Source organism: Mycobacterium sp. IDUB_36 (assembly GCF_055419225.1).
The window spans coordinates 1912689-1970359 of sequence record NZ_JBVAXH010000001.1; the positions used below are offsets into that span (position 1 = coordinate 1912689).

Below are 57671 nucleotides of genomic sequence, written 5' to 3' on the forward strand. Positions count from 1 at the left end.
GGCGTCACCTACCGGCCATAACGCGCCAGGCTTCCTACGATGAACGGGTGGACGATCACGCCTTCAGCACGCGGGAACGGCAGGCCATTTATCGCGTGATCGCCGAGCGCCGCGACATGCGCCGGTTCGTCCCTGACAGTTCGGTTGCCGACGACGTGTTGGCCCGTCTGCTGCAGGCCGCACACGCCGCCCCGAACGTGGGCCTGATGCAGCCCTGGCGGTTCATCAGAATCACCGACGACGGGCTACGGCGAGACATCCATGCCCTGGTCGACGAGGAACGTCAACAGACCGCACACGCGTTGGGTCAGCGCGCCCAGGAATTCCTCGCGCTCAAAGTCGAGGGCATCCTGGACTGCGCCGAGTTGTTGGTGGTCGCGCTCTCCGACGGCAGGGACAGCTTCGTATTCGGCCGACGCACCATGCCGCAGATGGATCTGGCGTCGGTGTCCTGCGCCATTCAAAACCTTTGGCTGGCAGCACGATCCGAGGGCCTCGGGATGGGATGGGTGTCGCTGTTCGATCCGCCCAGGCTGGCCTCGCTGCTCTCGATGCCCGACGACGCCGAACCGGTGGCCATCCTGTGCCTGGGCCCGGTACCCGACTTCCCCGACCGGCCGTCACTGGAGTTGGACGGATGGGCACTGGGACGCCCTTTGCCGGAATTCGTGTCGGAGAACGGTTGGGGCCAGCCGGCGCAGCGCGCGCCCTGACCTGTCAGCTCATCGCCAGTTGAGCGATGAGCGTCGTCAGCGCTGCCGCCACATCCGGTGGCACCGAGCGCTCGGCCTCGGCGTCGAGCAGCGCTTCGGACGAGACTCCGGCGGCGTTGGCCGCCTCTTCGAGACTGAGTTCGGCACGCTGCCGCGCGCCGTAGAGCCGCTGCCCGAGAGTGGCGGACGGCGACTTCGCCGCTCGCATCATCAGCTCGTTGTAGCGGCGTCGGACCGCGCTGAGCGCCAACACCACCGAAGGAGTGCCGCGGGCGTTGCGCGCCGCGTTGGCCGCCACCATCTCCAGTTTGCGCAGGTCGGCCAGGATCGGCGTGGCGCGCTGGGTGAAGTCCGCTGCCGCGGGGTCGGGCAGCGCGTCGATCGCGGCACCGATGCTGTGCATGGCCAACTCGACCGCCTCGGCCATCAGCGGCGCCTGCACGGTCTCGGTCAGTACCTCGGTGACCTCTCCGCCCTGAGCGACGGGATTGCCGTTGCGGATGCGGGTGATGGTTCCGCTCGGCCAGTTCAGCACCTCTTCCAGCTTCGCCAGCGTGCCGCGCCGGGGCCAGCTGCGTCCCTTCTCGAACGCGATCAGAGTGCCGGCGTTGATCACTTTGTCGCGGGCCAGGCTGCGCTGGGTGATGTCCAACTCACGCCGGCGTGCCGCGACGGCCCGACCGGCGCGCGCCACGTCGGGATCGGTCTCAGCGAGCTCGTCCCAGTTGTCGTCCTCGTCCTCGCCGTCCGGGGCGACCGCGGTCACCACCGTCTCGTCGCGAGGACCGCCGGGCACCAGCGTCACCGGGATTCCGCCGGCGTCCCCGAGGTGCACCGTGGTCGGCCCGGTGACCAGGACCGAGTTGCGTCGCACGCCGTCGACGAACACCCCGTTGGTGCTGGTGTCGATCACCTGCCAGCCGTCGTGGCGCGGTTCCAGACGGACATGGGACCGGGAGATCCGGTCGTCGTTGATGCGAACGGTCGCCGACGGATCACGGCCGATGACGGCGACGCCGTCGTTCGCGCTGAGTGAATAGGCGTGGGCGCCGACCCGGACGACCAGGGCGGGTGCGGACGCGAACGCGCTCGAGCCGGCTGTCATCGCGCTCCTCGATCTCGCTAGATGCTACGTCTTTACCGAGGCATCAGACGCCAGGCGTGACGCCGTGGTGCTTCGGTTTTGGTGCTCAGTTGGTGCTTTTCAGGCCTGTTCAGGCGACCTTATCGGGCTCTTAGCGGACTCACCATAACATTTTACTTTTGCATTCATGCACGTCAGTACGGCCTAAACCGATCTCGAGCCCCTAGCTTGCGCCGTTTCGGTGCACTGCTTCGCTTTAAATGTTGCACTGCTATCGCGCTCCACTTACAGTCGTAGCAATCGCGGTGCGACCGCACCGCAACTGAAGGGGAATGCAATGACTGCCACCGTGATGACGCTGACCGCGCCGTCCGAGGAATTCGTCCCGGTTTGCACGACCGACCCGGAGCGCTGGACCACGAATCCGGACGACGAAGCCAAAACGCTCTGCCGCGCCTGCCCGCTGCGCTGGCGGTGCGCCCGCGAAGCCTGGGAGACACCCGGCTCCGAGGGCCTGTGGGCGGGCGTGGTGATCCCGGAGTCCGGCCGCGGCCGCGATTTCGCGCTACGCCAACTGCGCTCACTGGCTGCGCATGGCGGCTATCCGGTCCGGCCCGGATACCGGGCCCGGCGCCGCATCGTCCTGCCCGGCGCGTAGCGAATGCTTACTGGCAGCCACGGGTCCGGCGGCGGTTACGATGCCGGGGTGCAACCACCTCCGCCGGGCCCGTTCCCGCACTGGGGACCCCCGCCAGAAGATCCCTGGGAGCACGCCGGGTCCGGCTACCAAGGACAGCCGGGCGGAGACGGGTTCCGGCCACAACCGCCCCCACCGGGTTCGGGGCAGCCGCAGTGGAGTCCGTATGGGGCACCGGTGCCGGCGCCGAATCCATCGCAGACGTTCGGCTGGATCAGTTTTGCGGCGATCGGCCTGCTCGGCTTGCTCGGTGCGATCCTCACGCTGACCCTCTGGATCAACTTGCAGAGCGCGGTCAGCCGCGCCGCCGACGTCTGCAACCGGTTCGGCGGTGAATACGCCAGCCTGTGCCGGCACCAGATCCACAACGTGGTTCCCGGCGTGCCGACGGCTCTGGTGGTCTGCCTCTTTCTGATCATCGCGGCGTCCCTGGCCGTTGCGGCCGGCGCGGTGCTGCTCTTCGTCAGGAAGCCGATCGGGCAGTTCCTGATCCTCGGCGGCGGCATCGTGATGCTCATCGTGTCGATCGGTCTGGAAGCCCGATTCGGCACGACGAGTCGAGTTACCTACGACCTGATTGCAGGTCTGGTGATCACGGTCGCCGGCGGTTTGATGTTCATCCCGGCCTTCCGGGTGCTGTTGGGTCTGCCACCGCAGTTGACCGCGGGACACGGCGGATACGCGAGTGGTCAACAGTGGCCGCCCGGGCCTCCGCCGCCCCCGCAGTACGGCGCTGGCGGCCCACCTCCTCCGTGGTGAACGGCCCGGTCTGACCGGCCCGCCACATTCCACGGATCGCCTCAGCCGATAGCCTGAGCCCGGCAAAGCTCAGGAGGTGGCGGCGATCGGCGGCACAGAAGTACCTACCGACGAAGCGCAGCGGGAGCGCGACAACGTACTGCTCGTGCACTGGCACGACCTGGGTCGCTATCTCGGCGTCTACGGCCACCCCGACGTCGACAGCCCGCGGCTGGACCAGTTGGCCCGCGAGGGCATCCTGTTCACTCGGGCGCACGCCACCGCCCCGCTGTGTTCGCCGTCGCGCGGGTCGCTGTTCACCGGCCGGTACCCGCAGAGCAACGGCCTGGTCGGGCTGGCGCACCACGGCTGGGAATACCGGCCCGGCGTCCGGACCTTGCCACAGATCCTCTCCGAATCCGGCTGGTACTCGACACTTTTCGGCATGCAGCACGAGACATCCCACCCGTCGCGGCTGGGCTTCGACGAATTCGACGTGTCGAACTCGTACTGCGAATACGTCGTCGAACAGGCGCAACAATGGTTGCGCAATCATGATGCCCGCCAACCATTCCTGCTGACGGCAGGCTTCTTCGAAACCCACCGTCCCTACCCGCGCGATCGTTACGAACCCGCTGACACCGATGTCGTCGACCCGCCCGGTTTTCTGCCCAATACCATTGAGGTGCGCCAAGATCTGGCTGAATTCTATGGATCCATCGCGACCGCAGATGCCGCAGTCGGACGAATTCTGGACACCCTCACCGACACCGGGCTGGACGCCAGCACCTGGGTGGTATTCCTCACCGATCATGGTGCCGCTTTCCCGCGAGCGAAGTCCACGCTGTACGAGGCGGGCACCGGAATCGCGATGATTGTTCGCCCCCCTTCGCGAATGAAGTTGCAACACAAGGCTTACGACGATTTGTTCAGCGGGGTGGATCTGCTTCCGACGCTGCTGGATCTGCTCGGAGTCACCGTGCCGGCCGACATCGAGGGCATGTCGCATGCCCAGGCCCTGCTTGCCACCGATCACGTCGAGCCGGTGCGCGACCACGTCTACACCGCGAAGACCTACCACGACTCCTTTGACCCGATCCGCGCCATCCGGACCAAGGATTTCAGCTACATCGAGAACTACGCGCGTCGACCGTTGTTGGACCTGCCGTGGGACATCGAGGAGAGCCCGTCGGGGCAGGCGGTCGCGCCCCTGGTCACCGCCCCGCGGCCGGAACGTGAACTCTACGATCTGCGTTCGGATCCCGCTGAGATCAACAACCTGCTGGCCGTCGAAGGAGACGGCGAAGCTGATCAGATAGCCGCTGATCTCGCTGTGCGCCTTCATGATTGGCGCCAACAAACCAATGACGTCATCCCGTCGGACTTTGCCGGCAGCCGAATCGCCGCCCGATACACCGAGACCTACCTGCAGATCCACCGCAGGGTTCCCACCAGTCGCTCCGGGATCGCGGCCGACCGCGGCATCGACGATGAAACTCGTCGATCGGATCCGTAGTCAAGACCGACGGGTGTGCGGTTAGGCTCTCTCGGTGCCTGCGCATCCGACGTCCTATCTCGTACTCGCCTCGCAGCGCTGCGGCAGCACATTGTTGGCCGAGTCGCTGCGCGCGACCGGCACAGCCGGCGAGCCGCAGGAATTCTTCCAGTACCTGCCGACCACCGGGATGGCGCCGCAGCCACGGCAGTGGTTCGCCGACGCCGAGGACGAGACGATCCTGCAACTGCTCGATCCCGTCGACCCAGGCACTCCCGACACCGCCTCGTCGGTCGCCTGGCGCGAACACATCCGCAGTTCAGGCAGAACCCCGAACGGGGTCTGGGGCGGCAAGCTGATGTGGAACCAGACGCCGCTGCTGCAACAGCGCGCCTCGTCGCTACCCGATCGCTCCGGGGATGGCTTACGCGCAGCCATTGTCGACGTGATCGGCAGCGAGCCGGTCTATGTCCATGTCCACCGACCGGACATGGTGTCCCAGGCGGTCTCGTTCTGGCGTGCGGTCCAGACCCGGATGTGGCGCGGACGGCCGGATGTCGAGCACACCTCGCAGGCCACCTATCACCCCGGCGCGATCGCGCACGCCGTCGGCATGTTGCGCGAGCAGAACGAGTGTTGGCGCGCCTGGTTCGCCGAGGAGGGTATCGAGCCGATCGACGTGCAGTATCCGGCGCTACGGCGCGACGTGACCACCGTCGTCGCGACCGTGCTGGAGGCGCTCGGCCAGGATCCACGGCTGGCTCCGGCTACGGCGATTCCCCCGCGCACCGCGGAGCACACCGACGAGTGGGTGGACCGTTACCGCGATGACGCGCAGCGGCTGGGACTGCCGCAGTAGCGACGCCTCAGCCGCCCACCTGCGCAACGACGAACACCCGGCGGAACGGTAGGAACGTGCTTCCGTCGGACCGGGACGGGTACGACTCGGCCAGCAGCGGTATGAGCTCGTCGCGGAACTGTTGGTATTGCTGTTCATTCAGCCGTTCGCGCACCGGCACCAGGGCAGTCCCGCTGATCCAGTCCAGCACCGGATACTCGCCGGTGAGCTGATGGATGTACGTGGTCTCCCATGCATCGACCGTGCATCCCGCGTCGAGCAGTAGTTCGGCATAACGCGCCGGCGCATCGACCGCAGTCCCGACCCGAAACGGGATGTCACGCAACAACTCTGCGAAAGGCTGTCGTCGAGCCACCGCGCGCACCGCGGCATGCGACGGGGATTCGAAATTGCCCGGCATCTGCACCGCCAGCCACGAGCCGGCTTCGAGCCGGCCCGCCCACCGGACCAGCAACTCGCGGTGCTCGGGCACCCACTGCAAGGCGGCGTTGCTGAGCACCACGTCGGTATCGGGTTGCGGTGTCCAGGTTCTCAGGTCTGCGACGGAGGCATGCACGCCGCGCTCCCGGGCCGCCGCAACCATCTCCGGCGAGCTGTCCACCGCCTCCACGACCGCAGCCGGCCAGCGCCGCGCCAGCTCAGCGGTCAGGTTTCCGGCGCCGCAGCCCAGATCGACCACCCGGCGGGGATCATCCGCCCCCACCCGCGACAGCAGGTCGTAGAACGGGCGGGCGCGGTCATCGGCGAAGGCCAGGTACTTATCCGGATCCCACATGCCGGTCCTCCTGTTCGACGGCGCTCGCAGACTGATATAGACAAACGTATTACCCGCCGCTTGATCGACAACGCGAGGATGAACCATGGCCGACGACGAGGCCGCCGAGGTACGGCGGGTCTGGTCGACGCTGGGCCTGCCCGGCGTGATCGACGTGCACACCCACTTCATGCCGAAGCCGGTGATGGACAAGGTGTGGCAGTACTTCGATTCCGCTGGGCCGCTGGTCGGTCGCGAATGGCCGATCAACTACCGGACCGCGGAATCCGAACGTGTCGAGATGCTGCGAGCGTTCGGTGTGCGCGCTTTCACCGCCCTGGTCTATCCGCACAAGCCGCAGATGGCAGCGTGGCTCAATCAGTGGGCGCTGCAGTTCTCCCGGGAGACTCCGGATTGCCTTGCCACCGCCACGTTCTATCCCGAACCAGACGCCGGGGAGTACGTCGCGGCCGCAATCGAGCGCGGGGCGCGGGTGTTCAAGGCACACGTTCAAGTGGGTCGTTACGAGCCCAACGACCCGCTGCTCGATCCGGTGTGGGGCGCCATCGAAGACGCGCGGACGCCCGTCGTCATCCACTGCGGATCCGGCCCCGCACCAGGCGAGCACACCGGTCCCGAACCGATTCGCCTACTGCTGCAACGCTATCCGCGGCTACGGCTGGTGGTGGCGCATATGGGAATGCCCGAATACGAGGACTTCATGGACATCTGCGAACACGCTGCCGATGTCCGGCTCGACACCACGATGGCGTTCACGCCGTTCGTCGATGAGGTGATGCCGTTCCCGTTACCGCTGCGCCATCGACTGCGCGACCTGGGTGACCGCATCCTGTTCGGCAGCGACTTCCCCAACATCCCCTACAGCTACGCCGATGCGATGCGATCACTCACCCGGCTACCGGGAGTGGACGATTCGTGGCTGCGCGGCGTCTTCTACGACAACGCCGCAACCCTGTTCGACCTGACCGCTTAGGCGACGACCTGCTGTGGCTGCGCGGTGCTGGCCCAGCGCAGCCGGTCCAGCAGCAGCGCCTCGGGGAGCGCGACATGGCCGTCGAGACGCTCGCTCGACAGCGGGTCGAGCGCGCTCAGAGCCGCGCGCTGGACGCCGGACTTCGAGATCAGCCCGGGCAGCGGCCCGCTCGCGCCGGGGCTGGCGTCGGTACGGAACGCGCACGCCACGGCCAGGGTCTGATCGTCTCCGGCGCCGGAGATCTCGGCAGCCGTCCAGACTTCGCGGACCGGGTAGGACCAGATCGCCGCGAGCGTGTTGGGCAGCGCGGTGTCGACCTTGACGCCGTAGGCGGCAACGTGATTCGAGCTGCCTTGACTCACGCCGGCCCAGGTCTCGCGCGAGTTGCGTTGGAAGGGCGACGGAACGTCATCGGGGTTCGCGATCGCTGCGGTCCACCCGCTCTCCCGCAAGTGGTCCGCCAGTCTGCGGGCCGCGACCTCGGCCGTCTCGTGCAGCGGAATCTGCGCGGACCGCGCTTGCAGTGCCGCGAGATTGTCTGCCGCAGAGATGGTTACGCCGATCCACGTCTCCCGTTCCCGCGTGCCGACCTCCGACGTGCTGTCGCGGCTGGTCACGCGGATGGCGTGGGCGCGTAGGCCGTAGCGCTCGGCGTAACTGGCGATCAGCGGCAGGGGCAGCGAGTCGGCATCGCCCAGCGGGGGCGCGACCCGCAGCAGCGCTGTGGTCCGGACGTCGGTACCCGACTCCTCGGCCCGACGGACGCCGCGATTGGGACGCAGGATCACCAGTCTGCGACGCAGGATCGTAGTGACCGGCAAGCCTTTCCACCGGGCCAGCAGCACGATCACCACCGCGATGGCGACGCCGAGCACCCAGCGCTCCCGCACCGTGTGCCACGGGAAGGCGATGCCCGCGGCCGCGACGGCCAACAGCACCAACGTGATTCGCCCAGTGGGCGGCGAGGTCGAGGGGTGCGCGCTCACAGCGATGGTTCCTTTCGTCGGCGTGCGGCGATCGCGGCAGCAGCCACGACGGCCAGGAGCAGAGCGGCCGTTCCGCCGAATGCGACGATCCGGGGCCACGGGCTCTTCGGCGCGGGTTCTGGCGGTGCCGCAACGTGTTTCTGCGGCGACGTGTCACCGCTGGCGCTGGCCGGCAGCTCCCAGGTCAGAGCGGCTACCGGATCCACCGCGCCGGCACCGACCACGTTCGACGGTGCACGTGCGCCGTTGTGCGCCGACGCGGTGATCCGCTGGATCACTTGCGCGGACTTCAATTCCGGATACTTGCTGCGCACCAGCGCCGCAACACCGGATACATAGCCGGCGGCGTAGCTGGTCCCGGCCAGCGGCACCAGTTGTTGATGTTCATTCGGAAGGCCGTTGGCCAGCCCCCCGTCGTCCCGGTTGCTCACCGACACGATGCTCTCGCCGGGCGCCGCGATACCGACCCACGGACCGGCCATGGTGAATTTCGACGGCTGGTCGTTGGGCGTCAGGGATCCGACCGACAACACGTACGGCTGCCACCAGGACGGCACCGAAACCGACGTCACTCCAGCCCAATTGCGGGGATCGTCAGGACGGCCGAGGTCGGTCAGCGGGTTCGAGTCGCAGGACGCGCCGCTGGCCGCGCCGGCGGCGCCGATATTGCCCGCTGCGGCCACGATGACCGCGTCCTTGTCGACGGCCGCATACCGAATCGCGGCACCGAGCGCGCCCTGGTCGACGTTGCGATCGGCGGGTAGACAGGTGATCCCCGAAACGGTGATCACCCGCGCACCGAGATCGGCGGCATGCACGATCGCGCGGCCGAGTGCCGTCACGTCGACGATCGCGCGGCCGAGCGCCGGGTCGCCACCCGCGCCGCGAGTCGAGAACTTCGAGGACGTCACCCGCAACGACACCAGCCGCGAACCCGGAGCGATCCCGGCGAAGCCGTCGTCTCCCGGCTGGCCGGCGATCAGGCCGGCGACCGCCGTCCCACGCCCGTCGCAGTCGGTGAGCCCGTCGGTCGACTCGACATAGTCACCCCCCGGCTGAACACCGGGCAGTCGCGGTCCCGGGCGCACCCCGGTGTCGAGCACCGCCACCAGTTGCCCGTCGCCGCGGGAGAACCGCCACGCCGCAGACGGATCCAGGATCTGCTGGCTCGGCGGTACCGCCTTGAGATCGGTACCCGAGATGAGCCCGGTCGCGCTGCACTCGACGTTCCGCTCCATCGGCGCCACCGGACCGGGCGCACCCGGTGGTGGTGCCGCACCGGGATCGACCTGTGGGCGGTCGATCGCCAGCGCAGGTGGGCAGGCCCACAGCGTGGCTACCAAAGCCGCTGCGAGACAACCGAATCGCCGAGCGCGGGCAGAGCTCATCGATCAAGCACCCACGCGAACAGTCCGACCAGGTACGCAATCACTGGGATCAGCGACGCGTCGACTCCTGACGCGAAGAATCCCACCAACCGGCGCAACGGCAGCGAGTAGGTGTCCGGCGCGGCGATCGCCGGGCTCACGGCGACGACAACCCAGGCCAGCACCAGCACGGCGAGAACCGCAGCGATCACCAGAGCGATCACGTAGTGCGCGGTCGCGGTGTAGAGCACCACCAACGACACGGCGACCAGGTGCGGCTGGGCGAGCAGCCACGCTTTGATGGCAGCGGAATCCCACACCCGCGCCCGCAGCGCAGCCGCGGCCGCGGTGGCGGCGACGACGTACCAGCCCCACGGGGACAGGGTCTCCGGCCGCCACGCGATGGCCAGCGAACCGATCACGCTGAGCAGCACGGCGCCGGCGATGAAACCGGTCTGGTGCGCGTCGCTGATCCGGACGCGCCGAGGCAGGTCCGCCAGCACGCGCGCCGACGGAGCCGACGGTGTCGGGTCGCCCGGAGCGGGGATGACGGGCAGCGGGAATCGCGCCCACAGCGCCGACAGTTGCGGCGCTTCGACGGTCACCAGGAGCGCGACGACCAGCAGAACCGCACCAAGCGTCACCAGTGGCAGTTGCCACAGCGAACTGGCGCCGGAGGCCAGCAGCACGCCGACCCCCAGCACGGAGGTGGCCGTGAAAAAGGATATGGCGCCGTGGTTTTCCCGCAAGATCAAGCTCACCAGCGACCACGCGGCCACCCCGGCGGCGGCCAGCGTCACCTGCGGCGCGCCGAAGTGACCGGGTACGGCCAGCGCCAGTGCCGCGGCAAGGGGCACCAGCGCGGCGGCCGACAATGCCGTGCCGGCACCGGCCGACCGGGTCAACAGGCCGGCCACCACGGACAACAGGGCGATCACGCTGACCACGATCAGTCCGACCAGCGAGCCGGTGGCAACGCGGTGGACGACTCCGAGACCGGTTGCCGCCGCGATCAATCCGACGACGCCGGCGATTGCGCCGCGCTGGATCTGCGCGGTGCCCCACGGCTTCAGCCGCGAGGTGGAGAAGATGACGGCGGCATCCGCGATGTCCTCGACGATGCCGGGTGCGGCCGGGCCGACCGGGACCGGCTGCAGCGCAAGCAAGTCACCGTCGACCACGCCCACCGTTCCCAGGCTGGCGTCGAGACTGAAGGGTGCGCCGCCGATCGGCGCCAGGCTGAGCCGCGCGGGGGTCGTCGGCTCGGTTGCCGCGTCGGCCGAAGCGTCGTCGGCAACCGCGGGAACGACCAGACGTTCGACGGCAGGCAGGATTTCGCGCAGTGGCAGGTCCGCGGGCAGAGCGATCTCGGTCAGTCGGCTGTCCGCCAGGATGGCGACCCGCACGATAGGTATGACAGCGCTGGACATCACCGACTCCTCAAGATTCTGCGGGACATTGGTTCTCTTTCTCTTGGTGAATGACGATTGTTCTAGGGAGGGGGTCAGACAGTTTGTGGGTTCGAGCTGAAGTCCCGGGAGAGCCGGTTGCCCTCGAACCAGTGGCCGTCGGGCAATTGGCCGGTGAGTTGTTCGACGGCGACGGCGACGGCGAACGCGGTTCCGGGGCTGAAGGTGGAGATCCATTCCCCGTCGAACGCACGAGAGGGGCTGACCAGCACTCTGCCCAGTTCCGTGTCGACGATGCTCATGCCGACCTCGGTACTGGTGTGCCGTCCGTCGTGGTGACAGCCCGCAACGACCTCTACGTAGCTTCGCGGCCCGGTGAACACCGATTCGACCACGGCCCGCGCCGACTGCGGAATGCCCAGATAGTCAAGGATTTCGGCGAGTGGCGCGCCATTGCGCAGCCGCTCATCCGCTCGCGCGCCGACCTGGGCCGGCAGGCAGAATTCGTCGAATCGCGCCGGCGAACGCTGCGCCAGCCCCACCCCGAGGATCGGAACCAGCGCGCGGGCGTCGTGGATATCCATCGCCGTGAAAGTGACGAGCTGCGCATTACGCAGTGCCACAACAGTTTTGCCGCCGCGCCGGGCGATGATGCCGCGCAGCAGATCGTCGCCCCCGGAGGCAGCGGCGGAACCCACGTATCGCAGGTCCAGCCACCGCTCCGGAAAGCACACCACCCGAATCCAATCGGCTACCGCCCGGTTGATGGCACCATCGGCCGACACCATGCCCATTCGGGCAAGTTCGTCGGTGCGGGCTGCGAGAAACGCACCCCGCTCGGCGGCATCAGTGTATGGCGTGGTGATCGCCAGCACCCACGGAAACGTTCCCGCTCCCACGGTTTCGGCGATGCACCACGCCTGCTCGACGGTCAACTCGACGGCGTTGGGCTCGTTGGTCATCTACGTTGCGGACCAACCGAACTCGACTCGTCGAGCGGTGGTCAGCCGCCCCACTTGGCGCCTTCGGCGGAGTCGCGGGCCAGCATCGAGGTGGTGTTGTTCTCGTGCGTGCTCGCCATCGCCCGATACGACAACACCAACTGCTCCAGCGCCTGATTCCACTGCGCCTGCCACGCCTGATAACTCAGCCCGGTGTCACCCTGCCACGCCGACTGCAACGCAGCCTGCTCAGCGGAGATGTCAGCACCCAAACCCTGAATCGTCCCCGCATAACCGGCCATGTCCGCCGAATGCGCCAGCATCGCCGGATAGTTGTACATGATCTGCGACATCACAAACCCTTTCAAAACCCTCTAGTAGGAGCCGGCCTCAGAAGCCCGGGTAGCTGCTCGCGCCGGCGCTGTCGGCGGCCACATAGGTACCCGCCGCATCACCGAGGTTCGCCTGAGCGATATCCAGCAGCGAATTCACCTTCGCCGCCGCCGCCACAAACCGGGCATGCGCAGCCTGAAACGCCGCCGCCGAATCACCGGCGTGAAACGCCTGCGAGGCCATCGCCTCCTGCTCGGCCTGACCGATCGTCGACCGCATCAAACCCGCCTTGGCACCAAACGCCGACTGCGACGCCACCAACTGCGGAATGTGAGCATCCAACAAACTCATCCCTGAAATCCCTTCCTCATTCGATTACCGATCCCTGACGAACACATGCTCAGTCGTGCTCCCCCTCCCCTTCCGATGACTCCGGATCCCATGTGCCCGGCATCATCGGCATGCGCGGACCATTGCCAAATCCGTTGCTACTCAACGTCGCCAAGCCCGACGCTTCAGCAGAGCTGTCTTTCTCGACTGTGCCGGAAAAACCCAGCGCGCCCGAGCCGCTGCCCGACGCCACCGCCGCCGTGACCAGCTCTCGGTCATCCCGCGCACCCCAGTCCGGGTTGACGTCGACGTTCATGTCCGCGAATTCGTCTGCATGGTCGTGCATTTCGGCCCGCCGCCGCCGACGCGAGTGGGTCTTGCCCCGGCTCGCGGCGAACGCCGCCGCGGCTGCCGGGACGGCCGCCCCCGGCGCCTTGTTCTCGTCGCGGTCGATGAGCGTTGGGCCTGGGTCACCGCCGGGGTCCATACCGCCCACCATGTAGGGGAAGCCGGCGGCCGGAGTTGCCGCCGGGGCCGCACCACCCGCGGCGCCGGCCGCGGAGGAGGGAGCGGGAGTTGCCGCCGTGCCGGCCGCCGCCGGGGCCGTGACCGGGACCGGCGACACCTGTTGAGCCGGCTGAGGTGCGGTCTGACCACCTGCGGGAGCCGTCAGCAACGGGAGCACCTCGGGGTTCGCCGTCAGCATCTGCAGCACGAACGGGATGACGACCGCCATGATGGAACCGGCGATCAACAATGGATAGGTTATCGCCGCACCGACGTTGCTGAAGACCTGGTACGCGACAAAAAACAGCAACGGGAAGTAGGTGGCCGGGTTCGAGAAAATCGCGCTGAGCGTCCCGCTCGGATCCTCGATGAGCTGCACCAACTGGTTGTAGATATCGAGGAAGAAGTCACCCGACGGCGGCACCACGGCGGCTGCCGAAGCGTTGTTGGTCTTGAGCACCGGCGGTGCCACCTCGGTGCGCGGAGCCGACGCCAGCGACGAACCCGAGATCGCTTGATAGGTCGCCATCGTGGTGGCTGCCTGTATCCACATCCGGGCGTAGTCGGCTTCGTTGAGCGCGATCGGGATGGTGTTGAGGCCGAAGAAGTTCGTCGCGATCAGTACACCGTGGATGACGTGGTTGGTCGCCAACTCCGGGATGGTCGGCATCGCGGCCAAGGCAGCCGTGTAGGCGGCCGCCGCGACTTCGTGCTGCGCCGCCGCGCCGGCACTGTTGGCGCTGGCCTCAGTGAGCCACGCCAGGAAGGGCAGGTGCGCGCTCACGTACTCCTCGGCGCTGGGACCTTGCCACGCGCCCGCCTGGACCGAAGCCAGCAACGATGTGAGATCGCTTGCTGCCGAAGCATATTCAGTGCTCAGTGCAGCCCAAGCACCCGCGGCCGCCAGTAGCGACCCGGGTCCGGGGCCGCTACTGAGGAGCACGGAATGCACCTCAGGCGGCGAAGCCATCCACACCGGAGCGGTCATCGTCAGCTGCCGCCGCCCACATATGTCCCCGCGGCCGCGGCGTCACCGGCCGCATAACTCGCACCGGATTCGCCCACGCCGAGGGCGGCGCGTCCGAGCTCCTCGACACCCTGGGTGGCCACCGCCTCGTGCTCAGCGCCCTGGGCGCTGAAGCCTGCAGCGGTCTGCAACGAGACCGGGTCAGCGGCCGACGGGACCACGGCCGTGATGGCCGGGGCGGCACCCGCATGAGCGGCCGCCAGGCGCGCGGTGATCGCTTCGACGGCGGCACTCGCCGACGCCAGACCTTCTGGAACAACTCGCAGTGTCATGACACCAACTCCTTCTCGTTGAAACTCACCTGCCGCCGTCGACGGCGACGCTCTCGTCGACGAGCGGATTGACCAGTTGGACGTATGTCGGGGTGTCGCTGTCGGCCAGCAGAATGCCCCGTCCGGGCGGTAGCCGATCGAAGCGCTGACCGCGGACCTTGCCGCCGTCCACCGGGTTGCCGGACAGCAGCAGCGTGGTGGCCTGCAGGTCGCTGAACCGGCGTAGCAGCGGGCTGGTCATCAGCGCATGCGCGGCGCCGCTGGCCCGCGCGGTGACGATGACCCTCAGCCCGAGATCGCCCGCCTGCGCCAGCAAGCCGATCAGCGGTGTCCAAGGACGCTGTCCCACATAGGGTCCGGTCATCGCCGGCGAATCCGGTATCTGGTCGACGTCGTCGATGATCAGGTAGTGCGTGTGCCCCTCGAACGACCACCCGGTCAGCTGCGATGCGTCCAGACCGGCCGGTGGTCGCCGCTTCTCGATGAGTCCGGCCAGCCCGAGCATCGCCGGCGTGACCCGATCGATGTTGGCGGTGTACTCGTTGTCCGGGAACAGCGGCTCGTCGACGAGGTGCAGTCGGCGATCGATCACCGTGAAGGCGACGCGGTCCGGCGTCGAGTTGTCCCGGATCGTCCGGATGATGTGGCGCAGCAAAGTCGTCTTGCCACTCCGGGTGTCGCCGAGCACCAACAACAGCGGATCCTGGGAGAAGTCGAGTTGGACTGCGGCCAGGTCTTCTTCGCGCTGTCCGATCACGATCCGATCGGCGCCCCCGTACACCGGTTCGAGGGCTTCCGGGCCCAGGTTCTTCGGCAGCAGGCGCACCGGTGGCGCGGTGATGCCCTCGTGCCGGGCGTTGATCGCGGCCACCTGGTCGAGCTCCGGCGCGGCGATCAGGAAGTGCTCGGCGGCCATCGTCAGACCGCGGCCCGGCTGGTCGGCGGGCACGCCCTCGGCCGGACGGTGGAGCGCACCGACCACCCGGACATTGCTGTCGCGCGCGTCGTGCAGCTTGAGCTCCAGTCGGAAGCCCAGGCCGTCCCGCATGGCCAGCGGCACCTCGAGCCAGCTCGGGGTGGTGGCCACCACGTGGATCCCGTAGGCCAAACCGACGTTGACCAGCTCGGTCACCTTGCTCAGCAACGGGTTTCGGGTGCTGAACTGATCGGTGTTGTCCCGGCTGAACGCGTACAAGTTGTCGATGACCAGGAACACCTGGCCGAGCCCGTCGTCCGGACCATGCTTGTCGCGGAAGACTTCGCGCTCCTGTCGCGACCGCAGCAGCTGCTCCAGTTCGCCGAAGGTGCGCCGGATGCGTTCCGGCTCCAGCGACGACGCGACGCTGCCGACGTGTGCCAGGTCTTCGAGCGCCCGCAGCTGACCGCCGCCGTAGTCGAGGCAGTAGAAGCTGACCTCGCGGGGTGAGTGCAGGCTGGCGGCCGACAAGATGAACGTCTGCAGCGCAGTCGATTTACCGGACTTCGCGCCACCGTGGATCAACAGGTTGCCGGCCGAGGACCGCGCGTCGAAGACCAGCGAGTCGCGGCGCATCTGGAACGGCCGGTCGATCTCGCCCAGCGGCCAGCGCCATTCGCCGCGCGGCACCGAAGCGCGTGCCAGCGCCGCGCTCAGCGGGATGACCTCGTCGAGCGGCGGCAGCCACAGCTCGGGCGCCCGCGGGCCGAACCGCGCGAGTTGGTCGCCGATGGTGGAGACCAGCTTGCGCGACGGCGCGATCGGCTCGTCGTGACCGTTCTTGGCGATCACGGTGGTCAGGTCGGGTTCCACCCGGCCGGCGGTGAACAGCTTCGGCTCGGGAGCCGAGTGCACCACAAGCGTTTTCGGCGTCTGCGGGGGGTCGTAGATGCCGTCGACGTAGGTGCTGCGGAACTTGATCGGCGCAGCACCCGGCGCAGGCACCAGGAAGCCCACGCCTTTGTGCTCCCGGCCCGCTTCGATGTGATAGGCGTCCTCGACACCGATGATCGACCGTGACACCGCGGGGCTGGCCACCTTCAGACCGATCCGGTACGAGGTGTTCTTGTCGATGTCCTTGATCTTGCCGACGTCCAGGGTCTGCGACGCGAACAGGATGTGGATCCGGAACGAACGTCCCTTGCGGGCAACGTAATCGAAGAGCTCCGCGTATTCGGGATGGTCGGACAGCATCAAGGTGAACTCGTCGGCCACGACGAACAGCGTCGGGATCGGCGCCAGGTCGTGCCCGGCCGCAATGGCGTTCTCGTATTCGGTCACCGAGTTGAACGCGCTGCCCTGGACCGTGCGACCGGCTTCGCGCAGCAGGGTCTCCCGTCGCGCCACTTCACCGCGCAACGTGTCGGCGAACCGGTCGGCCAGCGACTTCTTCTCGGCCATGTTGGAGATCACCGCGACGACCTGCGGGAAGTGCCGGAAGATATCGGCCCCCGCCTCACCCTTGAAGTCGGCGTAGATCACGATCAGCCGGTCTGCAGAGTGAGTTGTCAACAGCGACAACAGGATCGACATCAGGGTCTGCGACTTGCCGGCACCGGTCATGCCGATCATCAGGCCGTGCGGCCCCATCCCGCCCTCGGCCTCGTCCTTGAGGTCGAACATCAGTGGCTCACCGGTGGCCGTGACGCCGATCGGCACCCGCAATTCGTCGTCCCGATGCCGTGGCGCCCACAACGTCGGGACGTCCAGCCGCGACGCGTCCGGAATGCCCAGCAGCGTCGTGAAGGTGGCACCGCGGGTGGCCGTCGACTGCAGACCACTGTGGGTGGGGTTGGAATCCCAGCGGGACAGTCGGCGCGCGACATGCACGGCGTCGTCGACACTGAGGGAATCGGCCTGGTCGATGTAGCTCTGCCAACCACCGGTCTGCCAGCGCTCGAGGCTTTCGCCGCCGTCTTTCCCGACGAGCCGCAGGATGGGGCGCTCAGGGTCGGAGTACTGCTCGCGGTGCGGCGGAGTGGTCGATCGGTAGACGACGGTGACCCCGGCTCGGGCAGCCGCCAGCGGAGAGGCGCTCAGGTCGTAGTCCGGGTCGTCGACGATGATCAACAGGTGCCGCAACCCGTCCCCCGAACCGGCGGCGAAGGCGGGACGGTCGGACAGCACCGGGCCGAGCAGCGCTGCCAGCTCGTCCGGCTTGGTGGACAGGTAGCGGGCCGGCCCCACGCCGTCGGCCTCGGCCGGAATATCCACGTGCGGAAGCCATTTCAGCCATGACCAGTCGGGTGACTCGAGGTCCGAGGTCGCGACGGCCACACCGAGCACGGTCGGGTCATGCCAGGTGACCGCCTGCGCCACCCAGGCCCGTAGTGCGCCACGAACGTCGTCCTCGTCACCGAGCACAGTGACGCGCGAGAGCTTGGTCAGGTCGATACCGGTCGGAACATCGCGCACCGTGCGCTGAGTGTCCAGCAGGCTGCGTAATGCGCTGTGCGACACCGGCTCGAGGTCGACTTCGTCGGCGGTGTCGTTGACCCGCAGCGCGGTGTCCAGGGAGGCCGAATGCACGCCGGCCCGCACCACCAGGAAATCGCCGTCCCGGGGATCGCGCTCCCACTGCCGTCGCGACCCGGGGATCGCGGCCAGTTCGGCCGGTTCGGGATGCGACCATTCGGCCGCGGCACGCTGGGCGGCCGCCTGCGCCCGGATGTTGTCCCGGATCACCGACAGGTAGCGCAGGTAGTCGGCGCGCTCGGCGTCGACTTCCTCGGTGCGTGATTTGTTGTCACCGCCGCGGAAGAAGGCCGTCGCGGCCAGCAGCAGAACGAAGGGGAAGAACAGGGTCTGCGGCGAGATGAGCCGCATTCCGGTAGCCACCATTGCGACGATCATCCCGACGATCAGCAACACGATCACCACAGGCAGCGCGCGGCGCAGCAACGACGGCGGGATCACCCGCGGCAGTTCCGGCGGTGCCTCGATGTTGATGCTGCCCTTACGGGTCACCGGCGAAGGCAGCCGGCGGCGGGCCTCGAAGATCAAGCGGCTCATCGGTTTTGCCCTTCGGCAGAGGTGCGACCAGGTCGGGAGTCAGGTGCCAGCCCGTCGTGCGCCAGCAGAGCGTCGGCTCTCGACAAGGTCGGCCCGGGGGCATACAGCGACAAGACCGACCACGGGATCGGAGTTGGTGGCGGCGTCAGCCCAAGGGCCTCAGCGGTTTTCGCATTCCCGGTGACGCCGCCCTGGGCGGCTTCGTTGTCGATGCCATAACGAACACCGGTGTCAGAGACCCAGAACAACGAACCGGCGGCGGGCGATGAGGCGTTCTGACCGACCGTCTGCGCGAAGTACCCGGTGCCCGGAGCCATCGCGACCCGGCTGGCCGTGCCGCCGGCACCCGCGCCGACCAGTTCTTGCGGGTGGATCGAGTCGGGAATCGGCAGCGCGGACCCGGCGAGAAGATTCAGCGAATTCGTACCGGCGCCGGACTCTTTGCTCCAGTGCGCGCAGGTGACCGGGTCGTGCGTCACGTCGAGCAGGCTGATCCGCTGTGCGGGGTAACGGGTGGTGTCCAGTTGTCGCGACACCGGCAGCTTGGCCACCTTGTCGGCGCCCAGTCGCGGCGGCTGGTCTAGGCCGTAGGAGTTGGCATTACGCAGGATCGCGGCGAGCACCGGCGAGATCTGCTGCAAGCCATCCGGCAGCACCGCGTAGTAGTCGACCGAATTACTCTCCAGCCCATGCGATTCCACGACGCCACCGATCGGTGCGGGCACCGGGAACTTCGCCGGGGTGCCGGCATCGGGGATGGCGGGAGCGGCCAATGGAGGTGACTCCGGGATCGCGTTGAACAGGCCGGCCGCGATCTGACGCGGAGTGTGAACCTCGTTCCCCAGTCCCAGCGCACTGGTCACGGCGTGGTCGGCGAGGTCGATCCGGCTGCGCCGGCCGTCCCACAGCACCCAGGTGCCGCTGGGGTTGCCGACCAGAACGGCCTTGCCTTCGCCGAACGCCGTGGCGCGTGCACCACTGCTGTCCGGGGCGCCGGCGATGACCGTCACGCCGGCGGCGGTGCCGCCGGCCGCGTCGCAGACCGTCCAGTCGGCGTCTTTGCGCGTGTTCTGCACCATCCGCTGCGGCGCACCCGGGATGCCGATCAGATTGCCGAGCGGAAACTTGTCCAGCTCAGTGCTTTTCACCTGCGTCGGATTGGCCGGTTTGCCGGCGATCAGCCGGGCCGAAGCCAGGTTGAGCACCGGGTGTAGTTGATCGCCCACCCGCACGTACAGCGCGGCCGTCGACCGATCGGCCAGAATCGGGTTGTTCGCCGCCGACCCGTTCGGCCGAATCAGCGAAAACACGAAGCAGCCGACGAGCGCGGTGACCAACACGACGACGCCCATCAGCACCGCGCGCGTCTGCGTGCGCAGCGGATCGACGAGCATCCGGGTGTCGTGCAACGCGACGCCAGAAGCGATGCGGCGCATGACAAATCGCCAGCCAGTCACCTGGTGGCGGGTGACGAAACCGCGGCGGTAGACGACCTGTTCGGGGTTGTCGTTCTGCGGGGTACGCGAGGCGAACGAGCGCCGGTCGTCGGGCGCTTCACGCTCAGCCATTGGCTCCGCTCCTCTTCATGACTTCGGTGTGCATCATCGCCGTGACGGTCATGCGGGCGCCTCCAGCCGAAGGCCTTCCAGCAAAGGCGGCACGGTGTTGGCCACATCGGCGGCGGTGATCGTCACGAGCTCCTCATCGGTGAAGTCACCGGTCTTGGCGTGTTCAGAGTGGTCCAACCGGAATTCCCGTTCCTCTTCCGACTTTTCAACGACGTTACGAACGAATCGGCCGTTACCGGCGATGTCGAGGCCCCGCCGTTCGACGCCGACGGAGTCGGCCTTGGTGGTGCTGGCGAGGTGGGCGAACAACGACTCGAGATCGTGCAGCGCCGCCTGCTCGAACGCGCTGTCGCGCCGAGTCGCCATGAAGTTGGCGATCTCGATGAGCTCGGCCGGCTGATACGACGGGAAGTCGATGGTCCGGGTGAACCGCGAACGCAGACCCTGGTTGGTGTCCAGGAACCGGTCCAGGTCCGCCCGGTAACCCGCGATGATGACCACCAGGCGGTCACGGTCGTTTTCCATCCTGGCCAGCAGGGTGTCGATGGCCACCAGGCCGAAGTCGTTCTTGGCGCCGGTGGCGACCAGCGCGTACGCCTCGTCCAGGAACAGCACACCGTCCAGCGCGCTGTCGATGATCGCGTTGGTCTTGGCCTCGGTCTCACCGATGTGCTGACCGATCAGGTCGGCCCGGTGGACCTCTTTGATGTTCTCTTTCTTCAAAAGCCCGAGGCCGCAATAGATTTTCGCGACGACACGGGCAATGGTCGTCTTGCCCGTTCCGGGCGGGCCGGTGAACACCAGGTGGTGGGTGCGCTGCGCGACTTCGAGTCCGCGCTCCTTGCGGACCAACTCCATGGCCACCGCGCTCTTGAGCCGCGCGACCTGATCCTTGACCTTCTCCAGTCCGATGAACTCGTCGAGTTCACGTTCGGCCTCGGACAGCAGAACGGCTTTGCGCTCCTGCGCGCCGGGGTCGACGAAGTCGCCGGGCTTGGGCTCGGTGCCGACGTCCCAGGGGTCGAGTCGGGCGTCGATGCGGTCCGACGTGGTCGGGACGATTCCGAAGCTGGTATCCGTCAACGCCTCCTCGACCTGGGCGTTCTCCGGGTTGGCGGCGTACAGGTCCTGCAGCACCTCGCGGGCGGTGTCCTCGTCACCGTCCGCACGCAGCGACAGCGCCCGCGCCAGCGCACCGTCCACGGCGGCGACGGCGACAGGGCCTTCCGGCTCCTCGAGGTAGGCCAGGGCCGCAGCAAACATGCCGAGGCGGGCCAGCGCGATGCCGAGGGCGATCTTCGCGGCGTGGGCGAAGTGCTCGTCGAGCTTGGCGTCGTTGACGATCGGAGACAGCAGTTTGACCACGTCCGCCCACCGCTCGGCGCGGTAGTGGATGGTCGTGGCAACCCAGCGCGCCTCGTTCGAACTCGGCTTGCGCCGGCTGACCGCGGAGACCAGATCGTGGGCCTCGGCAAATCGGCCCGCGCCCGCCAGAGCAGACGCGTAGGCCAGGTGGAAATCGTCGGGCTCGGTGGCCCGGAACTTGAGGTAAAGCCCGGTGTCGTAACGGAACCCGAGCGAGCCCTCGGGCAGTTCAACGCGGCGCCGCAAGACCCCGGCCGTCGCTGCGTTGTGTGAAATCGCTTCCAGCACAGGGAGGGACGTGTCGCCGGCGGCAGCCAGCCCGACCCACGCATCGGCCTGATCGTGGGCAATGCGAACCAGACCGCTGAATCCGGAGCGTGCGGCGGCCAAGTCTGCCGGCCGGGTCCGGTCGTACACGGTCAGCCCGAGCGCCCGGCTACAGGTCGCGAATCGGCTCGCTACATCATCGTCAACCCGGGCCGTTATCGGCCGGGTTGCGACGGCGCCGGTTTCAGCGGTTTCCACGCCTCAGTCTCCCCTTCGGACGTAGTGTTGCCTAAGCTAACTTCGGCGAAGCTAGCATCGCACATGCTAAGTGTCGAGACGCACGTATGGCCGGGATACGTGGCCTCGCGCACACATCTGTGTCCAATAGGACGCTGCAGGTCAGTCGGCATAACCGACCTTCGCGTCAAGTTTTGCCCGAGGCGAGACAAATGAGGCACACGAGCGCCTCGCCGCGGCCTTAATGAAAATGAGTGTCATTACCGCAGGACTGTACGGCATCGCGTCCTCATCGCTTCACGGCCCTGACCAAAGTGTTGCGGGCGATCATCGGGCCGGCCTCGGTCTCGGGCCCGGGAACCGGTCGGCCGACGTCGCGAAGATAGTCGGCCAGCGGGGTCGCGACCGCGTTCCAGCCGTTGTCCTCGAACCACTGCTCCGCCGGCGCGTGCCGCTCGTTGTAGACCAACTGGAAGAACAGCCGGTCGTCGCCGGCGGCCTGCGCCGCACGCTCGGCCTCGACCGCGGCTTCGAATGCCTCGGCCGGCATGGGTGCGCCGTCCTCGACAGCGACGTAACTGCCGGAGCCGGCCAACGCGTCGATGCCGGTGAACAACTGCTCCTGGGCGGCGGCGGGCAGATAGATCAGCAGGCCCTCGGCGATCCACGCCGACGGCTGCGACGCGTCGAAACCGCTGTCGCGCAGAGCCTGTGGCCAGTCCTCGCGAAGGTCGATGTTGATTTCACGTCGCTCGGCGTGGGGCGAGGCGCCCTGCTCGGCGAGCACCTCGCGCTTGAAATCGAGAACCTGCGGACGGTCCAGTTCGAAGATCGTGGTGCCATCCGGCCAGGACAGCCGGTAGGCGCGCGAATCCAGGCCTGCGGCCAGGATCACCACTTGCCGGACACCGGCCTCGGCAGCCTGACCGAAGTACTCGTCGAAGAATCTGGTGCGAGCGCCCTGGAAGTTGACGAAGTTCTCGCCGAAATCGGCCGACGCGAGCTGGTGTTCGGGGTCCGTGCCGTCGAGTACGGCGGCAGCGGAACCACCCACCGCGCGACAGAAGATCTCGGCGAACGGATCCACGGCCAACGGATCCGGTTTCTGCGCTTCCAACGCTCGAGCGGTGGCTACGAACAAGGCAGTCGAACCGACGCTTGTCGTGATGTCCCAGTTGTCGTCGTCAGTACGCATGGCAACCGACCCTACGCGCGCCCAGCAGCGCGCCGACGTCGACCGATTGAGCCACGACGGCATTGAATACGACATTGCGTCGTAGGTACAAGACCCCGTCCCGGTAGGGGGTATTCGCCGCTACACCAACGGGCGGCCGGCCTTGATCCGCCGGTCCAGATCCCACAGTAGGACGTTGAACGGAAACCGCCGGACGAACCTCGGCATCGCGTTGTTCAGCGCACGGAGGCCGGCGATCACCCGGTCGAAGCGGCGCTGTGTCGCGGCATCCCAGTCGAACCGCATCTCGTCGCGAAATCGCTGCGGCAGGAATCCCGCCGTCAGCAGCAGGCCGAGCTTTTCGGGTTGCCGGCGCAGCACGTCGGGCAGACGCAGCTTCTGGATACGCCCTATCGCAATGGGATACAGGAAGCCGCGGACGGCGTCGTCGATGTGGACCTTGTCGAGTTGCTCGCTCCAGTATCGGTCGAACGCCGCGCGGTCCGCGGGCCACATCTCCCGAGGCACCTGCAATGTAGACCCGAGCACCACGGCTTCCTGGTAGTGGCGGTCGGCTTCATCGTCGTCCATCTCGCCGATGAACATCCGGTAGAAGTCCACCCCGCCCTTGTAGAGGCATGCCGCCACCCACAATTGCAGGTCGTGATCGAACGCGTTGTAGTGCACCGGGCTGTCGGGGGTCGAATACACCTGGGCGTGGGCGCGATTCACCGCGCGGCGGAATGCGGCCTTTTGGATGTCGGTGCCGGCCATCGCGACCGCGAGATAGGTGAACGTGGTGCGGGCCCGCTTGATCGGATGCAGGTCGATGCGTCCGCTCTCCACCCGGCTCTCCATCACGCCGTAGCCGACCCCCGGGCGCGCCAATTGCATGATCACGTTGGCCGGGCCGAGCAGCAACGCCATACCCATCAGGGTGTCGTCGAGCTGCGGCGTGCGCCGCCGTCGGTGGCCGCTGATCGGCGGCTCGCTGACCGGGCGCTCGACATGCCTCGTGGGTTCACTGACCGTCATAGACCCGCCTGCCCGCTAATTCTGAGAACGTCTGTTTCCTGATATTGCAGGGTGCTGCGACCGGTGTCAAGATGGAGTCCATGGCCCCCGCCCCGACGACAAGATCGCGGCCGTACCGCGGCATCGACGCCGCCGACCGGCTGGCAGGCCGACGGGCCGGCTTGCTACAGGCAGGGCTCGATCTGCTGGGCGCCGACGACGCCCCGGAGCTGACGGTGCGGGCCGTCTGCCGGCAGGCCGGCCTGGCTGCCCGCTATTTCTACGAAAGCTTCACCGACAAAGACGAATTCGTCGCATCGGTGTTCGACTGGGTGATCGCCGAGATCGCGGCCACCACCCAGGCGGCGGTGGCCGCGGCGCCGCCCGAGGAGCACACCCGCGCCGGCATGGCCAACATCGTCCGCACCGTCGGCGGCGACCCGCGAGTGGGACGGCTGCTGTTCAGCGCGCAGCCGGCAAATGCGGTACTGGTCCGTAAGCGAGTCGAGTCCAGCGCGCTGTTCGCGATGCTTTCCGGCCAGTACGTCGAGAATGCGCTGCACGTACCCGAAAACGACCGGATCAAGGCCGCCGCGCATTTCGTGGTCGGCGGAGTAGGCCAGACGATCGGCGCCTGGCTGGCCGGCGATGTGCGACTCGACCCCGAGCAGCTGGTCGACCACCTCGCGTCGCTGCTCGACGGCCTGGCCGATCCGAGCCTGTACCGCGACTGACTAATGCGCAGCCGGAATACGGCGATCGGCCGACGTCCTGGGCACCGCCTGGACATCACTGTCGGTGAATTCCTTGATCCAGCAGGCGAATTCAAGCGTGATGCCGTCGGGGTCCTGGAAGTAGAACGAGCGTACGTAGACTCCGGGATGCAGGGCGGCCGCGACCTGGCGCGCGCTCTCGTCGTGGTTGAGCACCGGCCCGACCCGCACACCCTTGTCCTTGAGCCGCTGCCGGTAGCTGTCGAACTTCTCGGCCGGCACGTGAAACGCCAAGTGGTTCATGGTGCTGACGGCGCTGGTGATCTCGCCGACGCCCGGGATTGCCGCCGGCGACGACAGCCCCGGCACCCGATCGGGCGCCTCGGCGAACCAGAAGAATGCGACGCAGTCGCCGTTGCCGGCGTCGAAGAAGAAATGCTGCCCCATACCGCCGGGCAGGTCGAGCGACTTGATCAGCGGCATGCCCAGGACGTTGCTGTAGAAGTCCATCGTGCGCGCCATGTCCGAACACACCAGTGCCACATGGTTGATGCCACCGAGTTCGAATTCGGAATTGGGGTTGTGCGGCTTGATCATCCCCGGGCTCCCGTCCGTCGGATCGATCTTGGCTGGTTCCTTGGCGGAGATCTGAATCTGAACCTAACATCAGATTCAGGTCTATTTCTCGAATCCGCCGTCCCGGGAGTCGCATCGATCCCGTAATCACGACGAAGGAGGCCCGTCGGTGCCTGCTGTGTCCGACCCTCCGGCTCATCGCGCGCCACTACCGACGACGCGGGGACGCCGGACTCACGCGGCCATCAACGCCGCCGCCCGATCGGTGATCGCGCGCCAAGGCTTTCTGGCCACCACGATCGCCGACATCGCCACTGAGGCCGGGTGTTCGACGGCCTCGTTCTACAACTACTACGACTCCAAGGAGGCGATGGTCGGCGAATGGGCACTGCGATTCCGCGACGAAGTCAGCGAACGGGCGAAACCGGTTACCCAGCACGGCCTGTCGACCCGCGAGCGCACGTTCCAGGCCGCGGCGGCGCACTGGCACACCTACAAGCATCGACTCGCGGAGATGATCAGCGTCTCGCAGCTGGCGATGATCAACAACGACTTCGCCCAGTACTGGGCTGAAATTTGTTTGATCTCAACGTCATTCATCACCGAGATGGTGCGGCGCGCCCAAGCCGACGGTTACTGCGCAGACGACGATCCGCAGTTGATCGCGGTGGCGATCGTCGCGATGCTCAATCAGTTCTGCTATCTGCAATTGGCCGGCCCGACCGTCGAACCCGACGACGATGCCTGCATCGCCACGTTGGCGAATATCTTCTATCGAGCCATCTACCACCAGGAGGCCGCTGAGTGAGTCGTACCGCCGGCACGCCCGGGGTTGTCCGTGAATTCATCGGCTTGCCGTCACCAACCGGCCGACGCGCCGGTGCGGGCGGGCACCCGTGCCAAGGCCTCTATCACCGTGGCGTCGGGCGGAAGCCGAAGGTCGCGGTGATCGCCACCCATTACCAAATCGACTTCTCCGAGCACTATCTGGCCGACTACCTGGCCACCCGGGGCGTCGGGTTCCTGGGGTGGAACACCCGCTTCCGCGGATTCGAGAGCAGCTTCCTGCTCGATCACGCGTTGGTCGACATCGGCGTCGGAGTGCGCTGGCTACGCGACACCCAGGCGGTGGAAAGGGTTGTGCTGCTGGGTAATTCCGGTGGAGGCTCGTTGATGGCCGCCTACCAGGCACAGGCCACCGACCCGCACGTGACGGCGATGCCCGGCATGCGCCCCGCCGCGGGACTGACCGACCTGCCGCCCGCGGACGGCTACGTGGCCAGTGCGGCGCACCCGGGACGGCCGGACGTGCTGACCGCGTGGATGGACGGCTCGGTCGTCGACGAGAACGACCCGACCGCCACCGACCCGGACCTGGACCTGTTCGACGAGCGCAACGGGCCGCCGTTTTCACCCGACTTCCTCACCCGATACCGCTCGGCGCAGGTCGACCGGAACAACGCGATCACCGACTGGGTCGAAGCCGAATTGAAACATGTTCGGGCCGCTGGCTTTTCGGATCGGCCGTTTACCGTGATGCGGACATGGGCCGACCCGCGGATGGTCGACCCGACGATCGAGCCGACTCATCGCCAGCCCAACTTCTGCTACGCGGGTTTACCCGCCAAGGCCAACCGCTCGGCGCACGGCATCGCTGCGGCCTGCACCCTGCGCAACTGGCTGGCCATGTGGAGCCTGCGTACCGCGCAGACCCGGGCCGAGCCGCACCTCGCCCGGATCACCTGTCCCGCGCTGGTGATCAACGCCGAGGCCGACACCGGCGTCTTCCCGTCGGATGCGCAGCGGATCTACGACGCGCTGGCCGGCACCGACAAGTCGCGATGCTCTATCGACACCGACCACTACTTCACCACGCCGGGTGCTCGCAGCGAGCAGGCCGACACCATCGCCAAATGGATTGCCAAGCGGTGGCGCTGAGAGTCCTGGCTCACTTCGTTCCGGGGCCGAAAGTGCTGGAATTCCTTGCACTGGAAGCTGATTGGCTCGACATCGTCTGGTGCTCCGACGACGAGGCGTTTTACCGCGAAGTACCCGAAGCCGACGTGATCTGGCACGTCCTGCGGCCGCTGTCCGAGTCCGACCTGAGCCGAGCCGAGCGGACGCGGCTGGTGCACAAGTTCGGCGCCGGGGTCAACACGGTCGATGTCGAGGCCGCCACCCGGCAGGGCATCGCGGTGGCGAACATGCCCGGCGCCAACGCGCCGTCGGTCGCCGAGGGCACGCTGTTGCTGATGCTGGCGGCCCTGCGCCGTCTCCCTGTGCTCGATCGAGCTACCCGCGACGGCCGCGGCTGGCCGTCGGACCCGCAGCTGGGCGAGACCGTTCGCGACATCGGCGGCTGCACAGTCGGATTGGTCGGCTACGGCAACATCGCCAGACAGGTAGCCGGAATCCTCGCCGCGATGGGCGCCACCGTGCTGCACACCAGCACAGCGGACGACGGGCTGCCGGGCTGGCGGCCGCTGCGGGAGTTGCTCGCCGACAGCGACATCGTCTCGTTGCACCTGCCGTTGACCGCGGACACCGAAGGGCTGATCGGCCGCGACGCGATAGCGGGGATGAAGGCCGGCGCGGTACTGGTCAACACCTCACGAGGGCCGATCGTCGACGAGGCGGCTCTCGCCGAGGCCCTGCGCGACGGACGGCTGGCCGCGGCCGGGCTGGACGTCTTCGGTGTCGAGCCGGTCGCGGCGGACAACCCGCTGCTGGAGCTCGACAACGTCGTGCTCACCCCGCACGTCACCTGGTACACCGTCGACACGATGCGGCGCTATCTGGTCGAGGCTGTGGCCAACTGCCGCCGGCTTCGGGACGGCGAGCCACTGGCCCATGTGGTCAACCAACCCACCGGTTGTTAGCTTGGGAGAAAGCTGTCACAGCGCCCGGAATCCGAGGAAGGCGACCAATGCCGATCGCAATCAATCCTGAACATCAAGACCTGGCCGACTCGGTGCGTGCACTGGTGGCGCGGGTGGCGCCGTCGGAGGTCCTGCACGCCGCGCTCGAGACACCGCTCGACAACCCTCCGCCGTACTGGCAGGCCGCGGCCGATCAGGGCCTGCAGGGGGTGCATCTCGCCGAATCCGTTGGCGGACAAGGGTTCGGCATTCTGGAGCTCGCCGTCACGCTGGCCGAGTTCGGCTACGGCGCGGTACCCGGACCGTTCGTCCCGTCGACGATCGCGAGCGCGCTGATCTCCGCGCACGACCCCGACGCCAAGGTCCTGGTTGATCTGGCGTCCGGCACGGCGATCGCGGCCTACGCGCTGGACTCCGCACTGACCGCCACACGTCAGGGGGCTTCCCTGGTCATCCGTGGTGAGGCCCGCGCGGTTCCGGCCGCGGCACAAGCCTCGCTGCTGGTGTTGCCGGTGGCGATCGACAGCGGCGAAGAGTGGGTGGTGCTGCAGTCCGATCAACTCGAGATCGAGCCGGTCGCCGGTGTCGACCCGCTGCGACCCATCGCCCACGTGCGCGCCAATGCCGTCGAGGTCTCAGACGACGTCGTGCTGAGCAACCTCGACACGGTGAGCGCCCGGGCGCTGATCACAACGCTGCTGTCCGCCGAAGCCGTCGGGGTGTCGCGGTGGGCCACCGACACCGCGTCGGAATACGCCAAGATCCGCGAACAGTTCGGTCGGCCGATCGGGCAGTTCCAGGCCGTCAAGCACAAGTGCTCCGAGATGATCGCCGACACCGAGCGCGCCACGGCCGCCGTCTGGGACGCCGCGCGCGCGATCGACGAGTCGCGCGAGAACAACGGAGACGCTCAGGGTGCCAAGGTGGAGTTCGCTGCCGCGGTGGCGGCGACCCTGGCGCCGGCCGCTGCCCAGCGCTGCGCTCAGGACTGCATTCAGGTGCACGGCGGCATCGGGTTCACCTGGGAACACGATACGAACGTCTACTACCGTCGGGCGCTGGTGATCGCCGCCGGGTTCGGGCGTAAGACCGAGTACCCCCAGCGGGTCGTCGACACCGCCACCGGTACCGGCATGCGCACTCTCGACATCGATCTGGACCCCGACACCCAGAGAGTGCGCGACGACATTCGCGCGGAAGTTGCCGCGCTCAAGGGCATCTCACACGACGAGCGCAACACGGCGATCGCCGAGGGCGGCTGGGTGCTGCCGCATCTACCCAGGCCGTGGGGACGTGACGCCAACCCCGTCGAACAGATCATCATCGCTCAGGAATTCAATACCGGGCGGGTCCGGCGGCCACCGATGGGCATCGCGGCCTGGGTCGTGCCGTCGATCGTGGCATTCGGCACCGACGAGCAGAAGCAACGCTTTCTGCCGCCCACGTTCCGCGGCGAAATGATCTGGTGCCAGCTGTTTTCCGAGCCTGGCGCCGGGTCCGACCTGGCCAGTTTGACCACCAAGGCGACCAAGGTCGACGGCGGCTGGCGTATCACCGGTCAGAAGATCTGGACCACAGCAGCGCAGTTCTCGCAGTGGGGAGCGCTGCTGGCCCGGACGAATCCCAGTGCGCCCAAACACAACGGCATCACCTACTTCCTGCTGGACATGAAAAGCGAAGGGGTCGAAGTCAAGCCACTGCGCGAGCTGACCGGCGGCGAGATGTTCAACACCGTCTTCATCGACGACGTGTTCGTGCCCGATGAACTGGTACTCGGCGAGGCCGACCGCGGCTGGGAAGTCAGCCGCAATACGCTGACCGCGGAACGGGTTTCGATCGGCAGCAGCGAGGCGCCCTTCCTGGCCAGCCTCGACCAGTTCGTCGAGTTCGTCCGTGACGGGCACTTCGACCAGATCGCGCAGAACCGCGCCGGTCAGCTGATCGCCGAGGGGCACGCCGCCAAGCTGCTCAACCTGCGCTCGACGCTGTTGACGCTGGCCGGCGGAGACGCAATGCCGTCGGCGGCCATCTCCAAGCTGTTGTCGATGCGCACCGGGCAGGGCTACGCCGAATTCGGGCTGTCCTCGTTCGGCGCCGAGGGAGCGATCGCAGATCTCGGCCAGCCGTCGGGAAAGTGGGCGGAATACCTGTTGGCCAGCCGGGCGACCACCATTTACGGCGGCACGTCGGAAGTCCAGCTCAACATCATCGCGGAGCGACTCCTGGGCCTGCCCCGCGACCCGTAGGCCCACCTATAACGAAGTTCACGCCGACCTGACGGAGCTCAGATCGGCGTGAACCTGTTGAGGGGGCGGCTGGCCCCGTTTGTCCAAGAACGAGGCCAGCCTTATTCCCCCTGGTTGCTGGGGCTCACCACCAACGGTGGTGTCCACCCCAGAATCCCGGGTGGCCCCAGAAGCCGTGGTGCCCCAGGCCCCAGCCGCGGTGACCCCAGCCCCAGCCGTGGCCCCAACCGCGGTGTCCCAAGCCCCAACCGTGGTGGTGTCCACCCCAGAAGCCCCGGTGCCCCCAGAAGCCGCCGTGGCCGAAGCCAGGGATGTGCGGACCGTGGTGGCCGAACCCGGGAACGTGCGGCCGTAGCGGCATCGGCGCGATGTGCGCCGGGCCGACTGCGGGGATGGGCGCCGCCGGTGCGGCGTTGGCTGCGGGGGCTGCACCTAAGAACATTGCGCCGGCCACCGCGCCTGCGCCGACTGCGCTCGCGGCGAAGCGGCGGGCTGAAGAGAGTGAAAACGACATTTGATTGCTCCTTCGTCATCTGGTGACTGACACCGAGAACGTTAAAGCTCCAGGCTTAGCAAACACTAAATGTAACTGCTAAATAGCCTGAGAATGTTGTTTTAGGCTTTGACCAGCTAATACTTTGGCTATGAGGCATTTCTCGCCTTCACGCCATTGTGTCCATACTGCTTCCAGTAGCTCCTCACGTACGGGCTTACTGGTTTCAGTAACTACTGGCCTGCCTTTAACAGGAGCTCAACTACACTCTCAGTAGGTACTGGTGTCAGTGAAAACATGCATCCGTAAATCCTCAATGGCACATTCACTTATTCAAGTAAATACGTCCAACAAGTTCTTCTAGATGGTTTGCAGCGAATCAGAGCATGCAATTGTGCGCCATCTATTCGACTGTACGCATTTCATTTCAGCAATCGCAATCCGTAACGTGGTCGCCGCCGGGACCGGACCCGTTGCGCAGGGTGCCGCGTCGAGGAGCGGCGTGCCGCGGCTGCGAGATGCGCCTTTGACCGACATACTCGACTCCTGATGTACTGAAAGCTCACGTCAACCGAAGGTCGATCCGACGCATGGATTCCAGCTCGCCGTCTTTTCGAGCCAAACCGCCCGGCCGCGCCGATGCCTCGGCGCAGACCGAGCGCTTCTCGAGCATCCGGCAGAAGTTCGATGACAAGAAGCCCAGCCCCCGCGGCCAGCGCACGCGTCGCACCGTCGACCTCTCGCCGGCAACCCACCGCGCGCTCGACATCTGGCAACGCGACGCCGCCGACCGGCTCGGATATGCGCGGGTCACCGGACAGGAAGTGATCTCGGCTCTCATCGAGTTGCTGCTGTCAGACGCGAAGCTGTCCGCCGAAGTCACCCGGAGTATCCGCGAACGACGCTGAAGCCGACGGTGCTAGCTTCGCCGACATGGCAGAAACTGAGCGGACCAATCGGCGTGAGCAGGGTGTCACGGGCGAACGCGCCACCTTGGAAGCCTTCCTCGACGACTACCGAGACATCTTGGTGCGCAAGGTATCCGGCCTGTCCGAGGCCGATGCCCGTCGACATCTCGTCACGTCGGCCACCACGGTCGGCGGGTTGGTCAAACACCTTCGCTGGGCAGAGTACGGCTGGTTCGACCAGTTCTTGCAGGGGCGATTGGACGACAACCGTCGCACGCACGACCGGGCCTGGGAGTTCGACATGCAGCCCGACGAGTCATTGCCGGGCCTGATCACCGAGTACCGGGCGCAGTGCGAGGAATCCCGTCGCACTGCCGCGAAGTACCCGCTCGATCATGAGCTGCGTCACGGGCGACTCGGCACCACGGTGTCGCTACGTTGGATCTACGTGCACATGATCCAGGAGATCGCCAGGCACACCGGTCAGATCGACATTCTGCGGGAGCAGCTCGACGGCAGCACCGGCTTCGAATAACCGGCAACCCGTCGCGCTAGTCGGCGTCGATCTCGCGCAGTTCGCGCTTGAGAATCTTCCCGGTCGGGTTGCGCGGCAGTTCGTCCAGGAAGATCACCTCGCGCGGCACTTTGTACTTGGCCAGCTGATCCTTCACATGCTTCTTGACGGCGTCCTCGTCGAGGCTCGCGTTGCCCTTCTTAACCACGAAGGCCCGCAGCCGGTGCCCCCACTCCTTGTCCTCGACGCCGATCGCGGTGGCCTCCACGACGTCGGGGTGTCCGCTGATGCAGTCCTCCACTTCGGCCGGGAACACGTTCTCCCCACCGGAGACGATCATCTCGTCGTCGCGGCCGCTGATGTAGAGCAGGCCCTTCTCGTCGAAGTAGCCGACGTCGCCGGACGACAGCAGACCGTCGATGATCTGCTTGTTGCCGCCGCCGGTGTAGCCCTCGAACGGGAAGCTGGTGCCGACGAAGATCCGGCCCACCTCGCCCTGCGGCAACTCCTTGCCGTTGTCGTCGTAGATCCTGACCTTCACGCCCTTGACCGGCGGCCCGGCCGTGGTGGAGTTGTACTTCAGGTGCTCGGGCCCGGCGATGGTGGCGAACGCGATCTCGGTGGAGCCGTACATGTTGTAGACGACCGGACCGATGTCCTTCAGTGCCCGCTCGGCGACGTCGGCGCCCAGCGCCGAACCCGAGACGAAGATGATCCGCAGGCTGGACAGGTCGGGCTTGCCGTCGATCTTGTCCAGCGCGTCGAGCATGCGCGACAGCATCACCGGCACCACGACGACCGCACTCACCTTGTGCTTCTCGATGTCCTGGAACACCTGCTCCGGTTTGAACTTGCTGTGCAGCACCAGCGTCGACCCCAGGAACATGCCGATGGTGGCGTGCAGGAACCCCAGGGCGTGGAACATCGGCGCCGGCAGCGAGGTCACTTCATTGGCTTTGAACGGGACGTGCGAGAGGATTCCGCCGATCGGCGCCAACGTCGGCGGGGTGCTGCGGTTGGCGCCCTTCGGAGTGCCGGTGGTTCCGCTGGTCAGAATGATGATCGACGAATGCTTGCTGGCCTTCGGCGCCGCCGACCTGCTGTTGGCGGCGACCAGGTCGGCCAGGGTCTCGTCGGTGCTGCCGGAATCCTCGCCGTCCGGGTTGGTCGGCAGAGCCCGCAGTTTGCCCAGCGGCGGATCGGCTTTGCTGACGTCCTCGGTGTACTCGTCGTCGTAGATGATCAGCTTGGCGCCCTCGCGGTCGGACACTTCCTTGATCTGCGGGCCGGAGAACGAGCTGTTGAGCAGGATGATCCGGGCGCCGACCCGGGCGCAGCCGAACTCGGCGATGGCGAACCACCGGTGGTTGCGCGCCAGAATCGCGACCCCGTCGCCACCCTTGACACCTTTGGCGAGCAGCCCGTGGGCGACGGCGTTCGCGGCCTCGTCGAGCTCCTTGTAGGTCAACTCGCCGTCGTCGTCGATGATCGCGGCACGATCAGGGGTCCGCCTCGCATTGAAAGACGGCAGCATCCCGATCTCGCCCCACTTCGCGATCTCGGCGGCCATCGCGGCGTAGTTCAGCGGGTTCTCCAACCTGAACGTGCCGGATTCGATGATCTTCCGGAGGTAGTGCAGTTCGGATAACCCGCGCTCGGCGTATTGCTGGACCTTGGCTACCGCCTGGCCAGGCAGATCGATCGGATTAGGCATGTCGTCCACCCTATGTGACGTAGGTCGCACGGCGGTCGGAACGCAGTGCCGAATTAGCATGTGCCCATGGCTCCGGTGTCGCTAAACGTCGGCGGACGCCAGGTTGTTCTCACCCACCCCGACAAGGTGGTGTTCCCAGATCGGGATGGGCAGATCGGTCTCACCAAGCTGGACCTGATCGACTACTACCTGGCGGTCGCCGACGGCGCCCTGCGCGGAGTGGCGGGGCGGCCGATGATCCTCAAGCGGTTCGTCAAGGGCATCGACCAGGAGGCCGTCTTCCAGAAGCGCGCCCCGGAGATGCGGCCCGACTGGGTCGACGTGGCCGAACTTCGCTACGCACGAGGCACCTCGGCCAAAGAGGCGGTCCTCCATGATGCGGCCGGGTTGGCCTGGGCGATCAATCTGGGCTGCGTCGACCTCAACCCGCACCCCGTACTCGCCGACGATCTGGAGCATCCCGACGAATTGCGTGTCGATCTGGACCCGATGCCCGGAGTGACGTGGCGGCAGATCGTCGACGTCGCGCAGGTGGCCCGCGAGGTGCTGGAGGATCACGGCCTCACCGCCTGGCCCAAGACGTCCGGTTCACGCGGCTTCCACATCTACGCGCGGATCGCGCCGAACTGGTCCTTCCGGCAGGTGCGGCTCGCGGCCCAGACGGTGGCACGCGAGGTGGAGCGACGCGCACCGGAACTGGCCACCAGCCGATGGTGGAAAGAAGAACGCGAGGGCGTCTTCGTCGACTTCAACCAGAACGCCAAAGACCGCACCGTCGCGTCGGCGTACTCGGTGCGGGCCACACCGGATGCGCGAGTGTCCACGCCCCTGGCGTGGGACGAGGTCACCGACTGCGACCCCGCCGAGTTCACCGTGCGGACAGTGCCGCAGCGGTTCGCCGACATCGGCGACCCGTGGGCCGGGATGAACGAATCCGCCGGCGGTCTCGACCAATTGCTCACGCTGGCCGAGGAACTCGGCCCCGCGGAGAAAGCGCCGAAGGGTGCGCGGCGGGACGGGTCAGGGCGACGCCAGTCGGTGATGCCGCTGATCGAGGTCGCCCGCACCAAAACCAAGGACGAAGCGATGGCTGCGCTGCAGACCTGGCGTGGGCGTCATCCGGTGGCGGCCGAATGCCTGCAACCGGCCGACGTACTGGTCGACGGTATGCGCGGACCGAGTTCGATCTGGTACCGGATCCGGATCAACCTGCAACATGTGCCGCTCGACCAGCGGCCGGCGCAGGAGGAATTGATTGCCGACTACAGTCCTTGGCCGACTGGACGGGGCACTTGACCGCGCTAGGCTCACGCCATGGGCGACGACTGGAATCGGCGCGGCTTCTTTCGCGCCGGCGCGACAGCCAGCCTGCTGGTGCTCGCGGGCTGCTCTTCGGATAAGTCCCCGCCCGCCGCGACCGGGCATGACGGGCCGGTCACCATCACCCACGCCTTCGGCGAGACGACCATCTCGCAGCCGCCGAAGCGAGTGGTCAGCGCGGGCTTCACCGGGCAGGACGATCTGCTGGCCCTCGGCGTAATCCCGGTCGCGGTGACCAACTGGTTCGGCGACCAGCCGTTCGGCGTCTGGCCGTGGGCCCAGCCCAAGCTCGGCGCAGCCAAACCCGTTGTGCTGAATCTGGACAACGGGATTGACGTCAAGCAGATCTCGACGCTGAAGCCCGACTTGATCGTCGCCACCGACGCGGGTCTGGATCAGGACACCTACCAGAAGCTGACCGCGATCGCGCCGACGCTGGCGCAGTCCGACGGCGAGGCGTTCTTCGAGCCCTGGAAAGACCAGGCCAAAGCCATCGGTCAGGCGGTCTTCCAGTCCGGCCAGATCGCCTCGCTGATCGACGGTGTCGACAAAGCCTTCGCCACCGTCGCGGACAAATATCAACAGTTCAAGAACAAGCGGGTACTGCTGCTGCAGGGCAGGACGCATGACGACAACCTGGTGGCCATCACCGGTTGGCAGACCGACTTCCTCACCCAGATGGGCCTGGCGGTCCCCGACAGCCTCACCGCGCTGGCCGTCGATCAGCGGCGCGCCTTCATCCCCCGCGACAAGGTCAAGTCCGTTCTCGGTGACGCCGACCTGTTGATCTGGACGACCGAAAGCGACCAGGACCGGGCCGGTCTGCTTGCCAATCATGATGTGGCAGAACTGCGTTCACGCAGTATTTTCACCACCAAGGAGCAGGCCGGGGCGATCGCCTATGCGTCACCGCTGAGTTATCCGCTGGTGGCGGAGCAGCTGCCCCCGCTGATCGCCGACATCCTGCGCTAGAACGTGACCGTTCTCGACTACGGGGATCAGGCGCTGTTGTTGCAATTCGACAGCACCGCCGAGGTTTTGGCGTGGGCCGACGAGCTGCGTGACACCGCGATGCCGGAGGTGCTCGACATCGTCCCGGCCGCCCGGACGGTGCTGCTCCGGCTCGACGGTCCCGGCCGGCAGGCCGTGGTCCGCCGTCGGCTCGATGCCCTGCGGGTGACACCCGGCGCGGCGCCGACCATGTCGGGTGAGCCACTGGTGATCGACGTCGTGTACGACGGTGCCGATCTCGACGAGGTGGCCGGCCTGACCGGCCTGAGCGCCGCCGACGTGATCACCGCGCACACCGCACAGCCGTGGCTTGTCGGATTCTGCGGCTTCGCACCGGGTTTCGCGTATCTGGTCGGCGGCGACCCGCGCCTGGCCGTGCCGCGTCGGGCCGAGCCGCGCACGTCGGTTCCAGCCGGGGCGGTCGCGCTGGCCGGCGAATTCACCGGCATATATCCGCGCCCCTCCCCCGGCGGCTGGCAGGTGATCGGTCGCACCGACGCCACGTTGTGGGACCTCGACCGACCCGAGCCGGCGTTGCTCACACCGGGCACCGGCGTGCAGTTCCGGGCCACCCGGACATGACGACGCTGGAGGTGCTGTCCACCGGACCGCTGGCCGTCGTCCAGGACCTCGGCCGGCCCGGGTTCGCCCACCTGGGCGTCACGCGGTCCGGAGCGGCCGATCGGCGCGCCCACGCGCTGGCCAATCGGCTGGTGGCCAACCCGGACGACCGCGCCGGCATCGAGGTGGCGATGGGCGGGTTCGCCGCACGAATCCACGGCGGGGGCGTCGACATCGCCGTCACCGGCGCCGACCCGGACGCGCGAATCAATTCGACGAGGTTTGGCGCCAACAGCATTCAGCACGTGACCGACGGCGAGGTGGTCACGCTGGGTATCCCGCGGACCGGGCTGCGCAGCTACCTGGCGGTGCGCGGGGGCATCGACGTCAACCCGGTCCTCGGATCCCGCAGCTATGACGTGCTGTCGCGGATCGGCCCGGCACCGCTGCGGCCCGGCGACGTGCTGACGATCGGAGCGCACACCGAGCGGTACCCCGAACTCGACCAGGCCCCCGTCGAGCCGATCACCGGCCGGCTCGTGGAACTCGCGGTCATACCCGGCCCCCGCGACGACTGGATCGCCGACGTCGACGCCCTGGTCCACACTGTCTGGACGACCTCCGAGCGCAGCGACCGCGTCGGCGTGCGGCTCCAGGGCCGACCGCTGACGCACCGCGACCCCAGCCGGCAGCTGCCCAGCGAGGGCGCCACCCGCGGCGCGATCCAGGTGCCACCCAACGGATTACCGGTCATCCTGGGCCCCGACCATCCGGTCACCGGCGGCTACCCCGTGGTCGGCGTGGTCGCCGATGCCGACATCGACAAGGTCGCCCAGGTGCGACCCGGCCAACCCGTGCGGCTGCACTGGTCGCGACCCGGAGGTCTGGCGGCGGTTCAGTCGAACTGGTAGACCAGCAGTGTGCCTACCCAGGTTCACACCGCCCGCCTGGTCCACACCGCCGACCTGGAATACGACGCTCGGCAGCGCGCCCACGAGATGGTCAGTGAGGCGTTCGCCGGTGACTTCTCCGAGACCGACTGGGACCACGCACTCGGCGGCATGCACGCGCTGATCTGGCACCGCGGCGCGCTCATCGCGCACGGTGCCGTCGTGCAGCGCCGACTGCTCTACGAAGGTGCCGCACTGCGGTGTGGCTATGTCGAAGCCGTTGCGGTGCGCGAGGATTGGCGTGGCCAGGGCTTGGCGATCGCGATCCTCGACGCCTGTGAGCAGGTGATCCGCGGCGGTTACCGGTTGGGCGCGCTGAGTTCGTCGGATCGGGGGCGACGGCTGTATGCGTTGCGGGGCTGGCTGCCCTGGCGCGGCCCGACATCGGTACTGGCGCCCACCGGGCCTACCCGCACCCCCGAGGACGACGGCTCGGTGTTCGTCTTCCCGGCGGAGGCCGGCCTGGATGTGACCGCGCCGCTGGCCTGCGACTGGCGCGACGGCGACGTCTGGTGACCAGCTGTCGCTGCGTCGAAACCAGCACGTAGCCGCCGGAACCCAGTGGGGCTCAACGGCTCCACCGGATTCTCGCTCAGGCGAACGCGTCCCCGACGTCGACTCCGACGACCCGCAGTAGGTTCGCCACTTTGCGGTCCAGGTCCAGGCCGACCTCGGCCACGTCGGCGTTGCCGAGACTGCCGAACGCCGGACCGGGCTGATCCATCGTGAACACCGCGTTGCCGTCGTCGTCACCGTGCACCAGCATGCGCAGAGGTGCGTACAGCATCGCCTTCGGGTTGTGGCGAAACATGGTCTCGGCGATCACGTGGTTGCCGATCAGGTATTCGACCGCCGGCGTGTGATGCCCGGCGAGGCCGAAGTATCCGCGCGCGTCGATCTTGGCGTACGTCATCAGGTCGTTCGGCGCGTTCTCGGCCGCGACCGCACGCACGTCGTCCCAATCACCGCCGTCGGCGGCGATGCGCTGCAACGCCTTCTGGTCGACCGGGGGTGCGGCCAGCTCCAAGGCTGCGATGAACTCCTCGAACGGAATTCCGGTTTCGACGTCGACGCGGGTCATGCCGTGCGACTCACGGTGAAAGCTCATACCCTGCACCTCTCCATGGTTCATTGACCGAACTCTTCGATCGCCAGCATATGGTTCATTGACCGAACCTGCAAGCTACAATGTGTTTGTGGCCCTGCCCCGCGAATACACCTCCGAGGTGTGCCCCATCGCCCGATCGCTGGAGATCGTCGGCGAGCGCTGGACCCTGCTGTTGGTCCGCGACTCGTTCTACGGCGTCCGCCGATTCAGTGACTTCCGCGCCCATCTGGGTATACCGAAAGCCGTTCTGGCCGAACGGCTTTCGCTGCTTCTCGAGGAAGGTGTCCTGGCGAAGTCGAGCGCCGGCGGTGAATACGGGCTGACGCCCAAGGGCCTGCGGTTGTGGCCGACCATCTGGTCGCTACTCAGCTGGGGTAACGAGAACTACGTCGACCAGCCGAATCAACGCATCTACCGGCACGCGGACTGCGGCGGCACCATTCGCGTCGACCGGGTGTGCGCCGAGTGTGGGCAGGTTCCCGACGTCGCCGACCTCGTCCTGCACCCGCCGCGGCGGCCGCGCGATCACCGGAGCGATCCGGTCAGCCTCGTGCTGCGCAAACCGCACCGACTCCTGGAGCCGATCGAGGTGGGATAGCCGTCACACGTGATCTGCCTCACGCTCCGGCCGTCGGCTGGATACTATGGAGGCGAACTGTGACCCATGACACCTTCGCCTTCAGGGAGATCCGTTGTCCTCCACTACCGAACTGGCCGAACTGCACGACCTCATCGGCGGCCTGCGGCGGTGCGTCGGCTCGCTCAAAGCGCGTTACGGCGACAGCCCCGCCATGCGTCGCATCGTCATCGATGCCGACCGCATTCTCGGCGACGTCGAATTACTTGACACTGATGTTTCCGAATTCGACTTATCTCGGGCCGTAGTCCATCAATCCAGCGAAAAGATCACCATTCCCGACACCGATTACGACCGCGACTTTTGGCGCGACGTAGACCAAGAAGGAGTCGGTGGTCACAACCACCCCTGATTTCAGCCCCGCCGCGAATCTTTGCGGCATCCCTGGGTACTCTTCGATCAACAGCCCGTTCGAAGAGGAACATTTGATGAGCGCACCCACGGCGAACCATCCTGCGTCAGGTGTCTTTTCACCTACGCGCGCCCGGATCAAACAACGGACGCTCCGCACTGACCGGTGGTGGCTTTCGCCCCTTCGGATCGATTTGGGCTTCGCCGCATTCGTCCTCTACGCGACGTTCCGCTCATTTCAGCAGGACCACTACTTCGTCGCGAAGTACCACTACCTGACGCCGTTTTACTCGCCGTGCGTCAGCCGGGGTTGCATCAAAGAGGCCAGCGACTTCTGGCCGCAGATTCTGCCGGACGTGTGGTGGCTGCCCTACGCGGCGCTGACGCTGCCGTTCCTGCTGCTGTTCCGGCTGACCTGCTACTACTACCGCGGCGCCTACTACCGCACGGTGTGGCAGTCGCCCACCGCCTGTGGTGTGGCTGAGCCCCGCGCGCACTACACCGGCGAGACCAAGTTCCCGCTGATCGTCCAGAACACCCACCGGTACTTCTTCTACGCTGCCGGTCTGATCTCGATCATCAACACCTTCGACGCCATCGTCGCGTTCCACTCCGACTCGGGCCCGGGCGGTTTCGGCTTCGGCCTGGGCAACCTGATCCTGCTCGGCAACGTGATCATGCTCTGGGTCTACACGCTGTCCTGCCACTCGTGCCGGCACGTCACCGGCGGGCGGCTGAAGCACTTCTCCAAACACCCTGTGCGGTATTGGATCTGGACTCAGGTGAGCCACCTCAACACCCGGCACAAGCTGTACGCCTGGATCACGCTGGGCACGCTGATGCTCACCGATGCCTACGTTGCGCTGGTTGCCAGTGGCACGATCTCGGACCTGAGATTTGTTGGCTGAGAAGCCATTTAACGTATTTCTAGAAAGTTGAGCGAGGTTCCAATGACTGAGGTCGAACGGCACTCCTACGACGTAGTTGTCATCGGTGCCGGAGGCGCAGGTCTGCGCGCGGTCATCGAGGCGCGGGAACGCGGCCTCAAGGTCGCCGTGGTGTCCAAGTCGCTGTTCGGCAAGGCCCACACGGTGATGGCCGAGGGCGGCTGCGCGGCGGCCATGGGTAACACCAACCCGAAAGACAACTGGAAGACCCACTTCGGCGACACCATGCGCGGTGGGAAGTTCCTGAACAACTGGCGGATGGCCGAACTGCACGCCAAGGAAGCACCCGACCGGGTTTGGGAGCTCGAGACCTACGGCGCGCTGTTCGACCGCCTCAAGGACGGCAAGATCAGCCAGCGCAACTTCGGCGGGCACACCTACCCGCGGTTGGCGCACGTCGGTGACCGCACCGGCCTGGAACTGATCCGCACCATGCAGCAGAAGATCGTCTCGCTGCAGCAGGAAGACCACGCCGAGCTCGGCGACTACGAGGCCCGGATCAGGGTCTTCGCCGAGACCACGATCACCGAGCTGATCAAGGACGGCGACGCGATCTCCGGCGCCTTCGGCTACGTGCGCGAGACCGGCAAGTTCATCCTGTTCGAGGCGCCCGCCGTGGTGCTGGCCACCGGCGGCATCGGTAAGTCGTTCAAGGTCACCTCGAACTCCTGGGAGTACACCGGCGACGGCCACGCGCTGGCGCTGCGTGCCGGCGCGACGCTGATCAACATGGAATTCGTCCAGTTCCACCCGACCGGCATGGTCTGGCCGCCCAGCGTCAAGGGCATCCTGGTCACCGAGGGTGTGCGCGGCGACGGCGGAGTGCTGAAGAACTCCGACGAAAAACGCTTCATGTTCGACTACATCCCCAGTGTGTTCAAAGGGCAGTACGCCGAGTCCGAGGACGAAGCGGACAAGTGGCTTCAGGACAACGATGCCGCGCGCCGGACCCCTGACCTGCTGCCCCGCGACGAAGTCGCCCGCGCGATCAACTCCGAGGTCAAGGCGGGCCGCGGCACCCCGCACGGCGGTGTGTACCTCGACATCGCCTCGCGGCTGACGCCCGAGCAGATCAAGAAGCGGCTCCCGTCGATGTATCACCAGTTCAAGGAACTGGCCGGTGTCGACATCACCAAAGAGCCCATGGAGGTCGGTCCGACCTGTCACTACGTGATGGGCGGGGTCGAGGTGGATGCCGACTCCGGTGCCGCCACGGTTCCCGGCCTGTTCGCCGCGGGTGAGTGTTCCGGCGGCATGCACGGCTCCAACCGGCTGGGTGGTAACTCGCTCAGCGACCTGCTGGTCTTCGGTCGCCGCGCCGGTCTGGGCGCCGCGGACTACGTGCGTGCGCTGAGCAGCCGGCCGAAGGTCGACGAGGACGCGGTCGAGACCGCGGCCAAGCGGGCGCTGGCACCTTTCGACCAGCCTGCGAGCGGCGCCTCGGAGAACCCCTACACGTTGCAGCTGGAGCTGCAGCAGTCGATGAACGACCTGGTGGGGATCATCCGCAAGTCCGACGAGATCACCGAGGCACTCGGCAGGCTCGACCAGCTTCGCGAGCGGTTCAAGCGCCTGCACGTCGACGGCGGCCGTGCGTACAACCCCGGCTGGAACCTCGCACTCGACCTGCGCAACCTGTTGCTGGTCAGCGAGTGCGTGGCCAAGGCGGCGCTGGAGCGCACCGAGAGCCGCGGCGGACACACCCGCGACGATCACCCCGGGATGGACTCGTCATGGCGCAAGGTGCTGCTGGTCTGCAGTGCCTCCGGTGACGACCCGATCGTCCCCGACGTCACGGTCACCCGCAAAGACCAGACCCCCATGCGGCCCGATCTGCTCGAGGCGTTCGAGGTCTCGGAGTTGGAGAAATACTTCACTGAAGAAGAACTGGCCGATCACCCAGGACGGAGAGGCTGATGACCTACAACGCAACCCTGCGGGTATGGCGCGGCGACGACGACGGCGGTGATCTGCAGGACTACACCGTCGAGGTCAACGAGGGCGAGGTGGTCCTCGACATCATCCACCGCCTGCAGCAGACCCAGACTCCGGACCTCGCGGTGCGGTGGAACTGCAAGGCGGGCAAGTGTGGCTCGTGCTCGGCGGAGGTCAACGGCAAGCCGCGGCTGATGTGCATGACGCGGATGTCGACCTTCGAGGAGGACGAGGTGGTCACCGTGACGCCGATCCGTACCTTCCCGATCATCCGCGACCTGGTGACCGATGTGTCCTTCAATTACGAGAAGGCCAGGGAGATCCCGTCATTCACGCCGCCGAAGGAACTGCAGCCCGGTGAGTACCGCATGCAGCAGCAGGATGTCGAGCGCTCCCAGGAGTTCCGTAAGTGCATCGAGTGCTTCCTGTGTAACAACGTCTGCCACGTGATCCGTGACCACGAGGAGAACAAGGAGAGCTTCGCCGGCCCGCGCTACCTGATGCGGATCGCGGAGTTGGAGATGCATCCGCTGGACACCCGCGACCGGCGCGACGAGGCACAAGAGGAGCACGGGCTCGGGTTCTGCAACATCACCAAGTGCTGCACCGAGGTCTGCCCTGAGGGCATCAAGATCACCGACAACGCGCTGATCCCGATGAAGGAGCGCGTCGCCGACCGCAAGTACGACCCGGTCGTCTGGCTGGGTAACAAGCTCTTCCGGCGCTGACCCACCGGGTCGGCCGCCGCCCGGCTAGACGCCGAGGCGCCGAAAAATGCTGCGGTGGAACACAATCGGCGCAATGTCTGGGTCGACCCGGACGTCGCTGACCCGCAGCACGACAATCGTGTGGTCGCCGGCCGGGATGAGTTGCTCGATCGCGGTCTCCATCCACAGACTGGTGCCCCGGATGAACACCGCACCGCTGCTGTAGATCTCGGTTTCCAGATCGGCGAATCGATCGCCGGTCTTGGCGGCCAGAGACCGCGCGGCGCCGTCGTGCGACTCGCCCAGCACGCTGATGCCCAGCGCGCGCACGTCCTTGAGCTTGGGCCAGGTCGTCGACGTGTTCTGCACGCAGAACGACACCAGCGGCGGCTCCAACGACACCGGGACGAATGTGCTGGCCGCGAGGCCTTCCCGGACCCCGTCGACTTCGGCGGCGATGGCGATGATGCCGGACGGGAAATGGCCGAATGCCTCGCGCAGGGAGGTGGGCGTCAGCTTGTCAGGTGTATTCACCGGGCTTCACTCGCGTCGACGGAATTTTCAAATGACGACCCTACCCGCCGGGCGTTACAACTTCCGCGCTGCCCGTCACGTAGCCGTGCGCCGCGGCGACGTCCGGATGGGCTCGCAGCCTGCTCTTCCAGGCGTTGCGGCCGTAGACCGGATGGATCGGGTCCGACGGGTCCGCGCGCGGTTGCGCCCGGCGCGCGAGTTCGGTGGGCAGCGGCAGAACAGGTACCTGCGCGTCCAGTCGCGGATTGAAGAAGTAGGGCACCGAGATCCGGTCGGCCGCATGCTGCAGGTTCACCCGGTGCTCGGTCGCACGCAGGTAGCCGCCGGTGGCCAATTCCAGCAGCTCCCCGATGTTGACGATGAAAGCGCCGTCCAGCGCCGGAACATCGATCCAGCTGCCGTCGCGTCCGCGCACCTGCAGCCCCGCACTGCCCGGCTCGGCGAGCAGCAACGTCAGCACACCGGAGTCGCGGTGCGCGCCGACCCCCTGCGCCGTGGCCGCGGTCGGCGGATAGTGCACGACCTTGATCAGGGTCGCCGGCGCCGCGTCGAATGCGGCGTCGAACACGTCCGCCGGACTGCCCAGCGCCGCTGCCCAATGCCGCAGCAAGGTGCGCGACACCGCGCCGAGCGCCGCGTCCCACTCCGCGATCACGCCCGGGAACTCCGGCAGGCCCGCCGGCCACTGGTTGGGACCCTGCAGCCACAGATAGTCCGGCTTCCCCGGCCCGCCGATCGGCTTGCGCTCCGGACCGATGTCTATCTGCTCACGCCAATCCACCTCGCCGCGGGTCAGTTCACCGCCCAACCGGGTGTAGCCGCGGAAATGCGGGCTGCGGATCATGGCGACCGCGTTCTTGGCGGACTGCGGCAGCGCGAACAGCTGCCGGGCCGCGGCCAGCATCCGAGCAGTAAGCGACGGCGACACCTGGTGCCCGGTCAGATAGAAGAATCCGACCTCATGACCCACCTCCCGCAGGCGGGTTCTCAGTTGACGCGTGGAGTGGCGCAGATCCACTTCCGGCAGCGCGGTGACGGTCGGCACAGTAGCCACGTTATTCATCATCGCCGCAGCTGGGCAGGCGTGCCATCGTCTGGATCCGGTTGAAGCCAACTAGTTGGTTGATATTTAGCTCACAGTCGGTTGCGCTCGGTTACCCGTGGGTATAACTTAGGCACGTTACTGGTGGGTAACTTAGCCCGAGTACCCAACCTAGGTGGCGTTCTCATCGAGGAGGAACTAGTGAGCCACTACAAGAGCAATGTCCGGGACCAGGTATTCAACCTGTTCGAAGTTCTCGGCGTTGACAAGACGTTCGGCGAAGGCGATTACAGCGACCTGGATGCCGACACCGCCCGCGAAATGCTGACGGAGATGAGCCGGTTGGCCGAAGGGCCCGTCGCTGACTCCTTCGTCGAGGGCGACCGCAATCCCCCGGTTTTCGACCCCGAGACCCACACGGTGACGCTGCCTGAGAGCTTCAAAGCCTCGGTGCACGCGGTCATCGAAGCCGGCTGGGACAAGGTCGGCCTGGACGAGGAGCTCGGCGGTATGCCGATGCCCAAGGCGATGCTGTGGGCACTGCACGAGCACCTGCTCGGCGCTAACCCCGCCGTCTGGATGTACGCCGGCGGCGCGGGCTTTGCGCAGATCTTCTACAACCTGGCCACCGAAGAGCAGAAGAAGTGGGCCATCATCGCCGCCGAGCGCGGCTGGGGCTCGACCATGGTGCTCACCGAGCCGGACGCCGGCTCGGACGTGGGCGCCGGCCGCACCAAGGCCGTCCAGCAGGACGACGGCTCCTGGCACATCGATGGTGTGAAGCGGTTCATCACCTCGGGTGACTCGGACGACATGTTCGAAAACATCTTCCACCTGGTGCTGGCTCGTCCCGAGGGCGCCGGTCCCGGCACCAAGGGTCTGTCGCTGTTCTTCGTGCCGAAGTTCCTGTTCGACTTCGAGACCGGTGAGCTCGGCGAGCGCAACGGCGTCTTCGTCACCAACGTCGAACACAAGATGGGCCTGAAAGTCTCCGCGACGTGTGAGTTGACCTTCGGTCAGCACGACGTGCCGGCCAAGGGCTGGCTGGTGGGCGAGGTGCACAACGGCATCGCGCAGATGTTCGAGGTCATCGAGAATGCGCGGATGCTGGTCGGCACCAAGGCCATCGCCACACTGTCGACCGGTTACCTAAACGCCCTGGCCTACGCCAAGGAGCGGGTGCAGGGCGCCGACCTGACCCAGATGACCGACAAGACCGCTCCGCGGGTGACCATCACCCACCACCCGGACGTGCGTCGCAGCCTGATGACCCAGAAGGCGTACGCCGAGGGTCTGCGTGCGCTGTACCTCTACACCGCGACCTACCAGGACTCGGCGGTAGCCAAGTCACTGCACGGCGTGGAAGCGGACCTGGCGGTCAAGGTCAACGACCTGATGCTGCCGATCGTCAAGGGTGTCGGCTCGGAGCAGGCCTACGCCAAGCTGACCGAGAGCCTGCAGACCTTCGGCGGGTCCGGCTTCCTGCAGGACTACCCGATCGAGCAGTACATCCGTGACGCCAAGATCGACTCGCTCTACGAGGGCACCACGGCCATCCAGGCGCAGGACTTCTTCTTCCGGAAGATCGTCCGCGACAAGGGTGTGGCGTTGGCTCACGTGTCCGGCGAGATCGAGGAGTTCATCAAGAACGAGTCCGGCAACGGTCGCCTCAAGGCCGAGCGGGCGCTTCTCGCGACCGCGCTGGCCGACGTCCAGGCGATGGCCTCGACGCTGACCGGATACCTGATGGCGGCACAGGAAGACATCTCGAGCATCTACAAGGTCGGCCTGGGCTCGGTTCGCTTCCTGATGAGCGTCGGCGACCTGGTGCTCGGCTGGTTGCTGCAGCGCCAGGCCGCAGTCGCCCTGGAGGCGCTGGACGCCGGCTGCAGCGACGCCGATCGCTCGTTCTACGAAGGCAAGATCGCCGTGGCGTCGTTCTTCGCGAAGAACTTCCTGCCGCTGCTGACCAGCACCCGCACGGTGCTGGAAACGCTTGACAACGAGGTCATGGAGCTCGACGAAGCCGCGTTCTAGGCTGCGCGTTCACCAGACAGCGAAATCCCCCGTTCTCGAAGAGAGACGGGGGATTTTGCGTTCCGGGGTAATTGATTCGTGAAAGGGGCCCGCCGGGGGATCCCCTCTTGCCGTCGACGGAACCGGCCTCGGCCGCAGAAGTCGCGCGTAACGCGTGCGGCCGACGTAAGGGACGCCCCGCGCTGCCGTCGGGTCGGGGTTCGGACGACAACACGGAGCTATCCGACCAAATGGCTACCCGAGGCCCGAAACGGTTAAACGCGCAGCAAACCGCACGGTCAGGCCTCCAGGATCGCTGCCACGCCCTGGCCGCCGGCCGCGCAGATCGAGATCAGCCCGCGCACCGGCTTGCCACCGTTCTTGGTCTTGGCCTCGTGCAGCTGCTTCGCCAGTTGCGCGAGGATCCGGCCGCCGGTCGCGGCAAACGGATGCCCGGCCGCCAGCGACGACCCGTTGACGTTCAGCTTGGACCGGTCGATCGACCCCAGGGCGGAGTCCAGGCCGAGCCGCTCCTTGCAGTACTCCTCGGACTCCCAGGCCTGCAGGTGGGCCAGCACGACCGAGGCGAACGCCTCGTGGATCTCGTAGAAGTCGAAGTCCTGCAGGGTGAGCCCGTTGCGGGCCAGCAGCCGCGGGACGGCGTAGGTCGGGGCCATCAGCAGGCCGTCGGCGCCGTTGACGTAGTCGACCGATGCCGTCTCCGCATCCACCCAGTAGGCCAGCGGGGTCAGCGAGCGCTCGGCGGCCCACTCCTCGGTGGACAGCAGCGCCACCGAAGCGCCGTCGGTCAGCGGCGTCGAGTTACCCGCGGTCATGGTCGCGTCGCCGGCCTTCACGCCGAACACCGGCTTCAGCTTGGCCAGCTTCTCGGCCGACGAGTCCGCCCGCAGGTTGTCGTCGCGATACAGGCCCAGGAACGGGGTGATCAGGTCGTCGAAGAAGCCACGGTCGTAGGCGGCCGCCATGTTGCGGTGGCTGGCCGCGGACAGTTCGTCCTGGTCGACCCGCTTGATGCCCATCTGCTTGGCGGTGATCGCCTGGTGCTCACCCATCGACAGCCCGGTGCGCGGCTCGCTGTTCACCGGGATTTCGACGCCGAGGCTGGCCGGCAGCTTGCCGACCAGTTTCAGCCGGTCGACGTTGGACTTGGCCCGGCGCAGCCCGAGCAGGGTGTGCCGGAGATTGTTGCCCAGCGCGATCGGCGCGTCGGAGGTGGTGTCGACACCGCCCGCGGCCGCAGCTTCGTAGCGGCCCGCGGCGATGCCATCGGCCGCGGCGATGGCCGCCTGCAACCCGGTGCCGCACGCTTGCTGCAGATCGAAGGCAGGGGTGTAGGACGACAACGCGGAGCCGAGCACGGATTCGCGCATCAGGTTGAAGTCGCGGCTGTGCTTGAGCACGGCGCCACCGATGACCGCACCCAGCCGCTCACCCGACAGGCCGAACCGGTCGACCAGCCCTCCGAGCGCGGCGGTGAACATGTCCTGGTTGGAGGCCTGGGCGTAGGCGCGGTCGGATCGCGCGAACGGGATCCGGTTGCCACCCAACACCGCAACGCGTCGTTTGGCGGCGGTCGCCTGGGAACTTGCCGAGGAGCTGTCAGCTGGAGTGCTTTGAGTAGGCAACGCTTATCTCCGTCAATAGATGGTTATCCGGTGTTGGGAGCCATACTACCCACTGTTCTTACTCTGGAGTAAGTTAGCTCTGGACTACCGTACAGATACCCGACACCATGGAAGGCAACCTAGTGGCAGCCGATCTATTCTCCCAAGTCGTCAACTCCGGGCCCGGTGCGTTTCTCGCCAAGCAACTTGGCGTTCCGCAGCCCGAGAAGCTGCGACGGTATCGGGTCGGTGAGCCGCCTCTGGCCGGGTCGTTGCTGATCGGCGGCGAAGGCCGGGTCGTCGAGCCGCTGCGGGCGGCGCTGGGTGCCGACTACGAGGTGGTGGGCGCGAATCTCGGTGGCCGCTGGGCGGATTCGTTCGGCGGACTGGTGTTCGACGCCACCGGCATCACCAACCCGACCAAATTGACCACCCTGCACGAGTTCTTCACCCCGCTGCTGCGCAACCTCGGCCACTCCGGCCGCATCGTCGTCATCGGCACCACGCCCGACGAGGCCGAGAACAGCGACGAGCAGATCGCGCAACGCTCACTCGAGGGCTTCACCCGCTCGCTGGGCAAGGAACTGCAGCGTGGCGCCACCGTGTCGCTGGTGTACCTGTCCCCCGACGCCAAGCCGGCCGCGACCGGTATCGAGTCGACGCTGCGGTTCCTGCTTTCGGCCAAATCGGCCTACGTCGACGGCCAGGTCTTCTACGTCGGCTCCGCCGACTCCACGCCGCCCAAAGATTGGGACAAGCCACTGGACGGCAAGGTCGCCGTGGTGACGGGTGCCGCACGCGGCATCGGCGCCACGATCGCCGAGGTGTTCGCACGTGACGGCGCGCGCGTTGTGGCGATCGACGTGGAGTCCGCCGCAGACGCCCTGGCCGAGACGGCCACCCGGATCGGCGGCACCGCGCTGGCGCTCGACGTCACCGCCCAAGACGCGGTCGAGAGGATCACCGAGCATCTGCGCGACCACTACAACGGCCACGCCGACATCCTGGTCAACAACGCCGGGATCACCCGTGACAAGCTGCTGGCCAACATGGACGACGCCCGGTGGAATTCGGTGCTGGCGGTCAACCTGCTTGCGCCGCAACGCCTGACCGAAGGCTTGGTCGACAACGGCAGCATCGGCGAAGGTGGACGGGTGATCGGCCTGTCGTCGATGGCGGGCATCGCGGGTAACCGCGGGCAGACCAACTACGCCACCACCAAGGCCGGGATGATCGGGCTCACCCAGGCGCTCGCGCCGAAGCTGGCCGAGAAGGGCGTCACGATCAACGCGATCGCTCCGGGCTTCATCGAGACCAAGATGACCGAGGCGATCCCGCTGGCCACCCGCGAGGTGGGCCGTCGACTCAACTCGCTGTACCAGGGCGGTCAGCCGGTCGATGTGGCCGAGGCGATCGCCTACTTCGCGAGCCCTGCGTCAAACGCGGTGACGGGCAACACGATTCGTGTGTGTGGTCAAGCCATGTTGGGAGCGTAACGCGCCGATGACGACGCACAGCACAGCGATGACGAGGAGCGGCGCAGATGGCTGACGTGCAACCCAGCGGCCTGAAGAACATGCTGCGCGCGGCGGCCGGTGCGTTGCCGTTCGTGCCGCGTGGCAGCCACCTGCCGGATCGGACCGTGACTGTCGACGAGTTGCCCATCGACCGCGCCAACGTGGCCGAGTACGCCGAGGTCACCGGTCTTCGTTACGGTGACACCGTCCCGCTGACGTACCCGTTCGCGCTGGCCTTTCCGGCCGTGATGTCACTGGTGTCGGGATTCGACTTCCCTTTTGCCGCAATGGGATCCGTGCATCTGGAGAACGAGATCACCCAACACCGACCGATCAGGGTGACCGACACCGTCAGCATCGTGGTCCATGCCGAGAATCTGCGGGAGCATCGCAAGGGCCTGCTGGTCGACGTCCTCACCGACATCAAGGTGGGCAACGACGTGGTCTGGCAGCAGGTCACGACCTTCCTGCACCAGCAGCGCACCAGCCTGTCCGACGAGCCGAAACCGCCGCCGCAGAAGCAACCCAAATTGCCTGCCCCCAAAGCGATCCTGCGGGTCAGCCCCGGCCAGATCCGGCGCTACGCATCGGTGGGCGGCGACCACAACCCGATCCACACCAGCTCCGTCGGCGCCAAGCTGTTCGGGTTCCCCACCGCCATCGCGCACGGAATGTTCAGCGCAGCGGCGGTATTGGCGAACCTGGAGGCCGGCCTTCCCGATGCGGTGACGTACTCGGTGCGATTCGGCAAGCCGCTGCTGTTGCCGGCCAGCCCGGGGTTGTACATCGATCAGGGCCAGAACGGTTGGGACATCAGCCTGCGCAACATCGCCAAGGGTTACCCGTACCTGACCGGGACGCTGCGGGGGCTCTAACGGCTGCGCTGCACCAGTAGCCGCAGGCCGTAAGCGCTCGAAGCGGCGGCCAGGAACACCGCCAACAGCCACAGCGGCGGCCTGGCCAGTTCCCACACGAAGATCGCGGCCCACAGCGGCGCGTTCTGGGTGATGGCCAGTACGCCGGCCGAGCCGGCCAGGGCTATCGCCGGCACGTGGAACTGGGTTCCGGCGACGGCGTTGACGGTCAGCACGAAAAGTGTGCCGGCCGCCGCGCCGGTCGCCAGCGCCGGCGTGAACAGACCGCCCCTGGCGCCCACACGCAGAAACGTAGCCGTCACAACGAGTTTGAGAACCAGCACGATGGCCGCGGTGTTCAGCGTCATCCCGCCCGCCAGAATCACGTCGAGAATCGAGCGGCCGTTGCCCGGCAGCTCGGGCCACCAGTGCGAGCACACGCCGACCAGCAACCCGGCCCCGGCGATGCCGGGGACCAGCAGCCACGACTTGGGCAATTCACGCTGGGCCGCCCAGCCCATGAGCCGGTTGAACACCAGCCCTACGCCCAGTGACAGCGGGGCCAGCGCCACCGCGTAGGCAATGAGCAAGTAGGACACGTCCGGGTTGGGCCAGAGCAGGTTCGGCTTGTCGTGGGTGACGAAGGACGACACCGAGACGGCCAGACTCGAGCTGATCAGCGCGGCGCCCACCGCACGCGGATGCCAGGACTTCAGCATGATCCGCAGGGTGAACACCGCTCCGCCGAGCGGTACCGCGTACACCGCGCCCAGTCCGGCGCCGGCCGCGCACGCCAACAGGATCTCGCGGTCGCGCTCAGTGAGCCGCTTGAGCCAACCGGTGACGAGATTGCTCAGTGCCACCGCGAACTGACGCGGCGCCACCTCCCGGCCCAGCGACGCACCCGAGCCCACGACCAGCACTTGCAGTGCGGCATCGAAGGTGAAGGGCCACAACCGGATTCGATCGCGATCGGCGACAGCCGCCGCCAGCGGCGCCACCTCGGACCTCGACCGGAGGATCCACCAGCCCAGCCCGGCCAACGCGCCGCCGGTCATCGGCCCGACGGCCTGACGGATCGGGCTGCTCGCGGTCACGCCCTCGAGCAACGATCCGAACGTGTAGTGGTAGGTGAGATGCTCGATGAAGCGCAGCAGCGTCGTCGTCGCCAACCCGGCGCAACCGGCGAGCAGTCCGACGATCACCACCGCACCCACGAAATCAGCGTTGCGGCTGCGCATTCGGTTAACCGGATTCGGCGACAGCTTCAGCCGCGTCTTTGTCGGTCGGCTTGCCCTTGAGTCCGCGCCAGAACAGGTTGATCATCACGTCGGCCGCCCCGTCGACGTCGGTGTCTCCGGTGCTGAGCCGGGTTGCGATCGCCTCGCCGGCGCCGACCAACGCAGCTGCGATCATCTCGAAATCGGTGTCCGGATCGGGGTTTCGAGTTCCCGCCTGCAGGACCCGGACCACCAGCGCGATGATGCGCTCGCGGCCTTCCCGCACGGTGTGGGCGAACGCCTGCGAGTTGGTGGCCTGGGCATACATCACGATCCAGGACGCCCGGTTGGCGTCGATGTAGCGCATGAACGCCACAATTGTGTTGTGCAGCAAGTCTCTCGGGCTCTGATCGAGATTGATGTCCTCGCGCACACCGTCGACGAATCGCGCCAGTTCACGGTCCAGGCACGCGCCGAACAGTTCCTCTTTGGAGCCGTAGTACAGGTAGAGCATCGGCTTGGAGATTTCGGCCTTGGCCGCGATCACGTCCATCGAGGTGTCGTGATACCCGTTGATGGAGAACATTTCGACCGCGGCGTCGAGCATCTGCTGTTCTCGGACAGCACGCGGCAATCGCTTGGTACCACCGGCCATGCTGTCCCCTTCTAGCTGCTCCGCCCGTTCAGACTAAGCAATCAGAGGGCGCGACGCCGAATTACGGTCCGCAGTCCGACTTGTGGCCTTTGAACTTCTCGATGCGGCGGACCGAGTCGTCGACGTCGGACATCTTCAGCTCTTTCGCGTCCAAGGCCTTTGCCAACCGGTCCAACACCGCGGGCACCTCGTCGGTGGTGATCCACAGCGCGACGTCGGTGCCGGCCTGCAGAGTGCGCAGGACCGCCTCGGGCACGGTGTAGTGGTCCTTGATCGCGGCCATGCTGGACAGGTCGTCGCTGAAGATCGGCCCGTCGAAGTGCGGCCCGTTGTATCCCGAGCCGGTGCGCAGCATCTGCACGGCGGCCCGGCTGACGCTGGCCGGTTCGTCACCGGTGAGGCCTGGAACCTGCAGGTGACCGACCATCGCGCCCTGCTTGTCGAGGGCGGTCAGCAACACCCGGTAGGGCACCAGGTCGTTGTCCTGCAACTCGGCCAGCGGCGGCGTGACGATCACGGAGCCGGTGTGCGAATCTCCCGATCCGTGACCGTGACCAGGGAAATGCTTGAGCACGGGCAATATTTCGGCGTCGTGCAGGCCCCGGGCGTATTGCCGGGCGTACTCGACGACCTTCTCCGGGTTCGCGGCGAACGACCGGTCGCCGATCACCGTGTCGTCGGGGGCGTCGGTGACGTCGACGTCGGGCGCGAAGTCGACGGTGATGCCGAGGCCGCGCATCCGGTGTCCCCGGTCGAGGGCCATGCCGTAGACCTCCTCGGGGGTGTGGTCCTTGGCCAGCGCCCGCGCCGACGGCGCCGGTCCGATCAGCTTGGACAGCCGGGCCACCCGGCCGCCTTCTTCGTCGACGCTCACCGCCACCGGCAGCGCGGTGTTCACGCTCAGGTCCCGGACCAGGTTGGGGCCCAGCATCGACAGATCGGTCCAGCTACCGATGAAGATGCCGCCGACGTGGTAGGTCGCGACGACCGCCTTGGCGTCGGCGCTGTCGCGGACGCCCACCATCAACAGCTGTGCCAGCTTCTCGCGGGCCGGCAGCGCGGCCGGGTCCCCGCATGCCGGCTTGGCCGGCGGCATCGCGGTGGCCGTCGGCGAGGTGGCCGGGGCGGGCGCGGACGGGTGCGAGGAATGGCTACAGCCGGTGATCAGCGTCATGACGGCAACAGGCACGGCCAGGATGCGTGGCAAACCCATCAGGCCATGCTGTCATGCGCTCGAGGTGGTCGTACGCCCGGCGACCTCAGGGGCTACGACCTCGTGCTCTGCTAGGTTGGTCTGCGATGAACCGGTTTGTCGCGCCCGCCGCCGCCAGTGTCGTGGTCGGCCTGTTGCTGGGCGCGGCCGCGATTTTCGGGATCACGTTGATGGTGCAGCAGGACACCAAGCCACCGCTGCCCGGGGGTGACCCGCAGTCGTCGGTGCTCAACCGGGTCGAGTACGGCAACCGCAGCTAGCCTGGCCCAGGTCAGCGTGCGGGCCGATGCCGGGCCCGGTGAACAGCCGGGCAATCGTGGTCAGCAGTTGGGCGATTCCCTCTCTCGACGCTGGCTGTGGCTTGTCGCGGCAGTCGCGCTGGCATTGAGCTTCGGCTCGGAGCCCGGCCGGATCTCCCCGGACACCAAGCTCGACCTCACCGCCAACCCGCTGCGCTTCCTGCTCCGGGCCACCAACCTGTGGAACAGCGAACTGCCGTTCGGGCAGGCCCAGAATCAGGCCTACGGCTACCTCTTCCCGCACGGCACCTTCTTCCTCGCCGGTCATCTGGCGGGCCTGCCGGGCTGGGTCACTCAACGGCTGTGGTGGGCGCTGCTGCTGTCCGTCGGCTTCTGGGGACTGCTGCGGGTGGCCGAGGCGCTGGGCATCGGGAGCCCGACGTCGCGGGTAGTCGCGGCCACGGCGTTCGCGCTCTCGCCGCGGGTGCTGACCACGGTGGGTTCCATCTCGTCGGAGACGCTGCCGATCATGCTGGCGCCCTGGGTGTTATTGCCGACGATTCTGGCGCTTCGGCAGGACGGGCGCTCAGTACGCCGGCTGGCCGGGCAGGCCGGAGTGGCCGTCGCGCTGATGGGTGCCGTCAACGCCATCGCGACGCTGGCCGGCTGCCTGCCCGCGGTGATCTGGTGGGCCTGCCACCGGCCCAACCGCCGCTGGTGGCGCTACACGGCGTGGTCGTTGCTGGCCACGGCGCTGGCAGTGACGTGGTGGGTGGTGGCGTTGATTCTGATGGCCCGGATCAGCCCGCCGTTCCTGGATTTCATCGAGTCGTCCGGTGTGACGACGCAGTGGTCGTCGGTGGTCGAGGTGCTGCGCGGCACCGACAGCTGGACACCATTCGTGGCGCCCAATGCCACCGCGGGCGCACCGCTGGTAACCGGATCGGTTGCCATCCTGGCGACCTGCCTGGTCGCGGCGGCCGGGCTGGCCGGGCTCGCGATGACCGGGATGCCCGCGCGCGGCCGGCTGGTGACGATGCTGCTGCTCGGGATGGTCTTGCTGGGTGTCGGATACAGCGGTGGGCTGGGTTCGCCGGTGGCACACCAGGTTCAGGCATTCCTGGACGCCGACGGCGCACCGGTACGCAACGTGCACAAGCTGGAGTCGCTGATTCGCATTCCGGTCGTGTTGGGCCTGGCGCAGCTGCTGGGCCGGATCCCGCTGCCGGGCAGCGCGCCGAAGGCGCTGTGGGTGAGCGCATCCGCCCACCCGGAACGCGACAAGCGGGTCGCGGTGGGGATCGTGGTGTTGACGGCGTTGATGGCCGCGACGTCGCTGGCGTGGACCGGGCGGATGTCTGCACCCGGCACGTTCACGGCGATACCGCGGTACTGGCACGAGACGGCGGATTGGCTGACGGCCCACAACACCGGTGACCCGGCGCCCGGCCGCGTTCTGGTGGTGCCCGGCGCGCCGTTCGCCACCCAGCTGTGGGGCACCAGCCACGACGAGCCGTTGCAGGTGCTCGGTGAGAGTCCGTGGGGGGTGCGAGATTCGATTCCATTGACTCCCCCCCAGACGATTCGTGCGCTGGACTCGGTGCAGCGCCTGTTCGCCGCCGGAACACCGTCGGCCGGGCTCGCCGATACGCTTGCCGGCCAGGGTATTTCGTACCTGGTGGTGCGCAACGACCTGGATCCTGATGCGTCCCGGTCGGCCCGGCCGATCCTGGTGCACCGGGCGGTCACGGGCTCACCGAGGCTGCAGAAGGTCGCCGAGTTCGGCGCGCCGGTCGGGTCCGACCCGATGGCGGGCTTCGTCGCCGACAGCGGGTTACGCCCGCGCTATCCCGCCGTCGAGATCTATCGCGTCGCCGCGACCACCCGCAATCCCGCAGCTCCGTACCTCGCCGATCTCGAGCAGCTGCCGCGCGTGGACGGCGGCCCCGAGTCGCTGCTTCGCCTCGATGAACGTCGGCGGCTGACCGGGCAACCCCCGCTCGGTCCGGTTCTGCTGACCGCCGACGCGGTGGCGGCCGGCCTGCCGGTACCGGTGGCCACGGTCACCGACACACCGTTGGCGCGGGAGGTCGATTACGGCCGGGTGGACGAGCACTCGTCGGCGATCCGCGCGCAGGGCGACACCCGGCACACGTTCAACCGGGTACCGGATTATCCGAGCCCCGGCACCGACACCGTCTACGGCGCCTGGAGCGGCGGCCGGCTGACGGCGTCGAGCTCGTCGTCGGATTCGACGGCCCTGCCCGACGTGGCCACCGCGGCATCGCCGGCCGCGGCCATCGACGCCGATTCGGCGACCGCCTGGGTGTCCAATGCGCTGCAATCCGCTGTGGGGCAATGGCTTCAGGTCGACTTCGACCAGCCGGTGACCAATAGCGTCATCACCATCACCCCCAGCGCGACCACCGTCGGAGCCCAGGTCCGCCGCGTCGAGATCGAAACCGTCACCGGCACAACGACCCTGCGATTCGACGAAGCCGGCAAACCGGTCACCGCAGCGCTGCCGTATGGCGAGACCCCATGGGTCCGGATCACCGCCATCGGGACCGACGACGGATCACCGGGGGTGCAGTTCGCGATCACCGACCTGTCGATCACCCAGTACGACGCGAAGGGCTTCGCGCACCCGATCAATATCCGGCACACCGCACTGGTTCCCGGTGTCCCGGCGAATACTGCTGTCGCACAATGGGATCTGGGTTCCGAACCGCTGGGCCGGCCGGGTTGCGCACAGGGACTGAACACTGTGCAGTGCGCGCCGTCGATGGCGCTGGCGACCGAGTCGCCCGCCACCTTCAGCCGCACCTTGACCGTGCCCACGCCGATGCAGGTGACGCCGACGATCTGGGTGCGGGCCCGCTCGGGGCCGAATTTGGCTGACCTGATCGCCGAGCCGGACACCACCCAGGCAACGGGTGAGGCCGATTCGGTCGACGTGCTCGGCGCGGCCTACGCCGCCACTGACGGCGACCCGGCCACCGCCTGGACGGCACCGCAGCGCGTGGTGCAGCACAGGACTGCGCCGACGCTCACCCTCACCCTGCCC

Annotated in this window: 54 protein-coding genes (2 of these 54 cut by a window edge); 29 read left to right on the plus strand and 25 right to left on the minus strand. The window is 67.1% G+C overall.

What is annotated here, in order from left to right:
* Both ACZYW1_RS09350 and bluB read left to right on the plus strand, forming a co-directional pair.
* A protein-coding gene (locus ACZYW1_RS09350; RefSeq protein ID WP_463787765.1) for a hypothetical protein crosses the window boundary here: on the plus strand, positions 1–21 show its end. It extends 462 nt beyond the left edge of the window; the window shows 21 of its 483 coding nt (coding positions 463–483); its start codon lies beyond the left edge, outside the window; the stop codon is at positions 19–21.
* Positions 22–47: 26 nt separating this feature from the next.
* Positions 48–713, plus strand: coding sequence for a 5,6-dimethylbenzimidazole synthase (gene bluB / locus ACZYW1_RS09355; protein WP_463785185.1), 666 nt, complete (start codon positions 48–50; stop codon positions 711–713).
* 4 nt (positions 714–717) lie between these two features.
* Here the strand turns inward: bluB and ACZYW1_RS09360 are convergent, their stop codons facing one another.
* Positions 718–1818 (minus strand): FHA domain-containing protein, encoded by a 1101-nt coding sequence (locus ACZYW1_RS09360; RefSeq protein ID WP_463785187.1) that lies wholly within the window; start codon positions 1816–1818, stop codon positions 718–720.
* 331 nt (positions 1819–2149) lie between these two features.
* On the opposite strand from ACZYW1_RS09360, the gene ACZYW1_RS09365 reads away from it, so the two are divergent.
* From ACZYW1_RS09365 to stf0, 4 genes are all read left to right on the plus strand, one after another.
* The gene (locus ACZYW1_RS09365; RefSeq protein WP_463787766.1) at positions 2150–2455 is read left to right on the plus strand and encodes a WhiB family transcriptional regulator; all 306 of its coding nucleotides are present in this window, start codon (positions 2150–2152) and stop codon (positions 2453–2455) included.
* Between the two features lie 48 nt (positions 2456–2503).
* The gene (locus tag ACZYW1_RS09370; RefSeq protein WP_463785189.1) at positions 2504–3253 is read left to right on the plus strand and encodes a hypothetical protein; all 750 of its coding nucleotides are present in this window, start codon (positions 2504–2506) and stop codon (positions 3251–3253) included.
* Between the two features lie 85 nt (positions 3254–3338).
* A complete protein-coding gene (locus ACZYW1_RS09375; RefSeq protein ID WP_463787767.1) occupies positions 3339–4748 on the plus strand; it encodes a sulfatase family protein in 1410 nt (469 codons plus the stop codon).
* Between the two features lie 34 nt (positions 4749–4782).
* Complete coding sequence (stf0, locus tag ACZYW1_RS09380; RefSeq protein WP_463785191.1) at positions 4783–5586, plus strand: trehalose 2-sulfotransferase; 804 nt, start codon at positions 4783–4785, stop codon at positions 5584–5586.
* A 7-nt stretch (positions 5587–5593) separates the two neighbouring features.
* On the opposite strand, the gene ACZYW1_RS09385 is transcribed toward stf0, so the two are convergent.
* Positions 5594–6361: a trans-aconitate 2-methyltransferase gene (locus ACZYW1_RS09385; RefSeq protein ID WP_463785192.1), complete on the minus strand. Its 768-nt coding sequence runs from the start codon at positions 6359–6361 to the stop codon at positions 5594–5596.
* A gap of 85 nt (positions 6362–6446) precedes the next feature.
* Between ACZYW1_RS09385 and ACZYW1_RS09390 the strand changes: the two genes are divergently transcribed.
* Positions 6447–7334, plus strand: coding sequence for an amidohydrolase family protein (locus ACZYW1_RS09390; RefSeq protein WP_463785194.1), 888 nt, complete (start codon positions 6447–6449; stop codon positions 7332–7334).
* Here ACZYW1_RS09390 and eccE read toward each other — a convergent pair.
* The 13 genes from eccE to ACZYW1_RS09455 form a co-directional block, all read right to left on the minus strand.
* The gene (gene eccE, locus ACZYW1_RS09395; protein WP_463785195.1) at positions 7331–8320 is read right to left on the minus strand and encodes a type VII secretion protein EccE; all 990 of its coding nucleotides are present in this window, start codon (positions 8318–8320) and stop codon (positions 7331–7333) included. The genes ACZYW1_RS09390 and eccE overlap by 4 nt on opposite strands.
* Entirely contained in the window at positions 8317–9708 is a 1392-nt protein-coding gene (mycP, locus tag ACZYW1_RS09400) for a type VII secretion-associated serine protease mycosin (RefSeq protein ID WP_463785196.1), read from the minus strand. The genes eccE and mycP overlap by 4 nt, the downstream gene beginning before the upstream one ends.
* On the minus strand, positions 9705–11117 hold the full coding sequence (gene eccD / locus ACZYW1_RS09405; protein ID WP_463785198.1) for a type VII secretion integral membrane protein EccD: 1413 nt from the start codon (positions 11115–11117) through the stop codon (positions 9705–9707). The genes mycP and eccD overlap by 4 nt, the downstream gene beginning before the upstream one ends.
* Positions 11118–11191: 74 nt before the next feature.
* Positions 11192–12058 carry an ESX secretion-associated protein EspG gene (locus ACZYW1_RS09410; RefSeq protein ID WP_463785199.1) on the minus strand — a complete coding sequence of 289 codons (867 nt, stop codon included), beginning with the start codon at positions 12056–12058 and terminating at the stop codon, positions 11192–11194.
* A gap of 41 nt (positions 12059–12099) precedes the next feature.
* Positions 12100–12390, minus strand: coding sequence for a WXG100 family type VII secretion target (locus tag ACZYW1_RS09415; RefSeq protein WP_463782564.1), 291 nt, complete (start codon positions 12388–12390; stop codon positions 12100–12102).
* 37 nt (positions 12391–12427) lie between these two features.
* Positions 12428–12721: a WXG100 family type VII secretion target gene (locus ACZYW1_RS09420; protein WP_463785202.1), complete on the minus strand. Its 294-nt coding sequence runs from the start codon at positions 12719–12721 to the stop codon at positions 12428–12430.
* A 49-nt stretch (positions 12722–12770) separates the two neighbouring features.
* Complete coding sequence (locus tag ACZYW1_RS09425; protein ID WP_463785204.1) at positions 12771–14195, minus strand: PPE domain-containing protein; 1425 nt, start codon at positions 14193–14195, stop codon at positions 12771–12773.
* A 2-nt stretch (positions 14196–14197) separates the two neighbouring features.
* Complete coding sequence (locus ACZYW1_RS09430) at positions 14198–14506, minus strand: PE family protein (protein WP_463785207.1); 309 nt, start codon at positions 14504–14506, stop codon at positions 14198–14200.
* A gap of 25 nt (positions 14507–14531) precedes the next feature.
* The gene (gene eccCa / locus ACZYW1_RS09435) at positions 14532–18494 is read right to left on the minus strand and encodes a type VII secretion protein EccCa (RefSeq protein ID WP_463785208.1); all 3963 of its coding nucleotides are present in this window, start codon (positions 18492–18494) and stop codon (positions 14532–14534) included.
* A complete protein-coding gene (gene eccB, locus ACZYW1_RS09440) occupies positions 18491–20062 on the minus strand; it encodes a type VII secretion protein EccB (RefSeq protein ID WP_463785210.1) in 1572 nt (523 codons plus the stop codon). Before eccB ends, eccCa begins: the two co-directional genes overlap by 4 nt.
* 48 nt (positions 20063–20110) lie before the next feature.
* Positions 20111–21952, minus strand: coding sequence for a type VII secretion AAA-ATPase EccA (gene eccA, locus ACZYW1_RS09445; protein ID WP_463785212.1), 1842 nt, complete (start codon positions 21950–21952; stop codon positions 20111–20113).
* Positions 21953–22220: 268 nt separating this feature from the next.
* Positions 22221–23126 (minus strand): class I SAM-dependent methyltransferase, encoded by a 906-nt coding sequence (locus ACZYW1_RS09450; RefSeq protein ID WP_463785215.1) that lies wholly within the window; start codon positions 23124–23126, stop codon positions 22221–22223.
* Between the two features lie 120 nt (positions 23127–23246).
* Entirely contained in the window at positions 23247–24140 is an 894-nt protein-coding gene (locus ACZYW1_RS09455) for an oxygenase MpaB family protein (RefSeq protein ID WP_463785217.1), read from the minus strand.
* 80 nt (positions 24141–24220) lie between these two features.
* Between ACZYW1_RS09455 and ACZYW1_RS09460 the strand changes: the two genes are divergently transcribed.
* The gene (locus ACZYW1_RS09460; protein WP_463785219.1) at positions 24221–24853 is read left to right on the plus strand and encodes a TetR/AcrR family transcriptional regulator; all 633 of its coding nucleotides are present in this window, start codon (positions 24221–24223) and stop codon (positions 24851–24853) included.
* Here the strand turns inward: ACZYW1_RS09460 and ACZYW1_RS09465 are convergent, their stop codons facing one another.
* Positions 24854–25429 carry a VOC family protein gene (locus ACZYW1_RS09465; RefSeq protein WP_463785221.1) on the minus strand — a complete coding sequence of 192 codons (576 nt, stop codon included), beginning with the start codon at positions 25427–25429 and terminating at the stop codon, positions 24854–24856.
* Positions 25430–25577: 148 nt separating this feature from the next.
* Here ACZYW1_RS09465 and ACZYW1_RS09470 point away from each other — a divergent pair, with 148 nt between their 5' ends.
* Genes ACZYW1_RS09470 through ACZYW1_RS09485 form a run of 4 tightly spaced genes read left to right on the plus strand, consistent with a single transcriptional unit; the run spans position 25578 to position 30533 of the window.
* Entirely contained in the window at positions 25578–26216 is a 639-nt protein-coding gene (locus ACZYW1_RS09470; protein WP_463785223.1) for a TetR/AcrR family transcriptional regulator, read from the plus strand.
* Complete coding sequence (locus tag ACZYW1_RS09475) at positions 26213–27346, plus strand: alpha/beta hydrolase family protein (RefSeq protein WP_463785225.1); 1134 nt, start codon at positions 26213–26215, stop codon at positions 27344–27346. Before ACZYW1_RS09470 ends, ACZYW1_RS09475 begins: the two co-directional genes overlap by 4 nt.
* Entirely contained in the window at positions 27322–28287 is a 966-nt protein-coding gene (locus ACZYW1_RS09480) for a 2-hydroxyacid dehydrogenase (protein WP_463785226.1), read from the plus strand. The genes ACZYW1_RS09475 and ACZYW1_RS09480 overlap by 25 nt, the downstream gene beginning before the upstream one ends.
* A gap of 47 nt (positions 28288–28334) precedes the next feature.
* Complete coding sequence (locus ACZYW1_RS09485; protein WP_463785228.1) at positions 28335–30533, plus strand: acyl-CoA dehydrogenase; 2199 nt, start codon at positions 28335–28337, stop codon at positions 30531–30533.
* Between the two features lie 124 nt (positions 30534–30657).
* Here the strand turns inward: ACZYW1_RS09485 and ACZYW1_RS09490 are convergent, their stop codons facing one another.
* Positions 30658–31047 carry a hypothetical protein gene (locus ACZYW1_RS09490; protein ID WP_463785230.1) on the minus strand — a complete coding sequence of 130 codons (390 nt, stop codon included), beginning with the start codon at positions 31045–31047 and terminating at the stop codon, positions 30658–30660.
* 569 nt (positions 31048–31616) lie between these two features.
* Between ACZYW1_RS09490 and ACZYW1_RS09495 the strand changes: the two genes are divergently transcribed.
* Positions 31617–31934 (plus strand): hypothetical protein, encoded by a 318-nt coding sequence (locus ACZYW1_RS09495; protein WP_463785232.1) that lies wholly within the window; start codon positions 31617–31619, stop codon positions 31932–31934.
* Between the two features lie 25 nt (positions 31935–31959).
* Positions 31960–32469: a DinB family protein gene (locus ACZYW1_RS09500; RefSeq protein ID WP_463785233.1), complete on the plus strand. Its 510-nt coding sequence runs from the start codon at positions 31960–31962 to the stop codon at positions 32467–32469.
* A gap of 16 nt (positions 32470–32485) precedes the next feature.
* Here ACZYW1_RS09500 and fadD2 read toward each other — a convergent pair whose 3' ends face one another.
* Positions 32486–34162, minus strand: a complete 1677-nt coding sequence (gene fadD2, locus ACZYW1_RS09505; protein WP_463785235.1) for a long-chain-fatty-acid--CoA ligase FadD2 — start codon at positions 34160–34162, stop codon at positions 32486–32488.
* A 66-nt stretch (positions 34163–34228) separates the two neighbouring features.
* Between fadD2 and ACZYW1_RS09510 the strand changes: the two genes are divergently transcribed.
* The 5 genes from ACZYW1_RS09510 to ACZYW1_RS09530 are packed head-to-tail and all read left to right on the plus strand — an operon-like array spanning position 34229 to position 38520.
* Complete coding sequence (locus ACZYW1_RS09510; protein ID WP_463785236.1) at positions 34229–35458, plus strand: DNA polymerase domain-containing protein; 1230 nt, start codon at positions 34229–34231, stop codon at positions 35456–35458.
* 18 nt (positions 35459–35476) lie between these two features.
* Positions 35477–36454 carry an ABC transporter substrate-binding protein gene (locus ACZYW1_RS09515; RefSeq protein ID WP_463785238.1) on the plus strand — a complete coding sequence of 326 codons (978 nt, stop codon included), beginning with the start codon at positions 35477–35479 and terminating at the stop codon, positions 36452–36454.
* 3 nt (positions 36455–36457) lie between these two features.
* Entirely contained in the window at positions 36458–37075 is a 618-nt protein-coding gene (locus tag ACZYW1_RS09520; protein ID WP_463785240.1) for a 5-oxoprolinase subunit B family protein, read from the plus strand.
* The gene (locus tag ACZYW1_RS09525; protein ID WP_463785241.1) at positions 37072–37965 is read left to right on the plus strand and encodes a 5-oxoprolinase/urea amidolyase family protein; all 894 of its coding nucleotides are present in this window, start codon (positions 37072–37074) and stop codon (positions 37963–37965) included. The genes ACZYW1_RS09520 and ACZYW1_RS09525 overlap by 4 nt, the downstream gene beginning before the upstream one ends.
* A gap of 9 nt (positions 37966–37974) precedes the next feature.
* Entirely contained in the window at positions 37975–38520 is a 546-nt protein-coding gene (locus tag ACZYW1_RS09530; RefSeq protein WP_463785243.1) for a GNAT family N-acetyltransferase, read from the plus strand.
* A 76-nt stretch (positions 38521–38596) separates the two neighbouring features.
* Here ACZYW1_RS09530 and ACZYW1_RS09535 read toward each other — a convergent pair whose 3' ends face one another.
* On the minus strand, positions 38597–39112 hold the full coding sequence (locus tag ACZYW1_RS09535) for a DUF302 domain-containing protein (protein ID WP_463785244.1): 516 nt from the start codon (positions 39110–39112) through the stop codon (positions 38597–38599).
* An 88-nt stretch (positions 39113–39200) separates the two neighbouring features.
* On the opposite strand from ACZYW1_RS09535, the gene ACZYW1_RS09540 reads away from it, so the two are divergent.
* From ACZYW1_RS09540 to ACZYW1_RS09560, 5 genes are all read left to right on the plus strand, one after another.
* The gene (locus ACZYW1_RS09540; protein ID WP_463785245.1) at positions 39201–39710 is read left to right on the plus strand and encodes a winged helix-turn-helix transcriptional regulator; all 510 of its coding nucleotides are present in this window, start codon (positions 39201–39203) and stop codon (positions 39708–39710) included.
* Positions 39711–39804: 94 nt separating this feature from the next.
* On the plus strand, positions 39805–40101 hold the full coding sequence (locus ACZYW1_RS09545) for a hypothetical protein (RefSeq protein ID WP_463785247.1): 297 nt from the start codon (positions 39805–39807) through the stop codon (positions 40099–40101).
* A 76-nt stretch (positions 40102–40177) separates the two neighbouring features.
* On the plus strand, positions 40178–41008 hold the full coding sequence (locus ACZYW1_RS09550; RefSeq protein WP_463785249.1) for a hypothetical protein: 831 nt from the start codon (positions 40178–40180) through the stop codon (positions 41006–41008).
* Between the two features lie 42 nt (positions 41009–41050).
* Positions 41051–42964, plus strand: a complete 1914-nt coding sequence (locus ACZYW1_RS09555) for a fumarate reductase/succinate dehydrogenase flavoprotein subunit (RefSeq protein WP_463785251.1) — start codon at positions 41051–41053, stop codon at positions 42962–42964.
* A complete protein-coding gene (locus ACZYW1_RS09560) occupies positions 42964–43710 on the plus strand; it encodes a succinate dehydrogenase/fumarate reductase iron-sulfur subunit (RefSeq protein ID WP_463785252.1) in 747 nt (248 codons plus the stop codon). The genes ACZYW1_RS09555 and ACZYW1_RS09560 overlap by 1 nt, the downstream gene beginning before the upstream one ends.
* 24 nt (positions 43711–43734) lie before the next feature.
* On the opposite strand, the gene ACZYW1_RS09565 is transcribed toward ACZYW1_RS09560, so the two are convergent.
* Positions 43735–44223: a flavin reductase family protein gene (locus ACZYW1_RS09565; protein ID WP_463785254.1), complete on the minus strand. Its 489-nt coding sequence runs from the start codon at positions 44221–44223 to the stop codon at positions 43735–43737.
* Between the two features lie 40 nt (positions 44224–44263).
* Positions 44264–45286 (minus strand): isopenicillin N synthase family dioxygenase, encoded by a 1023-nt coding sequence (locus ACZYW1_RS09570; RefSeq protein WP_463785256.1) that lies wholly within the window; start codon positions 45284–45286, stop codon positions 44264–44266.
* 180 nt (positions 45287–45466) lie between these two features.
* On the opposite strand from ACZYW1_RS09570, the gene ACZYW1_RS09575 reads away from it, so the two are divergent.
* Complete coding sequence (locus ACZYW1_RS09575) at positions 45467–47302, plus strand: acyl-CoA dehydrogenase (RefSeq protein ID WP_463785257.1); 1836 nt, start codon at positions 45467–45469, stop codon at positions 47300–47302.
* 278 nt (positions 47303–47580) lie between these two features.
* Here ACZYW1_RS09575 and ACZYW1_RS09580 read toward each other — a convergent pair whose 3' ends face one another.
* Positions 47581–48927 carry an acetyl-CoA C-acetyltransferase gene (locus ACZYW1_RS09580; protein WP_463785258.1) on the minus strand — a complete coding sequence of 449 codons (1347 nt, stop codon included), beginning with the start codon at positions 48925–48927 and terminating at the stop codon, positions 47581–47583.
* Between the two features lie 107 nt (positions 48928–49034).
* Here ACZYW1_RS09580 and ACZYW1_RS09585 point away from each other — a divergent pair, with 107 nt between their 5' ends.
* A complete protein-coding gene (locus ACZYW1_RS09585) occupies positions 49035–50402 on the plus strand; it encodes a 3-oxoacyl-ACP reductase (RefSeq protein WP_463785260.1) in 1368 nt (455 codons plus the stop codon).
* 47 nt (positions 50403–50449) lie between these two features.
* A complete protein-coding gene (locus ACZYW1_RS09590; RefSeq protein ID WP_463785262.1) occupies positions 50450–51298 on the plus strand; it encodes a MaoC/PaaZ C-terminal domain-containing protein in 849 nt (282 codons plus the stop codon).
* On the opposite strand, the gene ACZYW1_RS09595 is transcribed toward ACZYW1_RS09590, so the two are convergent.
* The 3 genes from ACZYW1_RS09595 to ACZYW1_RS09605 all read right to left on the minus strand — a co-directional run bounded on the left by ACZYW1_RS09595 (position 51295) and on the right by ACZYW1_RS09605 (position 54365).
* Positions 51295–52518: a chloride channel protein gene (locus ACZYW1_RS09595; RefSeq protein WP_463785263.1), complete on the minus strand. Its 1224-nt coding sequence runs from the start codon at positions 52516–52518 to the stop codon at positions 51295–51297. The genes ACZYW1_RS09590 and ACZYW1_RS09595 overlap by 4 nt on opposite strands.
* A 4-nt stretch (positions 52519–52522) precedes the next feature.
* On the minus strand, positions 52523–53152 hold the full coding sequence (locus ACZYW1_RS09600; RefSeq protein WP_463785265.1) for a TetR/AcrR family transcriptional regulator: 630 nt from the start codon (positions 53150–53152) through the stop codon (positions 52523–52525).
* 61 nt (positions 53153–53213) lie between these two features.
* Positions 53214–54365: a glycoside hydrolase family 3 N-terminal domain-containing protein gene (locus tag ACZYW1_RS09605; RefSeq protein ID WP_463785267.1), complete on the minus strand. Its 1152-nt coding sequence runs from the start codon at positions 54363–54365 to the stop codon at positions 53214–53216.
* Positions 54366–54451: 86 nt separating this feature from the next.
* Here ACZYW1_RS09605 and ACZYW1_RS09610 point away from each other — a divergent pair, with 86 nt between their 5' ends.
* Together ACZYW1_RS09610 and ACZYW1_RS09615 are read left to right on the plus strand one after the other, a co-directional pair.
* Positions 54452–54625: a DUF2613 domain-containing protein gene (locus ACZYW1_RS09610; protein WP_067342410.1), complete on the plus strand. Its 174-nt coding sequence runs from the start codon at positions 54452–54454 to the stop codon at positions 54623–54625.
* Positions 54626–54692: 67 nt separating this feature from the next.
* Positions 54693–57671 carry the 5' portion of an alpha-(1->3)-arabinofuranosyltransferase domain-containing protein gene (locus tag ACZYW1_RS09615; protein WP_463787768.1) on the plus strand. 1203 nt of this gene lie beyond the right edge of the window, so only the first 2979 of its 4182 coding nucleotides appear in the window; its start codon is at positions 54693–54695; the stop codon falls past the right edge of the window.

Bases quoted from the DNA above. Each gene is read 5' to 3' on its own strand.
- ACZYW1_RS09525 (WP_463785241.1), top strand. From the start codon at position 37,072: ATGACGACGCTGGAGGTGCTGTCCACCGGACCGCTGGCCGTCGTCCAG.
- ACZYW1_RS09515 (WP_463785238.1), top strand. From the start codon at position 35,477: ATGGGCGACGACTGGAATCGGCGCGGCTTCTTTCGCGCCGGCGCGACA.
- ACZYW1_RS09485 (WP_463785228.1), top strand. From the start codon at position 28,335: ATGCCGATCGCAATCAATCCTGAACATCAAGACCTGGCCGACTCGGTG.
- ACZYW1_RS09425 (WP_463785204.1), bottom strand. From the start codon at position 14,195: ATGACCGCTCCGGTGTGGATGGCTTCGCCGCCTGAGGTGCATTCCGTG.
- ACZYW1_RS09415 (WP_463782564.1), bottom strand. From the start codon at position 12,390: ATGTCGCAGATCATGTACAACTATCCGGCGATGCTGGCGCATTCGGCG.
- ACZYW1_RS09410 (WP_463785199.1), bottom strand. From the start codon at position 12,058: ATGACCAACGAGCCCAACGCCGTCGAGTTGACCGTCGAGCAGGCGTGG.
- fadD2 (WP_463785235.1), bottom strand. From the start codon at position 34,162: ATGCCTAATCCGATCGATCTGCCTGGCCAGGCGGTAGCCAAGGTCCAG.
- ACZYW1_RS09610 (WP_067342410.1), top strand. From the start codon at position 54,452: ATGAACCGGTTTGTCGCGCCCGCCGCCGCCAGTGTCGTGGTCGGCCTG.
- ACZYW1_RS09365 (WP_463787766.1), top strand. From the start codon at position 2,150: ATGACGCTGACCGCGCCGTCCGAGGAATTCGTCCCGGTTTGCACGACC.
- ACZYW1_RS09590 (WP_463785262.1), top strand. From the start codon at position 50,450: ATGGCTGACGTGCAACCCAGCGGCCTGAAGAACATGCTGCGCGCGGCG.
- ACZYW1_RS09460 (WP_463785219.1), top strand. From the start codon at position 24,221: ATGGCCCCCGCCCCGACGACAAGATCGCGGCCGTACCGCGGCATCGAC.
- ACZYW1_RS09385 (WP_463785192.1), bottom strand. From the start codon at position 6,361: ATGTGGGATCCGGATAAGTACCTGGCCTTCGCCGATGACCGCGCCCGC.
- eccCa (WP_463785208.1), bottom strand. From the start codon at position 18,494: ATGAGCCGCTTGATCTTCGAGGCCCGCCGCCGGCTGCCTTCGCCGGTG.
- eccD (WP_463785198.1), bottom strand. From the start codon at position 11,117: ATGTCCAGCGCTGTCATACCTATCGTGCGGGTCGCCATCCTGGCGGAC.
- ACZYW1_RS09420 (WP_463785202.1), bottom strand. From the start codon at position 12,721: ATGAGTTTGTTGGATGCTCACATTCCGCAGTTGGTGGCGTCGCAGTCG.
- ACZYW1_RS09550 (WP_463785249.1), top strand. From the start codon at position 40,178: ATGAGCGCACCCACGGCGAACCATCCTGCGTCAGGTGTCTTTTCACCT.
- ACZYW1_RS09480 (WP_463785226.1), top strand. From the start codon at position 27,322: ATGGATTGCCAAGCGGTGGCGCTGAGAGTCCTGGCTCACTTCGTTCCG.
- eccB (WP_463785210.1), bottom strand. From the start codon at position 20,062: ATGGCTGAGCGTGAAGCGCCCGACGACCGGCGCTCGTTCGCCTCGCGT.
- ACZYW1_RS09555 (WP_463785251.1), top strand. From the start codon at position 41,051: ATGACTGAGGTCGAACGGCACTCCTACGACGTAGTTGTCATCGGTGCC.
- ACZYW1_RS09605 (WP_463785267.1), bottom strand. From the start codon at position 54,365: ATGGGTTTGCCACGCATCCTGGCCGTGCCTGTTGCCGTCATGACGCTG.
- ACZYW1_RS09510 (WP_463785236.1), top strand. From the start codon at position 34,229: ATGGCTCCGGTGTCGCTAAACGTCGGCGGACGCCAGGTTGTTCTCACC.
- ACZYW1_RS09390 (WP_463785194.1), top strand. From the start codon at position 6,447: ATGGCCGACGACGAGGCCGCCGAGGTACGGCGGGTCTGGTCGACGCTG.
- ACZYW1_RS09450 (WP_463785215.1), bottom strand. From the start codon at position 23,126: ATGCGTACTGACGACGACAACTGGGACATCACGACAAGCGTCGGTTCG.
- ACZYW1_RS09500 (WP_463785233.1), top strand. From the start codon at position 31,960: ATGGCAGAAACTGAGCGGACCAATCGGCGTGAGCAGGGTGTCACGGGC.
- ACZYW1_RS09585 (WP_463785260.1), top strand. From the start codon at position 49,035: ATGGAAGGCAACCTAGTGGCAGCCGATCTATTCTCCCAAGTCGTCAAC.
- ACZYW1_RS09595 (WP_463785263.1), bottom strand. From the start codon at position 52,518: ATGCGCAGCCGCAACGCTGATTTCGTGGGTGCGGTGGTGATCGTCGGA.
- ACZYW1_RS09570 (WP_463785256.1), bottom strand. From the start codon at position 45,286: ATGAATAACGTGGCTACTGTGCCGACCGTCACCGCGCTGCCGGAAGTG.
- ACZYW1_RS09560 (WP_463785252.1), top strand. From the start codon at position 42,964: ATGACCTACAACGCAACCCTGCGGGTATGGCGCGGCGACGACGACGGC.
- ACZYW1_RS09455 (WP_463785217.1), bottom strand. From the start codon at position 24,140: ATGACGGTCAGTGAACCCACGAGGCATGTCGAGCGCCCGGTCAGCGAG.
- ACZYW1_RS09535 (WP_463785244.1), bottom strand. From the start codon at position 39,112: ATGAGCTTTCACCGTGAGTCGCACGGCATGACCCGCGTCGACGTCGAA.
- ACZYW1_RS09490 (WP_463785230.1), bottom strand. From the start codon at position 31,047: ATGTCGTTTTCACTCTCTTCAGCCCGCCGCTTCGCCGCGAGCGCAGTC.
- ACZYW1_RS09465 (WP_463785221.1), bottom strand. From the start codon at position 25,429: ATGATCAAGCCGCACAACCCCAATTCCGAATTCGAACTCGGTGGCATC.
- mycP (WP_463785196.1), bottom strand. From the start codon at position 9,708: ATGAGCTCTGCCCGCGCTCGGCGATTCGGTTGTCTCGCAGCGGCTTTG.
- ACZYW1_RS09360 (WP_463785187.1), bottom strand. From the start codon at position 1,818: ATGACAGCCGGCTCGAGCGCGTTCGCGTCCGCACCCGCCCTGGTCGTC.
- ACZYW1_RS09495 (WP_463785232.1), top strand. From the start codon at position 31,617: ATGGATTCCAGCTCGCCGTCTTTTCGAGCCAAACCGCCCGGCCGCGCC.
- ACZYW1_RS09430 (WP_463785207.1), bottom strand. From the start codon at position 14,506: ATGACACTGCGAGTTGTTCCAGAAGGTCTGGCGTCGGCGAGTGCCGCC.
- ACZYW1_RS09600 (WP_463785265.1), bottom strand. From the start codon at position 53,152: ATGGCCGGTGGTACCAAGCGATTGCCGCGTGCTGTCCGAGAACAGCAG.